Origin of the sequence: Nostoc sp., from assembly GCF_036917515.1 — a bacterium.
GTDB lineage: Bacteria > Cyanobacteriota > Cyanobacteriia > Cyanobacteriales > Nostocaceae > Nostoc.
The window spans coordinates 1-57121 of record NZ_JBALDE010000101.1 but is presented as its reverse complement, the minus strand read 5'-3'; the positions used below and the strand labels follow the sequence as shown (position 1 = coordinate 57121).

At 41.5% G+C, this 57121-nt stretch carries 64 protein-coding genes, 1 tRNA gene and 6 pseudogenes (1 of these 71 cut by a window edge); 54 read left to right on the top strand and 17 right to left on the bottom strand.

All coding sequences use genetic code 11. The annotated features are described in order from the left end of the window. Both V7K89_RS12235 and V7K89_RS12230 read left to right on the top strand, forming a co-directional pair. Positions 1-763: the end of an efflux RND transporter permease subunit gene (locus V7K89_RS12235; protein WP_335187401.1), read on the top strand. 2561 nt of this gene lie to the left of the window's left edge; the window shows 763 of its 3324 coding nt (coding positions 2562-3324); its start codon lies off the left edge, out of view; it ends in the stop codon at positions 761-763. A 306-nt stretch (positions 764-1069) separates the two neighbouring features. Next, on the top strand, positions 1070-1546 hold the full coding sequence (locus V7K89_RS12230) for a GNAT family N-acetyltransferase (RefSeq protein WP_335187399.1): 477 nt from the start codon (positions 1070-1072) through the stop codon (positions 1544-1546). A gap of 28 nt (positions 1547-1574) precedes the next feature. Here V7K89_RS12230 and V7K89_RS12225 read toward each other — a convergent pair whose 3' ends face one another. Both V7K89_RS12225 and V7K89_RS12220 read right to left on the bottom strand, forming a co-directional pair. Then, the gene (locus V7K89_RS12225; protein ID WP_334852154.1) at positions 1575-2051 is read right to left on the bottom strand and encodes an NAD(P)H-quinone oxidoreductase subunit N; all 477 of its coding nucleotides are present in this window, start codon (positions 2049-2051) and stop codon (positions 1575-1577) included. 525 nt (positions 2052-2576) lie between these two features. Beyond that, a complete protein-coding gene (locus V7K89_RS12220; RefSeq protein ID WP_335187397.1) occupies positions 2577-2849 on the bottom strand; it encodes a hypothetical protein in 273 nt (90 codons plus the stop codon). A 162-nt stretch (positions 2850-3011) separates the two neighbouring features. On the opposite strand from V7K89_RS12220, the gene rplC reads away from it, so the two are divergent. The 32 genes and pseudogenes from rplC (at position 3012) to V7K89_RS12060 (ending at position 22019) form a co-directional block, all read left to right on the top strand. Beyond that, positions 3012-3644, top strand: a complete 633-nt coding sequence (gene rplC, locus V7K89_RS12215) for a 50S ribosomal protein L3 (protein WP_289799260.1) — start codon at positions 3012-3014, stop codon at positions 3642-3644. 104 nt (positions 3645-3748) lie between these two features. Further along, positions 3749-4387: a 50S ribosomal protein L4 gene (gene rplD, locus V7K89_RS12210; RefSeq protein WP_335187396.1), complete on the top strand. Its 639-nt coding sequence runs from the start codon at positions 3749-3751 to the stop codon at positions 4385-4387. Beyond that, entirely contained in the window at positions 4380-4694 is a 315-nt protein-coding gene (locus V7K89_RS12205; protein WP_335187394.1) for a 50S ribosomal protein L23, read from the top strand. The genes rplD and V7K89_RS12205 overlap by 8 nt, the downstream gene beginning before the upstream one ends. Before the next feature lie 131 nt (positions 4695-4825). Then, positions 4826-5689, top strand: coding sequence for a 50S ribosomal protein L2 (rplB, locus tag V7K89_RS12200; protein ID WP_335187392.1), 864 nt, complete (start codon positions 4826-4828; stop codon positions 5687-5689). 100 nt (positions 5690-5789) lie between these two features. Then, positions 5790-6068 carry a 30S ribosomal protein S19 gene (gene rpsS, locus V7K89_RS12195; protein WP_012410721.1) on the top strand — a complete coding sequence of 93 codons (279 nt, stop codon included), beginning with the start codon at positions 5790-5792 and terminating at the stop codon, positions 6066-6068. A 108-nt stretch (positions 6069-6176) separates the two neighbouring features. Further along, positions 6177-6533 carry a 50S ribosomal protein L22 gene (gene rplV / locus V7K89_RS12190; protein WP_069070777.1) on the top strand — a complete coding sequence of 119 codons (357 nt, stop codon included), beginning with the start codon at positions 6177-6179 and terminating at the stop codon, positions 6531-6533. A 54-nt stretch (positions 6534-6587) separates the two neighbouring features. Then, positions 6588-7382, top strand: a complete 795-nt coding sequence (gene rpsC, locus V7K89_RS12185) for a 30S ribosomal protein S3 (protein ID WP_335187390.1) — start codon at positions 6588-6590, stop codon at positions 7380-7382. Between the two features lie 87 nt (positions 7383-7469). Next, positions 7470-7895, top strand: a complete 426-nt coding sequence (gene rplP / locus V7K89_RS12180) for a 50S ribosomal protein L16 (RefSeq protein WP_138503049.1) — start codon at positions 7470-7472, stop codon at positions 7893-7895. Between the two features lie 3 nt (positions 7896-7898). Then, positions 7899-8126 carry a 50S ribosomal protein L29 gene (gene rpmC / locus V7K89_RS12175; RefSeq protein WP_335187388.1) on the top strand — a complete coding sequence of 76 codons (228 nt, stop codon included), beginning with the start codon at positions 7899-7901 and terminating at the stop codon, positions 8124-8126. A gap of 6 nt (positions 8127-8132) precedes the next feature. Next, positions 8133-8381 carry a 30S ribosomal protein S17 gene (rpsQ, locus tag V7K89_RS12170; RefSeq protein ID WP_094349093.1) on the top strand — a complete coding sequence of 83 codons (249 nt, stop codon included), beginning with the start codon at positions 8133-8135 and terminating at the stop codon, positions 8379-8381. Between the two features lie 46 nt (positions 8382-8427). Continuing rightward, a complete protein-coding gene (rplN, locus tag V7K89_RS12165) occupies positions 8428-8796 on the top strand; it encodes a 50S ribosomal protein L14 (protein ID WP_099101129.1) in 369 nt (122 codons plus the stop codon). Continuing rightward, positions 8796-9149 (top strand): 50S ribosomal protein L24, encoded by a 354-nt coding sequence (rplX, locus tag V7K89_RS12160; RefSeq protein WP_292729115.1) that lies wholly within the window; start codon positions 8796-8798, stop codon positions 9147-9149. Before rplN ends, rplX begins: the two co-directional genes overlap by 1 nt. 116 nt (positions 9150-9265) lie before the next feature. Then, the gene (gene rplE, locus V7K89_RS12155) at positions 9266-9814 is read left to right on the top strand and encodes a 50S ribosomal protein L5 (RefSeq protein WP_104906405.1); all 549 of its coding nucleotides are present in this window, start codon (positions 9266-9268) and stop codon (positions 9812-9814) included. 20 nt (positions 9815-9834) lie between these two features. Continuing rightward, positions 9835-10236: a 30S ribosomal protein S8 gene (rpsH, locus tag V7K89_RS12150; protein WP_094349096.1), complete on the top strand. Its 402-nt coding sequence runs from the start codon at positions 9835-9837 to the stop codon at positions 10234-10236. Between the two features lie 84 nt (positions 10237-10320). Beyond that, complete coding sequence (rplF, locus tag V7K89_RS12145) at positions 10321-10869, top strand: 50S ribosomal protein L6 (RefSeq protein WP_335187386.1); 549 nt, start codon at positions 10321-10323, stop codon at positions 10867-10869. 2 nt (positions 10870-10871) lie between these two features. Beyond that, positions 10872-11234: a 50S ribosomal protein L18 gene (gene rplR, locus V7K89_RS12140; protein WP_099101131.1), complete on the top strand. Its 363-nt coding sequence runs from the start codon at positions 10872-10874 to the stop codon at positions 11232-11234. A gap of 148 nt (positions 11235-11382) precedes the next feature. Continuing rightward, positions 11383-11910, top strand: coding sequence for a 30S ribosomal protein S5 (gene rpsE / locus V7K89_RS12135; protein ID WP_335125166.1), 528 nt, complete (start codon positions 11383-11385; stop codon positions 11908-11910). Between the two features lie 187 nt (positions 11911-12097). Continuing rightward, a complete protein-coding gene (gene rplO / locus V7K89_RS12130) occupies positions 12098-12541 on the top strand; it encodes a 50S ribosomal protein L15 (protein ID WP_335187384.1) in 444 nt (147 codons plus the stop codon). Between the two features lie 74 nt (positions 12542-12615). Then, positions 12616-13926, top strand: coding sequence for a preprotein translocase subunit SecY (secY, locus tag V7K89_RS12125; RefSeq protein WP_335187382.1), 1311 nt, complete (start codon positions 12616-12618; stop codon positions 13924-13926). 2 nt (positions 13927-13928) lie between these two features. After that, positions 13929-14483 (top strand): adenylate kinase, encoded by a 555-nt coding sequence (locus tag V7K89_RS12120; protein ID WP_335187380.1) that lies wholly within the window; start codon positions 13929-13931, stop codon positions 14481-14483. A 176-nt stretch (positions 14484-14659) separates the two neighbouring features. Then, positions 14660-14884: a translation initiation factor IF-1 gene (gene infA / locus V7K89_RS12115; RefSeq protein ID WP_006276978.1), complete on the top strand. Its 225-nt coding sequence runs from the start codon at positions 14660-14662 to the stop codon at positions 14882-14884. Positions 14885-15001: 117 nt separating this feature from the next. Then, a complete protein-coding gene (gene rpmJ, locus V7K89_RS12110) occupies positions 15002-15115 on the top strand; it encodes a 50S ribosomal protein L36 (protein ID WP_015129703.1) in 114 nt (37 codons plus the stop codon). A gap of 115 nt (positions 15116-15230) precedes the next feature. Next, positions 15231-15611 carry a 30S ribosomal protein S13 gene (gene rpsM, locus V7K89_RS12105; protein ID WP_322731369.1) on the top strand — a complete coding sequence of 127 codons (381 nt, stop codon included), beginning with the start codon at positions 15231-15233 and terminating at the stop codon, positions 15609-15611. A 54-nt stretch (positions 15612-15665) separates the two neighbouring features. Next, complete coding sequence (rpsK, locus tag V7K89_RS12100) at positions 15666-16061, top strand: 30S ribosomal protein S11 (RefSeq protein ID WP_069070761.1); 396 nt, start codon at positions 15666-15668, stop codon at positions 16059-16061. Positions 16062-16453: 392 nt separating this feature from the next. After that, a complete protein-coding gene (locus V7K89_RS12095) occupies positions 16454-17401 on the top strand; it encodes a DNA-directed RNA polymerase subunit alpha (RefSeq protein WP_335187378.1) in 948 nt (315 codons plus the stop codon). 32 nt (positions 17402-17433) lie between these two features. Continuing rightward, positions 17434-17784 carry a 50S ribosomal protein L17 gene (rplQ, locus tag V7K89_RS12090; protein ID WP_335187376.1) on the top strand — a complete coding sequence of 117 codons (351 nt, stop codon included), beginning with the start codon at positions 17434-17436 and terminating at the stop codon, positions 17782-17784. 144 nt (positions 17785-17928) lie between these two features. After that, positions 17929-18777: a tRNA pseudouridine(38-40) synthase TruA gene (gene truA / locus V7K89_RS12085; protein ID WP_335187374.1), complete on the top strand. Its 849-nt coding sequence runs from the start codon at positions 17929-17931 to the stop codon at positions 18775-18777. Between the two features lie 101 nt (positions 18778-18878). Next, on the top strand, positions 18879-19340 hold the full coding sequence (rplM, locus tag V7K89_RS12080; RefSeq protein WP_335187372.1) for a 50S ribosomal protein L13: 462 nt from the start codon (positions 18879-18881) through the stop codon (positions 19338-19340). Then, entirely contained in the window at positions 19340-19756 is a 417-nt protein-coding gene (gene rpsI / locus V7K89_RS12075; RefSeq protein WP_104906415.1) for a 30S ribosomal protein S9, read from the top strand. Before rplM ends, rpsI begins: the two co-directional genes overlap by 1 nt. A gap of 88 nt (positions 19757-19844) precedes the next feature. Then, positions 19845-20087 (top strand): 50S ribosomal protein L31, encoded by a 243-nt coding sequence (gene rpmE, locus V7K89_RS12070; protein ID WP_292759704.1) that lies wholly within the window; start codon positions 19845-19847, stop codon positions 20085-20087. Positions 20088-20191: 104 nt separating this feature from the next. Next, a complete protein-coding gene (prfA, locus tag V7K89_RS12065; RefSeq protein WP_335187370.1) occupies positions 20192-21289 on the top strand; it encodes a peptide chain release factor 1 in 1098 nt (365 codons plus the stop codon). 251 nt (positions 21290-21540) lie between these two features. Then, positions 21541-22019 (top strand): annotated as a pseudogene (locus V7K89_RS12060) (DUF29 domain-containing protein). 52 nt (positions 22020-22071) lie between these two features. Here V7K89_RS12060 and V7K89_RS12055 read toward each other — a convergent pair. The 3 genes from V7K89_RS12055 to V7K89_RS12045 all read right to left on the bottom strand — a co-directional run bounded on the left by V7K89_RS12055 (position 22072) and on the right by V7K89_RS12045 (position 24903). Beyond that, positions 22072-22809 (bottom strand): type I restriction enzyme HsdR N-terminal domain-containing protein, encoded by a 738-nt coding sequence (locus V7K89_RS12055; protein WP_335187368.1) that lies wholly within the window; start codon positions 22807-22809, stop codon positions 22072-22074. Positions 22810-22893: 84 nt separating this feature from the next. Beyond that, a complete protein-coding gene (locus V7K89_RS12050) occupies positions 22894-24111 on the bottom strand; it encodes a hypothetical protein (RefSeq protein WP_335187366.1) in 1218 nt (405 codons plus the stop codon). Between the two features lie 30 nt (positions 24112-24141). Further along, positions 24142-24903 carry a hypothetical protein gene (locus V7K89_RS12045; RefSeq protein ID WP_335187365.1) on the bottom strand — a complete coding sequence of 254 codons (762 nt, stop codon included), beginning with the start codon at positions 24901-24903 and terminating at the stop codon, positions 24142-24144. A 348-nt stretch (positions 24904-25251) separates the two neighbouring features. Here V7K89_RS12045 and V7K89_RS12040 point away from each other — a divergent pair, with 348 nt between their 5' ends. From V7K89_RS12040 to V7K89_RS12015, 6 genes and pseudogenes are all read left to right on the top strand, one after another. After that, a complete protein-coding gene (locus V7K89_RS12040) occupies positions 25252-25758 on the top strand; it encodes a hypothetical protein (protein ID WP_335187364.1) in 507 nt (168 codons plus the stop codon). Between the two features lie 46 nt (positions 25759-25804). Continuing rightward, positions 25805-26587, top strand: a pseudogene (locus tag V7K89_RS12035) (Rpn family recombination-promoting nuclease/putative transposase). 155 nt (positions 26588-26742) lie between these two features. Continuing rightward, positions 26743-28437 (top strand): ABC-F family ATP-binding cassette domain-containing protein, encoded by a 1695-nt coding sequence (locus V7K89_RS12030; RefSeq protein WP_335187362.1) that lies wholly within the window; start codon positions 26743-26745, stop codon positions 28435-28437. Between the two features lie 221 nt (positions 28438-28658). Next, complete coding sequence (gpmI, locus tag V7K89_RS12025; protein WP_335187360.1) at positions 28659-30257, top strand: 2,3-bisphosphoglycerate-independent phosphoglycerate mutase; 1599 nt, start codon at positions 28659-28661, stop codon at positions 30255-30257. Positions 30258-30354: 97 nt separating this feature from the next. Next, positions 30355-30588 carry a preprotein translocase subunit SecG gene (gene secG / locus V7K89_RS12020; RefSeq protein ID WP_335187358.1) on the top strand — a complete coding sequence of 78 codons (234 nt, stop codon included), beginning with the start codon at positions 30355-30357 and terminating at the stop codon, positions 30586-30588. 10 nt (positions 30589-30598) lie between these two features. Next, entirely contained in the window at positions 30599-31411 is an 813-nt protein-coding gene (locus tag V7K89_RS12015; protein WP_335187356.1) for a peptidase, read from the top strand. A 61-nt stretch (positions 31412-31472) separates the two neighbouring features. Here the strand turns inward: V7K89_RS12015 and V7K89_RS12010 are convergent. From V7K89_RS12010 to V7K89_RS11985, 6 genes and pseudogenes are all read right to left on the bottom strand, one after another. After that, positions 31473-31688 (bottom strand): annotated as a pseudogene (locus V7K89_RS12010) (DUF29 family protein); the annotation flags it as partial. 71 nt (positions 31689-31759) lie between these two features. Beyond that, positions 31760-32908, bottom strand: coding sequence for a glycosyltransferase family 4 protein (locus tag V7K89_RS12005; RefSeq protein WP_335187354.1), 1149 nt, complete (start codon positions 32906-32908; stop codon positions 31760-31762). A 352-nt stretch (positions 32909-33260) separates the two neighbouring features. Further along, the gene (locus V7K89_RS12000; RefSeq protein WP_335187436.1) at positions 33261-34898 is read right to left on the bottom strand and encodes an MFS transporter; all 1638 of its coding nucleotides are present in this window, start codon (positions 34896-34898) and stop codon (positions 33261-33263) included. Continuing rightward, the gene (recO, locus tag V7K89_RS11995) at positions 34885-35853 is read right to left on the bottom strand and encodes a DNA repair protein RecO (RefSeq protein ID WP_335187352.1); all 969 of its coding nucleotides are present in this window, start codon (positions 35851-35853) and stop codon (positions 34885-34887) included. Before recO ends, V7K89_RS12000 begins: the two co-directional genes overlap by 14 nt. Positions 35854-35984: 131 nt before the next feature. Next, entirely contained in the window at positions 35985-36665 is a 681-nt protein-coding gene (deoC, locus tag V7K89_RS11990) for a deoxyribose-phosphate aldolase (RefSeq protein ID WP_335187350.1), read from the bottom strand. 174 nt (positions 36666-36839) lie between these two features. Beyond that, positions 36840-38018: a DNA cytosine methyltransferase gene (locus tag V7K89_RS11985; protein ID WP_335187348.1), complete on the bottom strand. Its 1179-nt coding sequence runs from the start codon at positions 38016-38018 to the stop codon at positions 36840-36842. Between the two features lie 372 nt (positions 38019-38390). Between V7K89_RS11985 and V7K89_RS11980 the strand changes: the two genes are divergently transcribed. The 8 genes and pseudogenes from V7K89_RS11980 to V7K89_RS11945 all read left to right on the top strand — a co-directional run bounded on the left by V7K89_RS11980 (position 38391) and on the right by V7K89_RS11945 (position 46293). Beyond that, entirely contained in the window at positions 38391-39665 is a 1275-nt protein-coding gene (locus V7K89_RS11980) for a glycosyltransferase family 4 protein (RefSeq protein ID WP_335187346.1), read from the top strand. Between the two features lie 604 nt (positions 39666-40269). Next, on the top strand, positions 40270-40728 hold the full coding sequence (gene rsfS, locus V7K89_RS11975; RefSeq protein ID WP_335187344.1) for a ribosome silencing factor: 459 nt from the start codon (positions 40270-40272) through the stop codon (positions 40726-40728). Further along, positions 40725-41225, top strand: coding sequence for a CGLD27 family protein (locus V7K89_RS11970; protein ID WP_335187342.1), 501 nt, complete (start codon positions 40725-40727; stop codon positions 41223-41225). Before rsfS ends, V7K89_RS11970 begins: the two co-directional genes overlap by 4 nt. A gap of 93 nt (positions 41226-41318) precedes the next feature. Further along, positions 41319-42272, top strand: a complete 954-nt coding sequence (locus tag V7K89_RS11965; RefSeq protein WP_334911680.1) for an asparaginase — start codon at positions 41319-41321, stop codon at positions 42270-42272. Positions 42273-42318: 46 nt separating this feature from the next. Further along, positions 42319-42395 (top strand) — tRNA-Met (locus tag V7K89_RS11960). A gap of 103 nt (positions 42396-42498) precedes the next feature. Then, positions 42499-43957 (top strand): annotated as a pseudogene (locus tag V7K89_RS11955) (YcjF family protein). A 1056-nt stretch (positions 43958-45013) separates the two neighbouring features. Continuing rightward, a complete protein-coding gene (locus tag V7K89_RS11950; protein WP_335187340.1) occupies positions 45014-45571 on the top strand; it encodes a hypothetical protein in 558 nt (185 codons plus the stop codon). A 77-nt stretch (positions 45572-45648) separates the two neighbouring features. Continuing rightward, entirely contained in the window at positions 45649-46293 is a 645-nt protein-coding gene (locus V7K89_RS11945) for a DUF3318 domain-containing protein (RefSeq protein ID WP_292749575.1), read from the top strand. A gap of 278 nt (positions 46294-46571) precedes the next feature. Here V7K89_RS11945 and V7K89_RS11940 read toward each other — a convergent pair whose 3' ends face one another. Next, complete coding sequence (locus tag V7K89_RS11940) at positions 46572-47369, bottom strand: 7-carboxy-7-deazaguanine synthase QueE (RefSeq protein WP_335187338.1); 798 nt, start codon at positions 47367-47369, stop codon at positions 46572-46574. Positions 47370-47568: 199 nt separating this feature from the next. Here V7K89_RS11940 and V7K89_RS11935 point away from each other — a divergent pair, with 199 nt between their 5' ends. From V7K89_RS11935 to V7K89_RS11925, 3 genes and pseudogenes are all read left to right on the top strand, one after another. Beyond that, entirely contained in the window at positions 47569-48618 is a 1050-nt protein-coding gene (locus V7K89_RS11935) for a sugar transferase (RefSeq protein ID WP_335187336.1), read from the top strand. A gap of 308 nt (positions 48619-48926) precedes the next feature. Continuing rightward, positions 48927-49110 (top strand): annotated as a pseudogene (locus V7K89_RS35870) (hypothetical protein); the annotation flags it as partial. A 389-nt stretch (positions 49111-49499) separates the two neighbouring features. Beyond that, the gene (locus V7K89_RS11925) at positions 49500-49652 is read left to right on the top strand and encodes a hypothetical protein (protein WP_335187332.1); all 153 of its coding nucleotides are present in this window, start codon (positions 49500-49502) and stop codon (positions 49650-49652) included. 125 nt (positions 49653-49777) lie between these two features. Here the strand turns inward: V7K89_RS11925 and V7K89_RS11920 are convergent, their stop codons facing one another. Further along, positions 49778-49930: a hypothetical protein gene (locus tag V7K89_RS11920; RefSeq protein ID WP_335187331.1), complete on the bottom strand. Its 153-nt coding sequence runs from the start codon at positions 49928-49930 to the stop codon at positions 49778-49780. Between the two features lie 289 nt (positions 49931-50219). On the opposite strand from V7K89_RS11920, the gene V7K89_RS11915 reads away from it, so the two are divergent. Then, positions 50220-51146: a LysR family transcriptional regulator gene (locus V7K89_RS11915; protein ID WP_335187329.1), complete on the top strand. Its 927-nt coding sequence runs from the start codon at positions 50220-50222 to the stop codon at positions 51144-51146. A 52-nt stretch (positions 51147-51198) separates the two neighbouring features. Here the strand turns inward: V7K89_RS11915 and V7K89_RS11910 are convergent, their stop codons facing one another. Further along, entirely contained in the window at positions 51199-52533 is a 1335-nt protein-coding gene (locus tag V7K89_RS11910; protein ID WP_335187328.1) for a deoxyguanosinetriphosphate triphosphohydrolase, read from the bottom strand. Positions 52534-52875: 342 nt separating this feature from the next. On the opposite strand from V7K89_RS11910, the pseudogene V7K89_RS11905 reads away from it, so the two are divergent. After that, a pseudogene (locus V7K89_RS11905) lies at positions 52876-53089 on the top strand (type II toxin-antitoxin system HicA family toxin). Next, positions 53089-53319, top strand: a complete 231-nt coding sequence (locus V7K89_RS11900) for a type II toxin-antitoxin system HicB family antitoxin (RefSeq protein WP_335187326.1) — start codon at positions 53089-53091, stop codon at positions 53317-53319. Before V7K89_RS11905 ends, V7K89_RS11900 begins: the two are co-directional and overlap by 1 nt. 548 nt (positions 53320-53867) lie before the next feature. Here V7K89_RS11900 and V7K89_RS11895 read toward each other — a convergent pair. The 3 genes from V7K89_RS11895 to V7K89_RS11885 form a co-directional block, all read right to left on the bottom strand. Further along, entirely contained in the window at positions 53868-54314 is a 447-nt protein-coding gene (locus V7K89_RS11895) for a hypothetical protein (RefSeq protein ID WP_335187324.1), read from the bottom strand. A 2-nt stretch (positions 54315-54316) separates the two neighbouring features. Then, a complete protein-coding gene (locus V7K89_RS11890) occupies positions 54317-54931 on the bottom strand; it encodes a Uma2 family endonuclease (protein ID WP_335187322.1) in 615 nt (204 codons plus the stop codon). Between the two features lie 185 nt (positions 54932-55116). After that, the gene (locus tag V7K89_RS11885) at positions 55117-56880 is read right to left on the bottom strand and encodes an ABC transporter ATP-binding protein (RefSeq protein ID WP_335187434.1); all 1764 of its coding nucleotides are present in this window, start codon (positions 56878-56880) and stop codon (positions 55117-55119) included. Between the last annotated feature and the right edge of the window lie 241 nt (positions 56881-57121).

Sequence of the window (57121 nt, the reverse complement as noted above, 5' to 3'; positions counted from 1 at the left end):
TGTGGCGAAAATTCAAGAAGGTCAAGCGCCTGGTGAGGTGCAACGGATTAATCAGCGCCAAGCTTTTATTGTCGCCGGAAATCTCAGTGAGGGAGCTAGTCTTGGTGAAGCGATCGCAGAAGTCAACGAGGTACTTAAAGATGTAGACTTACCTGATGGCGTTTCCATTGTGCCTAGTTCTGCCGAAGAAACGAATCAGCAACTTCAGGATGCTTTAAAAATTTTGGGGGCGTTAGCGACGTTCTTAATCTTTGTAGTCATGGCAGTACAATACAATTCGCTGATTGACCCATTGGTAATTATGTTCACCGTACCACTAGCGTTAGCTGGGGGAATTTTTGGACTTTACATTACCCAAACTGCAATTGGCGCAACTGTAATTGTTGGTGTCGTCCTGCTGGTGGGAATTGTGGTGAATGCAGGGATTCTGATGGTGGAACTGGCGAATCAAATTCGGGAAGAAGTTGGTTGTACTCGCCAAATTGCGATCGTGAAAGCTGCTCCTCAACGTTTGCGCCCAATTATCATGACTACAGTCACTACTATCTTGGGACTGTTTCCTTTGGCATTGGGTATTGGTGAAGGTTCAGAGTTTTTGCAGCCTTTAGGGATTGTAGTTTTCTTTGGGATGGCGATCGCAACGATGCTGACATTATTTATCATCCCTTGTTTTTATATTCTGCTGCACGATTTGCTAGGTGGAAATTGGGCAAAGCCAGTGTTAACCCGATTGCGTGGAGTTACGAAAAAACTTATCAGCTAATCAACATTTAGTTGCACATAGCGCAATACCGATTTTGCTGGTGCGATTGCTATTTCTTTCTGGAATGGTTATAAATAGACAGCCTTTGCCATAGTCTTTAAACCTTATAACCATTTCAGATATCCACTTAGACATCGCCCCTGTTCTAACCAAGCCAGCTTTTCCCCAATGCTGAAAACAAAGTTTTCCAAAGTTTATGATGCTCAGGGTCAACAAAACGATACTCTTGGCTGAGTAAGTGAATAAAAACTAATACCTCACTGCAAGGCATTCTTTCTTGTTTGTGCTTTTTGTGCTTGAAAGCTTATGCTGATCCGCCCCGCTACAATAACTGACGTACCCGCAGTTTTACCAATGGTTGCCAAAATTTGTGCTTTGCATGAGTCTTGGGATTCCGCCAAGTATGGTTTTCTACCGCATCCAGAACAGCGTTATCAGCAATGGTTGACGCGTTTGGCAAATAGCGATGGACGCAGTATATTTCTAGTATCCGAAAATGAAGGGCAAATTGTCGGGTTTCTGGTGGCAACAGTTGAGCAAGAAATACCAATTTACCGATTACAGGAATTTGCTTTTATTCATGATATCTGGGTCGAGCCGGAATATCGCCAAAAAGGAATTGCGCGGCAGATGGTGATGCTAAGTGTTGAACGCTTTCATAATATGGGTATCAAGCAAATTCGTCTAGATACAGCAATTGCTAACGAGGCTTCACGGCGGTTGTTTGCATCTTGTGGTTTTCGATTCAGCATTATTGAAATGCTGATTGAATTGAGTCATTAGTCATAAGCTTATGACTAATGACAAAGGACTAACTAGCTAACAAAGTTTTTTCTAGAGAAGTCCAACGGAAAGAGCGATCGCCACCCCTCTCAATGATTACTCTTACTCGTGGTTCTAGTTGAGGCAAATTTGTCAAATACTCGAGTTCCTGATTGGAAAGAATATGCCCTTCAATAATCCACAAGACCAGCCCCTTAGACTTTGGTGGTAGCTGTTCTAAATGAGAATTGAGAATTGGTGGAAGATAGTACACTTGACCTACTGCCGCACCGCTACCAGTACTTTTTTTACCAAGATGAGGAGGTCTAACTCCATGAATTCTTGTGAGATACGCAGCTACATCACCTAGTCCTTTAGCAGTAATGTGGAGGGTAGTATAGCCAGCTGCCCGTAGTCGGCGCTGATATCGACCTTCATAACCCCCTTCTAGAGGTACATACACCCCAAGAGCGCCAAATTTTTCCAGATCGCGTATTAAACCGTTGCCAGTGGTAATTAGTGCCATAGAATTTCGTTTTATTCCACTTAGATATCTCTATTATTTACCCTGAACCGATAGATTAAAAGCATTTTCTTTGGTCATTAGTCATTAGTCATTAGTCATTAGTCACTAATTATTTCTTATTTTTCCTCTGCCTCCCCTGCTCCCCCCACTCCCCACTCCCTAAAAATAGCTCTAGAAATTACTGGACAAACATAAATAAATAATTTATATTATTAGATTGTGACCAAAAACGCAAATTAGGTTGACTTTTTACTGTCATTCTGAAGTAGTGTTAGCATCAAAAGCTGATGACTTAATCCAAATTGGATAATCTAACTCAGAGTGATCGTAGACTGGTAAACTAAGAAAGCTTTCAGGTCAACATTAGGGCTTATGGAAGAATAACAAAGTTAATCCTGAGCTCCAAGGTACGTTTACTCCTGTGCCTCCAAAAAAGCAGGCAAAAGCTTAAACAATAGTTTAAGGTGTTTAAGGAAGTAAAGACTGAGCAGCAATGTTGGTTTTATGGCATTACGTCAGTCTCAGTTAACGGATACTGGGCGGTAATAACCGCTTAAGTCCAACTGCAACACGGCAGTAGCCAATCTCCGGGAAGCCGCCCTTCAGGCGTGTAAAAATCGGAAAACCCGCCGACAGCGCTGCCTTCAGAAAGTGCCAGAGCAATTGCTTGGACGAAAGCATTGCTGCACACAGCTTAAAGCTGTAGCGCCTTGCATTGATTCCAGAAGTTACTCCTTCCCAACAGGAAGAAACTTGTGGCTGTTCTGGTGATCTAATGAGTGAGCTAAACAGATTCACCAAGCAGTAAGGACACGGGTTGTTGTGTCCGAAAGCACTTGGAGCGGTTTACTGAAGCCATTCCAAATTTCGCAGGCTAACCCAGCCTAAACTGATGCGTACAAAGCGTGTCCTCTAGAGTCCAATTTCAAGGTCAGCAAGTAGAAAGGAGAACCAGTTACTGTGTCTGTAGGTATTCTCGGCACCAAGCTGGGCATGACCCAAATATTTGACGAAGCAGGAGTGTCTATTCCCGTAACTGTCATTCAAGCAGGTCCATGCACCGTTACACAAGTTAAAACGAAAGAAACCGACGGTTACTTTGCCATTCAAGTTGGTTATGGCGAAGTCAAACCCAAGGCATTAAACAGACCATTATTGGGTCATTTGGCTAAATCATCTGCCCCAGCATTACGTCACTTAAATGAATATCACACCGATAGCTCTAGTGATTATGCTTTAGGTCAAGAGATTAAAGCAGATATTTTTAGCGCTGGTCAAATTGTCGATGTCGTCGGTACAAGTATCGGTCGCGGCTTTGCGGGAAACCAGAAGCGCAACAATTTTGGTCGCGGGCCAATGTCACACGGTTCCAAAAACCACAGAGCACCCGGTTCTATTGGTGCTGGTACAACGCCCGGTCGTGTCTATCCAGGTAAGCGGATGGCAGGTCGCTTAGGTGGAAAACGTATTACAATCCGCAAACTGACCATAGTGCGAGTTGACCCAGAACGCAACTTATTGCTAATTAAGGGAGCCATTCCTGGTAAACCAGGCGCTCTAGTAAGTGTTGTGCCTGCAAAAATAGTGGGATAGTCAAAAGTCATTAGTCAAAAGTCATTAGTCAGTAGTCATTGGCTAAGGACAAATGGCAAAAGACCAATGACAAATTGACCAATGACAAAGGACAGATAAGAAAGATGGTTGAAAGCGTAGTTAAAAATTGGCAAGGAGAACAGATCGGCGAGACGACTTTCGAGTTGCGCGTTGCCAAGCAAGAAACAGCGTCTCATATAGTGCACCGCGCCTTGGTACGGCAATTGACCAATGCTCGTCAAGGAAATGCCAGTACAAAAACTCGTGCGGAAGTCAGAGGTGGCGGTCGTAAACCTTGGCGACAAAAAGGTACAGGTCGCGCTCGTGCAGGGTCTATTCGTTCGCCCTTATGGCGTGGTGGTGGTGTGATCTTTGGGCCAAAGCCCAGAGACTTTGACCTCAAGTTGAACCGCAAAGAGCGACGTTTAGCACTGCGGACAGCATTTGTCAGCCGGATTGACGACTTGATCGTAGTAGAAGAATTTAGCAGCGAGCTATCTCGCCCCAAAACTAAAGAATTAGTGGCAGCACTTGCCCGTTGGGGAGTAGTACCAGAAAGCAAGTCCCTGTTAATTTTGTCTGAAATTGCGAATACAGATAACGTTTATTTATCAGCCCGCAATATTGAAAATTTAAAACTAATTGCAGCTGACCAGCTAAATGTTTTTGATTTACTGCACGCTGACAAGATTGTAGTTACGGCATCAGCCCTAGAAAAAATTCAGGAGGTCTACAGTGCCTAGCTTTGACCCCCGCGACCTTGCCGACTTAGTGCGTCGCCCAATCGTCACCGAGAAAGCGACCATCTTGATGGAGCAAAACAAGTACACCTTTGAAGTAATTCCAAAGGCATCTAAGCCAGAAATCAAGGCTGCGATCGAAGACTTGTTTCAGGTCAAGGTTATAAAAGTCAACACCACCTTACCACCACGCAAAAAGCGGCGTGTTGGTAAATTTATTGGTTATAAACCCCAATATAAGCGAGCCATTGTCACCGTCGCACCTGGGGATGAAGACAAGATTAGACAAGTTCTATTCCCAGAAGTCTAAAAAAGTTGTGAGTTAGAAGTTATGAGTTATGAGTTACTACGCTCAAAACTCAGCACTTAAAATTTCAAACTCAGCACTCAGCACGGGCTAAACACTCCGCTATCGCTAACAGCACTCAGCACTTAATAAATATGGGTACTCGTTCTTATCGCCCTTATACCCCCAGTACTCGCCAAGTTACAATCTCTGACTTCGCGGAAATTACTAGAACCGAGCCAGAAAAATCCCTAACAACCTCGAAGCATCGCGCCAAAGGTCGGAATAATCATGGGCGGATTACTAGTCGTCGCCGGGGTGGCGGACACAAACAGCTTTATCGGATCATCGATTTTAAAAGGGATAAACATAATATTCCTGCCAAAGTCGCAGCAATTGAATATGATCCTAACCGCAACGCCAGAATTGCCCTTGTGTATTACCAAGACGGCGAAAAACGGTACATCCTTCACCCCAACGGGTTGAAAGTTGGAACAATAATTATTTCTGGCCCTGAGGCTCCTTTTGAGGATGGTAATGCCTTACCGCTCTCAAAGATTCCTTTGGGTACTAATGTTCACAACGTAGAATTTACTCCTGGTAAAGGTGGTCAAATTGTACGTGCTGCTGGTGCTAGCGCCCAAGTCGTGGCAAAAGAAGGTAGTTATGTAACTCTCAAGTTGCCTTCAGGAGAAGTCCGCTTGATTCGACGTGAGTGCTACGCCACCATTGGGCAAGTAGGCAATACCGATGCGAGAAATCTGAGTGCAGGTAAAGCAGGACGAAATCGCTGGAAAGGTCGCCGTCCTAAGGTTAGAGGTAGTGTCATGAACCCAGTGGATCACCCACATGGTGGTGGTGAAGGTAGAGCGCCTATCGGTAGATCGGGTCCTGTAACACCTTGGGGTAAACCTACATTGGGTGCGAAGACACGCAATCGCAAGAAACTTAGCAGCAAGTTGATTGTGCGTCGTCGTCGCAAGTCTTCTAAACGCGGTCGCGGTGGTCGTGAATCTTAAAGAGTTAGAAGTTAGGAGTTATAAGTTAAATCTAACTTAATAACTCATAACTCCTAACTCCTCGCTCCTAATTCATAAATCCTAAATCCAAAATTGAACTATGGGTCGTTCTCTAAAAAAAGGTCCTTTCGTTGCGGACCATCTCCTAAAGAAAATTGAAAAGCTCAACGACAACAACAGAAAAGAAGTTATTAAAACTTGGTCACGAGCTTCAACAATTTTACCTCTAATGGTAGGGCATACCATAGCTGTTCACAACGGACGCCAACACGTTCCTGTTTTTGTAAATGAACAGATGGTAGGACATAAGTTGGGTGAATTTGCCCCGACACGCACCTACAGGGGTCATGGAAAAAGCGACAAAAAAGCAGGTAGGTAGTTATTAGTCATTGGTCATTTGTCATTAGTCATTGGTCATTAGTTATTAGCTTTCGACAAAGGACAAAGGACAAAAGATAAAAGATGAAGGACAAAATTGGAGAAAATTATGGCTACTAATACTACTGAAGTAAAAGCGATCGCTCGTTTTATCCGCATCTCGGCTTACAAAGTGCGTCGAGTACTCGATCAAATCCGGGGGCGATCATACCGAGAAGCGTTAATCATCCTGGAATTTATGCCCTATCGCGCCACTGAACCCATATTGAAGGTTCTTAGAAGCGCTGCTGCCAATGCCGAACACAACGCTGGGTTAGATCGGACTCAACTAGTGATTACTCAGGCTTATGCCGATCAAGGTCCGCCATTGAAGCGGTTTCAGCCAAGAGCGCAAGGTAGAGCTTACCAAATTCGCAAGCCGACGTGTCATATTACTGTGGCTGTTGCAGCCGCCCCAGAAAAATAAGTTTTTTACACAATAAATTATTGCGTAAAATAAGAAATTTTAGAGGAAGCATTCGTGGGACAGAAGATTCATCCAGTTGGTTTTCGCCTGGGTATTACACATGAACATCAATCCCGTTGGTTTGCTGTTCCTGATCGCTATCCAGAACTTCTACAAGAAGACCACAAACTCCGTCAATACATAGAACAAAAGCTGGGTAGACAGGCTCAAAACAACGCCGGAATTTCCGAAGTGCGGATTGAGCGTAAAGCTGACCAAATCGACTTAGAAGTACGCACAGCTAGACCAGGCGTAGTAGTGGGTCGTGGTGGACAAGGTATCGAATCCTTACGTACTGGACTCCAAGGATTGTTGGGTAGTAATCGTCAAATTCGCATCAACGTAGTTGAAGTTCAACGGGTTGATGCTGATGCCTACCTAATTGCCGAATACATTGCTCAACAATTAGAACGTCGGGTTTCCTTTCGGCGGGTAGTACGGCAATCGATTCAACGTGCCCAACGCGCTGGTGTCCAAGGTATTAAAATCCAAGTTAGCGGTCGCCTCAACGGTGCAGAAATTGCCCGGACAGAGTGGACTCGTGAAGGTAGAGTACCTTTACATACCTTACGGGCTGACATTGACTACTCTTATTGCACAGCAAAAACTGTTTACGGCATTTTGGGTATTAAAGTATGGGTGTTTAAGGGAGAAATTATTCCTGGACAGGAAGAAACTCCGTTACCACCAGCAAGCCGTGATCGCGAACGCGAACGCGATCCCCGCGAACGCGAACGCGAACGCGATCCCCGTCGTCGTCAACAACAACGTCGTCGCCAGCAATTTGAAGACCGCTCAAATGAAGGATAAATCGTCATTAGTCATTAGTCATTAGTCATTATTAAATGGTAGATGACAAATGGCAGATGACAAATGACAAATGACAAGTAACAAACCATGTTAAGCCCAAGAAGAACTAAATTCCGCAAGCAACAGCGGGGACGGATGGAAGGACTAGCCAGCCGTGGTAGCACCCTCAACTTTGGTGATTTTGCACTCCAAGCGCAAGAACCAGCTTGGATTACCTCCCGGCAAATCGAGGCTTCTCGTCGGGCAATGACCCGTTATATTCGTCGGGGTGGACAAATCTGGATTCGGATTTTCCCTGATAAACCTGTAACTATGCGTCCTGCTGAAACTCGGATGGGTTCCGGTAAAGGTTCGCCAGAGTTTTGGGTAGCTGTAGTCAAACCAGGGCGAATTTTGTTTGAAATCGCTGGAGTTTCCGAAGAAATCGCCCGTGAAGCGATGCGTTTGGCTTCATTTAAACTGCCTATAAAAACCAAGTTTATTGTGCGCTCTCAACCACAGGAGCAGGAGTAGCTTATGCCTCTTCCCAAGATTTCAGAAGCTAGAGAATTAAGTGACGAGAAGCTCTTTGATGAAATTGTCGCGATCAAAAGACAACTATTTCAGTTGCGCTTGCAAAAAGCCACCAGACAATTAGAAAAGCCCCACCAGTTCCGACAAATGCGCCACCGCTTAGCCCAATTGCTGACGGTAGAAACAGAACGCAAACGGGCAGCAAGTCAATCGGCTAAAGAAAAAAAGTAGGAGATTATGGCAGTTAAAGAACGAGTTGGCTTGGTAGTGAGCGATAAAATGCAAAAAACTGTGGTAGTCGCCATAGAAAACCGCGCTCCTCACCCCAAGTACGGCAAGATTGTGGTTAACACCCAACGATATAAGGTTCACGACGAAGAAAATCAGTGTAAAGTAGGCGATCGCGTTCGCATTCAGGAAACTAGACCCCTGAGTAAAACCAAGCGCTGGAAAATCACAGAAGTTCTGAACGTCAAGCCTACTTAAACCTCATCGTTGTTAGGAACTAACAACATTACAAGAGAGAATAATTGTGATTCAACCCCAGACTTACTTGAATGTCGCAGATAATAGCGGCGCCCGCAAACTAATGTGCATCCGCATCTTGGGTGGAGGCAACCGTCGTTATGGTTTTATCGGCGATAAAATTATTGCAGTTGTCAAAGATGCTACACCCAACATGGCTGTAAAAAAGTCTGATGTTGTGGAAGCAGTAATTGTCCGAACTCGGAAAGCTGTAAATCGTGACAGCGGTATGAGTATTCGCTTTGATGATAACGCTGCTGTAATCATCAACAAAGACGGTAATCCCAGAGGTACACGGGTTTTTGGCCCAGTTGCACGGGAACTGCGCGATAAAAACTTTACTAAAATTGTTTCTCTGGCTCCGGAGGTACTTTAATGGCAACCAAACAGGGTACGCCCAAAGTATTCCACAAAATGCACGTCAAAACTGGCGACACCGTACAAGTGATTGCTGGTAAAGACAAAGGAAAAGTTGGTGAAATTATCCAAGCACTTCCCCAACTGAGTAAAGTCATCGTCAAAGGTGTCAATATTAAAACCAAGCACGTCAAACCCCAGCAAGAAGGAGAATCAGGGCGAATTATTACCCAAGAATTCCCAATTCATAGCTCCAACGTAATGCTTTATTCCACCAAGCAAAACGTTGCCAGTCGTGTTGGTTATACCTTTACTTCAGAAGGCAAAAAAGTCAGAAAACTCAAGAAAACTGGCGAGATTCTGGATAAATAGTTAGAAGTTAGGAATTAAGAGTTAGGAATTAAATTTAATTCATAACTCATAACTCATAACTCATAACTCATAACTTTGTTCCCTGACCAAGCCCAGGGATATCAGGACAAAAAATTATGGCGACAACAAGACTTAAAACCTTATATCAAGAGACAATCGTCCCCAAACTGATTAATCAGTTTCAATATACCAACGTTCATCAAGTACCGAAGTTGGTAAAGGTTACGATTAACCGAGGTTTGGGTGAAGCAGCTCAAAATGCGAAGTCTCTAGAGGCATCCATCAACGAGATTGCCGTGGTAACAGGTCAAAAACCAGTGGTGACACGGGCGAAAAAGGCGATCGCTGGCTTTAAGATTCGTCAAGGGATGCCTGTAGGGATCATGGTAACTCTCAGAGCCGAACGGATGTATGCCTTTTTCGATCGATTAGTTAGCCTGTCACTACCCAGAATTCGAGATTTTCGTGGCGTTAGCCCTAAAAGCTTTGACGGACGCGGTAACTACACTCTGGGTGTCAGAGAACAGCTAATTTTTCCAGAAGTCGAATACGACAGCATCGATCAAGTGCGTGGGATGGATATTTCCATCATCACCACAGCAAAAAACGACGAAGAGGGACGCGCCTTACTTAAAGAATTAGGAATGCCCTTTCGTGATCAATAAGTTCATCTATAGAGGGAACGATGGCGGCTAACGACACAATTGCAGATATGCTGACGCGCATCCGCAATGCCAACCTGGCACGGCATCAAACTACACAAGTGCCAGCGACAAAATTGACTCGGAGCATTGCCAAAGTGCTACGGGAGGAAGGCTTTATTGCTGAAATCGAAGAGGCAGAAGAAGGGGTAAAACGCAATCTGGTGATTTCCCTAAAATACAAGGGTAAAAACCGTCAGCCTCTGATCACCGCCTTAAAGCGGGTCAGTAAGCCTGGCTTGCGTGTTTATTCAAATCGAAAAGAATTACCAAGGGTACTAGGTGGCATTGGCATTGCCATTATTTCTACATCCAGTGGCATTATGACTGACCGCGAAGCGCGGCGTCAGAACTTGGGTGGCGAAGTACTTTGTTACGTTTGGTAGTCATTGGTCATTAGTCATTTGTCATTAGTCTGTTATTAGTAGAAAGACAAAGGACAAAGGACAAATAACAAAGGACAAAAAGTCATGTCTCGTATTGGTAAACGTCCAATTACTATTCCCGCCAAAGTTCAAGTGGCGATCAATGGTACAAATATTGTGGTGAAAGGCCCGAAAGGAGAACTTTCTCGCACTCTAGCAGCGAATGTATCACTCTCCCAAGAGGGAGAAATATTACAAGTAAATCGTCGGGATGAAACTCGCACCTCAAAGCAACTGCACGGCTTGAGCCGCACTTTAGTTGCCAACATGGTCGAGGGAGTTTCCCAAGGTTTTCAGCGCCGTTTGGAAATTCAAGGTGTTGGTTACAGGGCACAAATTCAAGGACGTAACCTAGTTTTAAATATGGGTTACAGTCATCAGGTGCAAATTGAACCACCAGATGGAATTCAGTTTGCAGTAGAAGGTACCACTAACGTCATTGTCAGTGGCTATGACAAAGAAATTGTAGGTAACACAGCCGCAAAAATTCGTGCCGTTCGTCCACCAGAACCTTACAAAGGTAAAGGCATTCGCTATGCCGGTGAAGTGGTCAGACGAAAGGCTGGTAAGACTGGTAAGGGTGGTAAGAAATAGAAATGAAACTTACTCGTAGAGAATCAAAAAACCGTCGTCATCGACGTGTTCGTGGCAAAGTGATTGGCTCCCCAGAACGTCCGCGTTTAGCGGTATTTCGTTCTAATGAACATATTTATGCCCAGATAATTGATGATACTCAGCATCAAACCATCGTGGCTGCATCGACTGTAGAACCAGAGTTGAAATCTAGTTTAGCGTCATGTGCAAACCGCGATGCATCGGTACAGGTTGGTAAGTTGATCGCAGTGCGATCACTAGAAAAAGGTATTACCAAAGTAGTCTTTGATCGCGGTGGTAACTTATATCATGGTCGTGTCAAAGCACTAGCTGATGCAGCACGCGAAGCTGGTTTAGATTTCTAAAGTCATTGGTCATTAGTCATTAGTTTTTGGACAAATGACAAAGGACAAATGACAAATGACAACTGACCCTTCGGGTTCACCAGTTACTCATGGGGGAGACCCCCAAGACCGCACTGGCTCACAAATGACGTTCACCAGAGCAGAAATTATGGCAACAGAGCGTAAAAGTAGAACAAAGCGTGCCAAAAAAGAAGAAATCACTTGGCAAGAGCGGGTTATCCAAATCCGACGCGTAAGTAAAGTGGTCAAAGGTGGTAAAAAACTCAGCTTCCGAGCGATCGTTGTCGTTGGTAACGAACGTGGTCAAGTGGGAGTCGGCGTAGGCAAAGCTTCAGATGTAATAGGTGCCGTCAAAAAAGGCGTAGCTGACGGCAAAAAACACCTCATTGATATTCCAATCACCAAATCCAACTCCATCCCCCATCCGATTGATGGTGTCGGTGGCGGTGCAAAAGTGATTATGCGTCCAGCCTCACCTGGTACTGGGGTAATTGCTGGTGGTGCAGTGCGAACTGTGTTGGAATTAGCAGGAGTTCGTAACGTTTTAGCCAAACAACTAGGCTCCAACAATCCGCTCAATAATGCTAGAGCCGCAGTTAATGCCTTATCTACATTGCGTACCCTTTCTGAAGTCGCCGAAGATCGCGGTATTCCTATTCAAAATCTCTACATCTAATTTAGTCATTAGTCATTGGTCATTAGTCATTAGTGAATAACAAAAGACAAATGACAAATGACAAACGCCCCTCCGGGTGACGCTCCTACGTCGCTACCGCTGCGCTAACGCCAGTTACTCATGGGGGAGACCCCCAAGACCGCACTGGCTCACAAATGACAAACGACAAATGAAAACTTGATAAATTATGAGACTCCATGATGTTAAGCCGCAAAAAGGCTCAAAGAAACGCAAGCGCCGTGTAGCCAGAGGTATTTCTGCTGGTCAAGGTGCTAGTGCTGGTCTAGGTATGCGGGGTCAAAAATCTCGTTCTGGTAGTAGTACACGACCAGGTTTTGAAGGTGGTCAACAGCCATTGTATCGCCGCTTACCTAAGCTGAAGGGCTTTCCGAGAATTAATCAAAAGATTTACACTACGATTAATGTAGAGAAGCTAGCTTCCCTTCCCGCGAATACGGAAGTAACTTTGACCTCATTGAAAGCCGCAGGTATCCTGACTGCTGTCAAAGGGTCATTGAAAATTTTAGGTAATGGGGAATTGAGCATTCCGCTCAAGGTACAAGCGGCAGCTTTCACAGGTTCAGCTCGTAGCAAAATTGAGGCAGCTGGTGGTAGTTGTGAAGTCTTATGAGTGAGCCGGAACAGCGCACTTAAATGCAAGCCAACTCGCTGCCAGTGCTAGGTTCACTATAAAGGTAGTACTCTATGATCAGTCGAGATAAAGCCCCAACGGCTCAAGAAACTTTTATGCAGATGGCACAGGCAGCTGGCCTTAGAGGTAGGCTGCTTGTCACTGTCGGTATTTTGATTTTGGTTCGCCTGGGTATCTTCTTACCTGTACCAGGGATTGATAGACCGAGATTTGCCGAAGCCATATCGGGCAGTAATTCCATATTTGGCTTATTGGATATATTTTCCGGGCGAGGACTTTCGACTTTGGGAGTCTTTGCTTTAGGAATTTTGCCCTTCATTAATGCGTCTATTATCATCCAATTGCTCACTGCGGCGATTCCATCTTTAGAAAATTTACAGAAAAATGAAGGGGAAGCCGGTCGGCGAAAAATATCGCAAATTACCCGCTATGTCACTGTAGTTTGGGCAATTCTTCAAAGTACGGCTTTTTCGGCATTATTCCTCCAGCAATTTGCCCTAAAGCCAGGGCCCATATTTGTAGCTGAAACTGCGATCGCTCTGACTGCTGGTTCTATGTTCGTCATGTGGGCATCAGAACTGATTACAGAACGGGGCATTGGTAATGGAGCATCATTACTGATTTTTGTCAACATTGTTGCGTCATTACCAAAAGCTTTAGGCGATACTATCGACTTGGTGCAAGTCGGTGGTCGAGAAACAGTGGGCCGTGTGATCGTACTGATCTTAGTTTTCCTAGCAACAATTGTTGGTATTGTGATTGTGCAAGAAGGAATGCGCCGCATCCCAATTATTTCGGCTCGTCGCCAAGTAGGTCGGCGAGTATTAGCAGAGCAGCGTAGCTATCTGCCCCTGCGGTTAAATCAAGGCGGCGTGATGCCAATTATTTTTGCTGCTGCCATCCTCAGCTTGCCATTGCTAATTGCCAATTTTACTAAAAATGCCGAATTGGCGAATATAGTTAACACTTATCTGAGTCCAGGCGGTTCTAGCTCCTGGGTCTATGCCTTGGTATACATGGTTTCCATCGTTTTCTTCAGCTATTTCTATTCTTCGTTGATTCTCAACCCAGTAGACGTAGCGCAGAACTTGAAGAAAATGGGTTCTAGTATTCCTGGAATTCGTCCCGGTAAGGCAACTAGTGAGTATATCGAACGCGTTTCTAACCGACTCACTTTTTTGGGTGCGATCTTTTTGGGCTTCGTTGCTATTATCCCTACCGCAGTGGAAAGCGCTTTGAATGTAAAAACTTTCCAGGGAATAGGTGCTACCTCTTTGTTAATTTTAGTTGGTGTGGCAATTGAGACAGCCAAACAAGTCCAAACTTATGTAATTTCTCAGCGCTATGAAGGAATGGTGAAATAATAGTGACGCGACTAATCTTCTTGGGGCCACCTGGAGCGGGTAAAGGAACACAAGCTCAAACCTTGGCTGAACACTTGAATATTCCCCATATTTCTACTGGTGAAATATTAAGACAAGCCATGAAAGAGCAGACTCCTTTAGGAATTAAGGCTCAAAGTTATGTTGATAGCGGCGAGTTAGTACCCGACCAGCTAGTGCAGGACTTGGTACAGGAGCGCCTCGATCAACCAGATGCCAAAAATGGTTGGATTCTTGATGGCTTTCCCCGAAAAGTGACCCAAGCAGTTTTTCTGGAGAAGTTACTGGAAGCAATACATCAAGGTGGCGAAAGGGTAGTCAATTTAGATGCACCAGATGAAGTTGTGATCGCGCGTTTGCTAGCTAGAGGACGAAAAGATGATACCGAAGAGGTGATTCGTCGTCGTTTAGAAGTGTATCGCGCTGAAACTGCACCTTTAATTGATTATTATGGCGATCGCAAAAAACTCATAACAGTCAATGGCAATCAATCCCAAGAAGATGTCACTGGTGAACTACAAAAGGTAATCGCTTCCTGAAAAGAAGGAGAATAGGGAATAGAGAATTCCTTACTCCCTACTCCCCACTACCAAGAAAAAGAGCAATTTTAGCTAAGATATATTAATAAACTGTTGATATATTTCTTAAAATGTGTTTTTTTGCAGAGGAAGCGCTGCAACTGAACACGAAATTGTTGAGTTGAGGAAAAAACAAATTGTCTAAGCAAGATTTGATTGAAATGGAAGGCACGGTTACAGAGTCCTTGCCCAATGCGATGTTTCGCGTTGACTTGGACAATGGTTTTAACGTGCTAGCACACATTTCCGGCAAGATTCGCCGAAATTATATCAAGATTTTGCCTGGCGATCGCGTCAAGGTGGAGTTAACTCCCTACGACTTGACCAAAGGCAGAATTACCTATCGACTACGAAAGAAGTAAGTATATGTAGAGGATTTTACCATAAAACCATTTTTTTGACTGTTTGCTAGTCATTTAACTGGATTAATTTTCCTATAAATGCTATAGTTTTATATTTGGAGTTAAAAAATAAAAGGCATGAAAGTTAGAGCCTCAGTCAAGAAAATTTGTGAAAAGTGTAACGTGATCAAACGTCGTGGTCGCGTTATGGTAATTTGCGTGAACCCCAAGCACAAACAACGTCAAGGATAATACTCTTACCAACAGAGTCAGTTGCAGGACGCATATCATCATTAAGACGAAAAGACGCGATCAATCACGTTTTTCCAACCAACAGTAATTGCAAGAACAATAGGGAGAGTTCATTGTGGCACGTATTGCCGGAGTAGACCTTCCACGCGATAAGCGCGTCGAGATTGGTCTGACTTACATCTACGGAATTGGATTATCACGCTCTCAAGAAATTATAGCGGCTACTGGTGTGAACCCAGACACCCGCGTTAAGGACTTAAGTGATGCCGATGTGACAGCCCTACGAGGGGAAATAGAAACCAATTATCAAGTTGAAGGCGATTTGCGGCGCTTGGAAGGTTTGAATATCAAGCGCTTAGTTGATATCGGTACCTACAGAGGTCGTCGTCATCGTATGGGCTTACCAGTCAGAGGTCAAAGAACTCGTACAAATGCCAGAACCCGTCGAGGCAGAAGGCAGACAGTGGCAGGGAAGAAGAAGGCTCCAGGGAAATAATTTTGCAACGCTTGCTAATCCGAGCAAGTTTCACCTTAAATTAACTAAACAAGTATGGCGAGACAACCAACTAAAAAAACCGGGAGCAAGAAGCAGAAACGGAATGTACCCAGTGGGATGGCCTACATCCAGTCTACTTTCAACAATAGCATTGTCACCATTACCGATCAAAATGGAGATGTCATCTCCTGGGCTAGTGCTGGTTCTAGCGGTTTTAAGGGAGCAAAAAAGGGAACTCCCTTTGCAGCGCAAACCGCGGCTGAAAGTGCAGCTCGCCGAGCTATAGATCAAGGAATGCGCCAAATCGAGGTAATGGTCAGTGGGCCAGGAGCAGGTAGAGAAACCGCTATCCGGGCACTCCAAGGAGCAGGACTGGAAATTACACTGATTCGGGATATTACCCCGATTCCTCACAATGGTTGTCGTCCACCCAAGCGCCGTCGAGTTTAAATACCAAGACTTGGGCAGTAAGGACGAAAACTTACAGTCAGCAATGACCGCTTGGGCGTCAACGTGCAAACTGTTATTGAGTCAAAGCTTGGGCAACCAGAAGCGCGTCAGATTTTCCTGCTGGGAAAGCTGTTAAACTTCAGGCTACCCAAAATATTATTAATCAATTTTGGATTTTAGGTTTGCGATTTTAGATTGAACCCGACTATAAGGGTGCTGGGCCTCGTGGATTTTAAGTTGATTATTTAAGATTTGTTCCGCCAATAAGAGGCGGAGCATGAACGAAAGAAGCACAATCCAAAATCCAAAGTCCAAAATCGAAAATTGGCAATCAATTCTGGAGGCAATTGATTTGTCTGCTAGCAGCACCTTAGAAAAAGGGAGGCTCATCCGTGGCGCAGTTTCAAATTGAATGTGTAGAGTCGAATACCGAAGAAAGTCGGAACCATTACAGTAAATTTGTTCTAGAACCTCTAGAGCGTGGTCAAGGAACAACTGTTGGCAACGCACTGCGGCGGGTTTTACTGTCTAACCTAGAAGGTACAGCAGTTACAGCTGTGCGGATTGCAGGCGTTTCCCACGAGTTTGCTACAGTTCCAGGCGTGCGGGAAGATGTACTGGAAATCCTCATGAGAATGAAGGAAGTTATCCTGAAAAACTATTCTTCGCAGCCTCAGATTGGTAGATTACTCGTTAGCGGTCCAGCAACAATCACTGCGGCACATTTTGATTTACCCAGTGAAGTAGAAGTCATCGATCCTACCCAGTATGTAGCTACCATCGCTGAGGGTGGAAAGCTGGAAATGGAATTTCGGATCGAGAAAGGCAAAGGCTATCGCACTGTAGAGCGAGGACGTGAGGAAGCCACATCGTTGGATTTTCTCCAAATCGACTCGATATTTATGCCTGTGCGAAAAGTCAACTACAGTGTTGAAGAATCTCGTGGGGAAGGCTTGATTCCAAAAGACCGACTATTGTTAGAAGTTTGGACAAATGGCAGTATTTACCCTCAAGAAGCACTATCTTCAGCCGCTGCAATCTTGGTAGATTTATTCAACACGTTGAAGGACATCTCTATAGAACCAACAGACACAGGTTCGGACATTCCAGACGACCCAACTGCCCAGATACCCATCGAAGAGTTACAACTTTCTGTACGGGCATATAACTGTCTTAAACGGGCACAAGTTAACTCTGTGGCAGATTTGTTGGATTATACCCAAGAAGACCTCTTAGAAATTAAGAACTTTGGGCAGAAGTCAGCAGAAGAAGTCGTGGAAGCTTTGCAGCGACGCTTGGGCATCACCCTGCCAATGGAAAGAGGCTCTAAACACCCTTAAGAAAAACCGTTCATAATTCATAGTGCATAATTATGCGTCACCGTTGTCGCGTCAAAAAACTTAGTAAACCAGCCGATCAACGCCGTGCTTTACTGCGATCGCTCACCACTGAGCTGATCCGTCATGGTAAAATCACCACCACTTTAATTAGAGCAAAAGTTCTGCGAAGTGAAGTGGAAAAAATGATTACTCTAGCCAAAAATGGCTCTTTGGCAGCACGTCGGGAAGCTTTTGGCTACATCTTCGACAAACAACTGGTTCACGCTCTATTTGAGCAAGCTCCAACTCGATATGGCGATCGCCAGGGCGGTTATACCCGCATCCTGCATACCGTACCGCGTCGGGGTGATAATGCAAAAATGGCAATAATTGAATTGGTTTAAGTCATTTAGTCATTGGTCATTGGTCATTAGTCATTGGCCTTTAGTGAATAACAAAGGACAAATGATAAATGACACAGACAAATGACAAAGAGAGAAGTCTGAGCTAAGGCTTCCTTAGATCAGAACTTCAAAGACAAAATTTGTATGTTAGAAAGCCACCAGCCGACACAAACTCATCGAGTAGCCTTGGTAATTCAATACCTGGGCACTCATTTTCATGGCTGGCAACGGCAAAAAAACCAACGGACTGTCCAAGAAGAGATTGAAATTGCGATCGCTACTATTCTTGGGCATCATGTAACATTACACGGTGCTGGGCGAACCGATTCTGGAGTTCATGCTGCTGCTCAAGTAGCCCATTTTGAAGCTACAGGTTTAATTCCGCCTCACAAGTGGGCAACAATCCTAAATAGCTATCTGCCACCAGATATTTTAATCAGGGCTTCAGCTAGTGTTGATAACCGTTGGCACGCTCGCTTTAGTGCAGCCTATCGACGGTATCGCTACACAATATATACTGAGGATCGGCTTAACTTGTTTATAAGACCCTTCAGTTGGCATTATTATTATGCACCCCTGAATGAATCTTTAATTCAAGCTGCTTTGAAACCTCTGTTGGGAAAGCATCACTTAGCTGCTTTTCATCGTGCAGGCTCAAAGCGATCGCATTCTTGGGTAGAGGTGCAAGCAGCAGAGTGTCGTCGCAGTGGGCCATTTATCCATATTGAAATACAGGCAGATGGCTTTTTGTATGGCATGGTACGGCTGTTGGTAGGGATGCTAGTAGAAGTAGGTTCTGGACAAAGAACACTTTCTAGCTTCACCCAACTCTGGAAAGAACAACGCCGGGAAGAAGTGAGATACGCCGCACCACCTCAAGGCTTGTGCTTGTTGCGAGTCGGCTATCCCGATTTTCCCTTTCCAAAAGAGATTTGGTACGACACCTTACCAAAGTTCGTCACTAGTCAAGAGTCATTAGTCATTGGTTCTTAGTCATTAGTGAATAACAAATGACAAATTAAAAATGACAACTGACGAAGGACAAATAACAAATGACTAATGACAAATTAAAAATGACAAAGGACAAATGACAAATGACAACAGTTAAAACATACCTTCCTTCTCAAGCGTCCCTTGAGCATGAGTGGTACATAGTAGATGCCACTGATAAACGTCTCGGTCGCCTTGCTAGCGAAATCGCTCAGGTATTGAGAGGCAAAAACAAACCCGAATATACACCCCATTTAGATACAGGTGATTTCGTAATCGTCATCAATGCCGAGAAAGTAGCAGTCACAGGCAAAAAGCGCACTCAAAAGCTTTACCGCCGTCATTCGGGTCGCCCCGGTGGAATGAAAACGGAAACTTTCGCTAAACTGCAAGAGCGGATACCAGAACGGATTTTAGAACAAGCTGTTAAAGGTATGCTACCTAAAAATAGCCTCGGTAAGCGGTTGTTCACCAAGCTGAAAGTTTACGCTGGGCCTACGCATCCCCATGATGCTCAAAAACCTAAAGAACTAAAAGTTAGTACAATTCCTGGAGAAGAAAATTAATGGTAGTAGCAGATGCTAATAGCGGTCGCGCCGTATACTGGGGTACTGGTCGTCGTAAGAACGCAGTAGCAAGGGTACGCTTGGTTCCAGGCACCGGTCAACTGATTGTGAACGGTAAAGATGGAACCTTGTATTTCCAATTTAATCCCAACTATCTGGGAGTGATCAAAGCACCCCTGGAAACTCTAGGACTAGAAAACGAATATGACATTTTGGTGAAAGCAGAAGGTGGCGGCTTGACCGGACAAGCTGATTCTGTTCGTTTGGGAGTTGCTCGTGCTTTATGCCAACTAGACCCAGACAACCGCCCACCTTTGAAAACCGAAGGTTATTTGACTCGCGATCCCAGAGCAAAAGAGCGGAAGAAATATGGTTTACATAAAGCTCGAAAAGCACCTCAGTACTCTAAGCGTTAGGGAATTGGGCATGGGGCATCTCCCTACTTCCTAGCTTCAACTGAAAACTGAAAGTTATAATTGATATAGATTGATCACAAAAAGAACAATGGCTAAATCTGATATTCACCCCAAGTGGTATCCAGATGCTAAAGTTTACTGCAACGGTCAAGTTGTTATGACCATTGGCTCTACTAAGCCAGAATTGCACGTAGATGTTTGGTCTGGAAATCACCCATTTTACACCGGTACTCAGAAGATTATTGACACTGAGGGTCGAGTAGAGCGCTTCCTCCGCAAATACGGCATGAGCAGCACTCAAACATCTGGCGACGATCAAAACAAAAAGTAGCGGGTTGGCTCTGCTGTTAACGACGGCCCTGCACCAGCTGGGTCGATTTTCATTTATATGCTCGAGCCAACTTGTTATTTTTTTAAGGAGCAATCGCACTCGTCATGGCTGAATCATACTTACTGGACAAACTCAAATCTGTTGAACAAACCTTTAATGAGTTAACACGTCGTCTTGGCGACCCCGATACCGCTAGCAATCCTGATGAGTATCAAGAAATTGCTAAGTCTCGTTCTTCTTTGGAAGAGGTAGTTAATACTTATGAAATTTGGAAAGCAGCTCAAGAAGACTTAATCGGAGCGCGTGAAGTTTACAAAGAATCTGCGAGTGACCCAGAGTTGCAAGAAATGGCAGCACTGGAAGTAAAGGAACTTGAAGAAAAAATAGAACACTTAGAGTCTCGCTTGAAAGTTTTACTGCTACCACGCGACCCCAATGATGAAAAGAATATCATGTTGGAAATTCGCGCAGGTACTGGTGGCGATGAAGCAAGTATTTGGGCTGGCGATTTGATGCAGATGTACACCCGCTATGCCCAGACTCAAGGTTGGAAAGTTTCTCTAGTGAGCGAATCTCGTGGAGAAATGGGTGGCTGGAAAGAGGTCATTCTCGAAATTAAAGGTAATGACGTTTACAGCCAGTTAAAGTTTGAAGCTGGAGTGCATCGTGTGCAGCGCGTGCCGGCAACTGAATCCGGGGGACGGGTTCATACTTCCACAGCTACCGTGGCGATTATGCCAGAAGTGGATGATGTAGAAATTCATATTGATCCGAAAGATATTGAAATGACTACAGCTCGTTCTGGCGGTGCTGGTGGACAAAACGTCAACAAGGTGGAAACAGCCGTTGACTTGATGCACAAACCAACGGGAATACGTATTTTTTGTACAGAAGAACGCAGCCAGTTGCAAAACAAAGAACGAGCGATGCAAATTCTGCGGGCGAAGTTGTATGAAATCAAGTTAAGCGAACAACAAGAGGCTGTAACTTCTATGCGGCGATCACAGGTTGGTACAGGATCGCGATCGGAAAAGATTCGCACCTATAATTATAAAGATAACCGAGCTACCGATCACCGCTTAGGTCAGAATTATTCCCTTAACCCTGTTCTGGAAGGTGATTTAGAGACGCTGATCCAATCTTGCATATCTCTAGACCAGCAAGAACGTCTCGCGGAGCTAGCGACTGCTGCCGCTAACTAATTTTTGCTATTAATATTCCTGTAAAACCACTTGTTGTATTGTCCCTTTTAACACATAGGTGGTTTTCTGATATCGCGTCGAGTGCATCTTCTATTTCACTAAGATAATGATAATAGGCAAATTTGTATTTCATAAGGTAATTTAGCCTCGCCCATTCCTTCAGAGTTTGGCAGGTATAAATTATATTTTCTACTTCCCTTTGCCAAGGCGTAAAAATCCGGTAGCTTTTTTAAGGGCGATTTAGCGCAAAATTGGATCGAACTAGCTCATGGTTTCTTGCTGTCAAGATTCAATATGGACAAACCTTTTTATACGATCAAGACTTCTATGGCTGGACACAGCAGCAGGCTAAAGCGTTAGAGCAGAGGCTAGTTATGGAACTAGACTTCAAGCTTTGGGGAGACAGGAGTATCGGGAACTTGTGAGTCGTCTAAGTGTATTACTTGGTCATCTCTTGATGTGGAAGTATCAACCCGAACAACGCTCTCGCAGTTAGTTTTTAACAATTCGAGAACAGCGTCGCGCCATCCATAGGCATCTGCGACAGAACCCTAGCTTAAAGTCTCGAATCGAAGAAGCCTTGTTAGATGGCTTTGAAGCAGGAGTCGATTTGGTGCTACGAGAAACTAACTTACCATTACGAACTTTTCCAAAGGATTGTCCCTATTTATTTGATGATGCGATCGCAGACAACTTTCTATGCGATACTCGTCAAGACTGGGAAGGATAACTTCTACCATTTTTCTTACGCTCATTTATTACTTGGTGACACGTTTTATTTGTCAATAAGTAATAGAAACTAGCTTTTCAAAATCTTGATAATTAAAGCTTTGTTGCTTTTTAGCATATTTACCATATATATCGTAGTACACCTTGTTATCTTGAAATCTGAAGAAACATCCTGCTATAGGTAATTGCTCACCTTTAAGTCTAAAAATTATTGTGTTTAAAGCATATTTTCCATACTTATTGGCAAGGTAAATAAAGCTATCAAAATTTCCATATACAGCTTTTTCAAAGTCTAGTGTGTCTTTCTCTATATTATTAGAACTTTGCAACACTAAAGGTGGTATTTCTATAAGACTATTAAGATAATTACTTGTAAATATTGCGTCTTTGTTCCTGTAGACAATGATTTGATGATAATTATATAAAATACCAATTTCTGAACAAGATTTTTTTAGGTATTTTTCAATTTGCTTTTCGTGATTACGTAAGTTTTCTTCTTCACGCTTCACTTCTACAATCATTACGGGAGGGCAATATGGTTTAAAATATTCATTTTTTACGTTTTTATATAATTCTATATCATGATGAGCAGATTCTACTTTAATGTCAATTATATTTGGAAATAAACCACTTTTTTTTACTAGGAAGTAGATAAATAATTGTCTAACTTTTTCTTCTGGTCTTCCTTCAAGAATAATTTCTTTACCTCTAATCAAGCATTTTGTATATTCTGTATAATTTTTCTTATATATATTTAATGTTCTGGATATCTCTTCAGTTAAGCTAGTCATATATAGTATATTTATGTAGTTAAAAAGTAATTTAAGGGATACAATAAAATTGCATCCCTTTATATTTGGCATATATTTTAAAAATTATTGTCCGAAAAACTTTAATATTTTAGTAATTAATTCTGCCCAATACTGTCCTGCTTTCATTTCTAGAAATATATTTAGACTTGGCTCAGTTTCAAGTTCGCGCTTCCAAGTCTGACACACGTTATCTCCATATTTTTCTCCCTTACGCTTTTCCTTACCCTTTTCATTAATTAGAGCCATCCAGAATTCGGAGTCTTCGCTTTGAGGTGACAGTTTTTTCATAGCTTCATGTTCAATTTCTACCCCTACTTCACTGATAAAATTGTCATACAATGAGTTAAATTTTATGACTAATTCCGGGATAAATGTGTTTAAAGATTCATTTGCAGATGTAAGCTCATTAAGAACATTTTCTAATTCCTGTTTAACTTGTTTAGTAAACTTTTTTAACATTTCATCTTCATCTGTTCCCTCAGCAACAACCCTCATATCGTAATATATGTTTATATTCCTTGGCTCATAATAACCAAAGTTTCTGTGGATAGCATGTTTAGTATTCCATGCCCGATAAACAGTACGATAATATTCAATATATTTATCAATAAAATCTTTATAGACAAAACTAGGTACTCTTTTATTTAAATACCGTAAATCTTTTATCTTTTTAATAGCATTTTCAATAGCTTTGACTTCTGATTTTGTCAAAGCATTACCATTTTTTATGTTTGTAAAGCTTTCTGTAATATCTTTAATTTCATCCAATAAAATATTGTGTCTACGTTTTATCACACCTGTTATAGCTTCAATCAATTCATTTTTATCTTCCTGTACATCTTCTTTATCATACATTTCATTTATCTTGACTATATCATCACGGTAGTACCTCAAAGAATCATAAAACAAAATATTTTCTAAGAAAAAATCTAGGTTCAACCGATTGAATGTAGCTTGAATTTCTTCTTTTCTAATTTGAATTCCTATATCCCGATCTCCATCACATCCATGCACTCTTTCAGGTTCATTTTTATGAGGCAATACCAAAGTTACAAATCTATGATGAAAATCTTTAGATTTAGATGTTAGATGATAACCTATTAATTTGCTAATATTTACTTCAGGAGCAGCATTGAATGGAGTTACAAACAGACAGATGGTATTTTGACTCTCAATATATTTTTGTAAGTCTTTACGAATTGGATTTTCATCAAGTCCTTTAGTATCCACAACTGAATCAAACTGAGACAAGTTTGAGCCAGATAAAACATCATAGCTCACATAAAGATATATTTTTCTGGGAATAGCAAATTATTGGAACTCAACATTATTGATAGCAGCAAAGCTATTTTTTATCCATTCTTGCTCATTATTCTGATTATGAAATTCAATGTTAGTCGTAGTTCTAGATTCAAGTTTTGCATTATTCAATGCAACTTTTTTGAGTTCCTCCAATCCTAATTCCTGAAAATGTTCTTTAGCTGGATCAATTATTTCAGTTTTCTTTCTTTCACCATCATTTATTGTTTTAGACCGTAACTTCATTTCTGTAACATTTCTAATAGCCCTTTCAATTTCCTTAGAAATGGTTATATTTCTATCTGGCTGAGGGTTATCTTTATTGGCAATAGACTCGCAAAATTCAAAAATAAGATTTTCCATCTCGTCAACTGGATAAGGCTCTATCTCTATGTAAGTTTTTTCCGCAGCTTTGATAATTACTTCGCATATAGTAGTTTTACCTGATCCTGTTGATAGTAACTCTTTAGTTTCGATTACATTTCGAGACTTATTAGCAATAGTTTTGTAAACGTTGAAGTCGCCTATTAAATTAAAAATATGACAAATAGCTGTGGTCTTTCCTTGTCCAATAGTACCTATAAAAGCAATTTGATATTTATCTATACTAAGAATTTTTTCAATTTCGTTTAATCGCTCTAACTTTGATTTCAAGTTATTTATGCAAATATAATTACGTACATTAATATCAGAATTACGTGAAATTTTATTTATTTCCTTGTTCAAATCTTGTTTCAAGGATGCAATCTCTTCTTGCCACGTTATCGTCAACATATTGTCTTCCCTGTTTCTGTGCTTACTTACTTGATATTTTCAGTATGCCCATTATGGTTAAATATATAACAACAGCCTCATAAGACTACCAACCCCCTCTCTGGCGAGCCTTTAGCTACTTGGTGATGAGGAAGGCGATCGCTAATTTTAGTTGAGTTCAAGGTTCTGGTAGAAATACATGACGGCTACACAAACTATGTCCGCCTGCACGGACTTCAGGAAGTTGAAACCCACAGAGATAGGTTTTGTCTGTATAGCTGCGATTTATAATTGCAACGGCTAGGATATTTTTACTGGCAGTTAAGGAATAAATGGTTTTAAAATGGTGCAATCTTTAATGATTTAGGGATGGCAGCTATGTCTCTACGCAACGAACCATTAGATTGGCATTTTGAATCAAATGAGCCTTATATTCCAATTTACCATAAAGGTGATTTGGTAGGATTTTTTAAACCAGAATATGCTAGCGAAATTATTAAGTTTCTGAATGAAGAAGAATTTTTAAAAAAAGCACTAAAAATGGCTTGTACTGATTTAATTAAAAAACTGGGAGGCGATACGAGAAAAGTATATTATTTAATGGAAAAATATGTAAAAAATAGTGAACGTCCGAAGCATGGAACTAGAGCGATCGCAGTTTTACTTCATGATAGGCAAAAAGAGCTTGACTTGAATAACCAGGAGTTTACAAAATTCTGCGACACCTTTAAATTATCTCCCACAGAACTAAATAATATTTATGCTGGACAAGTATTTGATGATAGTTTATTAGTGTCCCTTTCACGTATATTAGGGATGGCAAAAGAGCAATTGCTGAAAGTACGAGATGGTTTTGAAGAATCAAACAACATATAAGCAGCAAATCAAAATATTCAAATAATATAAATTTGAGAAAACAGACATCATTTTTTATCGGCTGTTTCAAGAATTTCCTGATATATTCTTTGAACTTATTGGTAATCCTCCAGTATCAGCTAGCCTTTATCAATTTTCATCAGTTGAAATCAAACAAACAGCCTTCAGAATCAATGGTGTGTTTCTACCGACACAAGGAAGCGAAAACCCGATTTACTTTGTTGAAGTGCAATTTCAAGCTGATGGGGAAATTTATTCACGGCTAATTGCAGAAATATATTTATATATCCGTCATAATCAACCATCAAATGACTGGTGTGCTGTGGTTTTATACCCAAATAGGAATGTAGATATAGGCAATATCAAACATTACCGTGAGTTTTTCACAAGTGGGCGCGTCAGGTGCATTTATTTGGATGAATTAGGTGAAGCTGCATCGCTTCCAATTGGCATTGCAACTGCTAAATTAGTAGTTGCAACCGACGATATAGCGATCACTAAAGCAAGGGAGTTGATAAACAGAACCAAGTCAGAGATAAACTCACCATCAAAACAGCAGTAATTATTACAATTTATAGAGACTATTTTGGCTTACAAGTTTCCCACAATGAGTAGGGAGGAGATGGAGCAAATGTTTGGCTTAAGCGAGTTAAAGCAAACCAGATTTTATCAGGAAGCCTTTCAGGAAGGTGTTGAACAAGGTGAGCTTAAAGGGAAACAAAAAGCAGCACCAGCAATGCTGGCAGCAGGGCTGACTGTAGAACAAGTAGCACAAGCCTTAGATTTGAGTGTCAAAGAAGTGAGACAAGTAACACAAAGCCAGCCTTGAGATAGATGTGGTAAATTTTATCCGTGACTCAAGCCAAATTTGGTTTGCGGCTTCCAAACTCAATTGCGACAAATTTATAGTTAATTTTTGTTAATATTAGAGGCGGTATTAGTACTTCGTCCTCAACCACCCACTCCCTACCTGAGAGAAACTTAATGCTGCGACTAGAACATATAAGTAAAATTTATTCCACAGGCGAAGTTCTCAAAGATATCAACTGGGAAGTTAAACCAGGCGATCGCATTGGCTTAGTCGGTGTCAACGGTGCTGGAAAATCCACCCAACTGAAAATTATCTCTGGGGAAATTGAACCCACCTCTGGCGAAATTATCCGTCCTAATAGCTTACATATAGCCTACCTCAACCAAGAGTTTGAAGTAGACCCCAGCCGCACTGTTAAAGAAGAATTTTGGACTGTCTTCAAAGAAGCCAACGAAGTACAGTTATCTCTGGCGCAGGTGCAACGCGACATGGAAACGGCTACCTTAGAAGAACTGGATCGACTGATCGACAAGTTAGATCGCTTGCAACGCAAATTTGAAGCTTTGGATGGCTACAACTTAGATGCACGCATCGGGAAAATTTTACCAGAAATGGGGTTTGGGGTAGAAGATGGCGATCGCCTCGTTAGTGCCTTCAGTGGTGGTTGGCAAATGCGGATGAGTTTGGGTAAAATTCTCCTGCAAAAACCGGACTTGTTGCTGCTGGATGAACCGACTAACCACCTAGATTTAGAAACCATTGAATGGTTGGAAAATTACCTCAGAGGGCTGGTTACACCGATGGTAATAGTCTCCCATGACCGGGAGTTCCTTGACCGCCTTTGCACCCAAATTGTGGAAACTGAACGTGGCGTTTCCAGTAACTACCTCGGTAACTACTCAGCATATTTGTCACAAAAAGCTGAAAATCAATCAGCACAACTTAGCGCCTACGAACGCCAACAGAAAGAATTAGAGAAACAGCAAACCTTTGTTGATAGATTCCGCGCCAGTGCTACCCGCAGTACTCAGGCAAAAAGTCGAGAAAAGCAACTCGAAAAAATTGAACGTATTGAAGCACCCATTGCTGGGGTAAGAACTCTACACTTCCGTTTTCCGCCTGCACCCCGCAGCGGACGCGAAGTAGTAGAAATTAAAGACTTAACTCATATCTATGATGATAAGATTTTGTTTTTGGGAGCAAATCTCCTAATTGAAAGGGGCGATCGCATTGCATTCCTTGGCCCTAACGGTGCTGGAAAATCTACCCTTCTGCGCGTAATTATGGGTATGGAACAACCCACAGAAGGTAGCGTTAAATTAGGCGCTCATAATGTTATCCCGGGTTACTTTGAGCAAAATCAAGCTGAAGCTTTAGACTTGAATAAAACTGTCATGGAAACTATCCATGATGAAGTTCCCGACTGGGATAATCAAGAAGTGCGCACACTTTTAGGACGTTTCTTATTTACTGGTGACACAGTATTTAAGGCAGTTGGGGCATTAAGTGGAGGAGAAAAAGCTCGTCTAGCGTTGGCAAAAATGCTCTTACGTCCCGCAAACTTACTAATTTTAGATGAGCCGACAAACCACCTAGATATTCCAGCTAAAGAAATGCTGGAAGAAGCGCTACAAAACTATGATGGCACGGCAATTGTAGTCTCTCATGACCGCTACTTTATTTCTCAAGTAGCAAATAAAATCGTCGAAATTCGTGATGGAGAATTCCGTGTCTATTTAGGAGATTATCATTACTATCTCCAGAAAATTGCCGAAGAAAAAGAACAGGCAAAGTTAGCTGCAATAGAAGCCGAAAAAGCAGCGAAAAAAGCTGCTAAAGCTGCCAAAGCTTCTACAAAAAGGAAATGAAAAACTAGAAAAGGACTTAGTAGTAGCACAAAAATGCTACTACTAAGTAACAACTCTTTATTAGCGTTTAAAAATATTACAAGAAAATTAGTAAAATTAAAAAAATATTTCAAAAGACTGCAAGTCCTTCATAAAAAAAGTTAATAAGCAAAAATTCACTTGCAGCGTGGATTAGCAGTGGTATCATTCGGGTATTACAAAAAGTAAAGGGCAATTTTACTATGACCAAAGCACCTGTTGCTCCTGTGGTGCTAGTCATTTTAGACGGATGGGGCTACTGCGACCAAACGCGAGGAAACGCCATTATTGCTGCTAAAACTCCCATTGTGGACAGTTTATGGGCAGCTTACCCGCATACCCTCATCCACACATCAGGAAAAGCCGTAGGGTTGCCAGAAGGTCAAATGGGCAACTCGGAAGTTGGTCATTTGAACATTGGTGCTGGGCGAGTGGTACCGCAAGAACTTGTACGCATCTCCGATGCAGTCGAAGACGGTTCTATTGCCTTAAACCCAGCACTTGTCAAAATTTGCCAGGAAGTTCGTTCTCGGAATAGCAAGCTGCATCTAGTCGGGCTTTGTTCTGAGGGAGGGGTACATTCGCATATCACCCATCTATTCGGACTACTTGACTTAGCCAAAAACCAGCGAATTCCAGAAGTTTGTATTCACGCTATCACCGATGGTCGTGACACCGCCCCAACTGACGGTATAAGAGCGATCGCGCTGCTACAAGATTATATAGACCGTGTAGGAATTGGGCGCATAGTCACCCTCAGCGGTCGCTACTACGCGATGGATCGCGATCACCGCTGGGATCGGGTCAAATGTGCCTACGACATGATGATACAAGATAGTGTTGGTAATGGTCTCAAGGCTGTAGAAGTCTTGCAAGCATCTTACGATCTAGGGATAAAAGATGAATTTGTCAACCCAATCCGAATTGCTCCCGGCGCAATACAACCAGGGGATGGGGTGATATTTTTCAACTTCCGCCCCGATCGCTCCAGACAACTGACTCAAGCTTTGGTCAGTCCCACATTTCACGGTTTTGAAAGACAGCAAATCACACCGTTGTCCTTTGTCACCTTTACGCAGTATGATCCAGACTTACCCGTGGCTGTAGCCTTTGAGCCTCAGAATCTCAGTAACATTCTGGGAGAAGTTATAGCCAATCATAGTTTGAATCAGTTCCGCACCTCCGAAACAGAGAAATACGCCCACGTCACCTATTTCTTTAATGGGGGTCTAGAAGAACCTTTTCCCGGAGAAGATCGGGAACTAGTAAGTAGCCCGATGGTGGCGACTTATGACCACGCCCCAGCAATGTCAGCAGCAGCAGTTACAAATGTAGCGATCACTGCGATTCAAAAGGGTACATATTCTCTAGTCGTGATTAACTATGCCAACCCAGACATGGTAGGGCATACTGGTCAAATCGACGCTACCATTACAGCAATTGAAACAGTCGATCGCTGTTTGGGACGCTTGTTAGAAAGCGTTATCAAAGCTGGCGGTACAACAATTATTACTGCTGATCACGGCAACGCTGAGTATATGCTAGATGAAGGGGGTAATCCCTGGACGGCTCATACCACTAACCCAGTCCCCTTCATCTTGGTGGAAGGAGAGAAAGTTAAAATCCCTGGATATGGTACAAATGTCGAACTGCGAAGCGATGGCAAGCTATCCGACATTGCCCCGACAATTTTAGAGATTTTACACCTACCTCAGCCACCAGAAATGACTGGGCGATCGCTGCTAAAAACAGCAGAATACGAGCTACAACGTACTCGCACTACCGTGCAAGTAGGGCTGTAAAAGATTGCTGAGTACTGAGTTAGGAGTTTACTAAAACTCCTAACTTCTAAATTCTGAATTCTGTTTTTTAAAACTTGTTATAAATGAGATTCCTACCATGACAGTTACTAATATCGTGCAAGGCATTTGGGCATTTTCCGCCGTTGGTTTGATTATCTTAGTTTTGCTGCATAGCCCTAAAGGTGATGGGATTGGGGCTATTGGTGGACAAGCGCAGCTATTTAGTAGTACCAAAAGCGCAGAAAACACCTTAAATCGAATTACTTGGGCATTGACAGTAATTTTTCTCGGTTTGACAGTAGTTTTAAGTGCTGGTTGGCTGCCTAAATAAGGATAGGTAAATGGGGAAAAGAACCCAACACCCGATATTTAACACCCTAATAAATTTAATTTTACGACGGTTAATTACAGCTCTTGCCTTATTTATTGGCACAGGGCTATTAATCGTTTTTATTAATTTTCAGTCGAGTAATGGGTTTACAATAACACCAAAATATGCGTATTCAGACTTAATAATCTCTCTCCCTCCATCATCTCCCCTAAAATCCCATCCTTTACCGCCTACACTTGCACAGTGGCAAGATAGCACTAACAGTGGTGACTACTTTTCCCAAGTTACAACAACCCAAGTTGGTTATTTAATCTGGTCAAAATTTCCTGTTCGAGTTTATGTAGAACCACCAAAAGCCATCAGTGAAAAACAAGCTCAAGCATGGGTTAATGCTGTCTTACAGGGTGTACAGGAGTGGAGTACTTATTTACCTTTAACAGTAGTCGAACAGCCAGAAATTGCTGATATTACGATTGTGCGAAAAACGCCACCTCTACAGATTTCTTCTGGTAGTAATATACCTCGTGCGCGCTCGGCACAAACTACTTACGAGTTATACACCAGTAACAGAGTTTTATCCCACCGCTTCACCATCTTGCTAAGTCCTAGTCAAACAGGTGAGTATCTCATCGCAGCTGCCCGCCACGAATTCGGTCATGCGCTAGGAATTTGGGGTCATAGTCCGCTACAAACTGATGCTTTATACTTTTCTCAAGTTCGTAACTCGTCGCCTATTTCTGCTAGAGATGTACATACTTTAAAGCGGGTTTATGAACAGCCAACCAGTTTAGGATGGTCTTTAATGGATAATTCAGCGACTTAATTTTATGGTGTTGCTGAGTTAAAATCTGAATATGTTTTGTGTAAAAAATCAAAATTTAAGATTAAGGCAACCAATTTTTATCCAAAATTTGCTCTAAGGTATAAGGACATAATTCAGGTAAATTGGTTAAATTTGTTTTAGCTTTAACATAATCTAAGCCATTGCTATAAATTATTATGCTGAAATTTTCCTCTAAATAATTGCGTAAATTGGCACTTAAATCTTCATTTACTTGGTTTCGAAAACTAATAATTTCTGCAGTCCAATGATTAGCATTTCTTGGCTTTTCTAAATCCTAATATTGATAAAGTAGTAAATTTACAGTGCGATCGCACTTTTTCCCTTTCCCTACGCTCTACGACTTAATGGTAAAGGTCGCTGTGCTAAAACTTCTTTATAAAGTTCTTCCAGCAGACTAATATTTTTACTAAGGGTATAGCGGTCTAATACACGCTGTCTAGCTTTTTGCCCCAGTAAGGTTGTTAATTCTGGATGGTCTTGCAACACTGGCAAGAGGGTTCTTAATTGCGAGCGCGCTGTTTTGGTACTAATAACTACACCTGCACCCTTTTCTAATACTTCTCCATCTGCACCCACATCTGTTGCTAAACAAGCCAACCCACACGACATTCCTTCTAACAGAGATAAGGATAAACCCTCAACCAACGAAGGTAAAACAAATACATCTGCGCCCCGCAAAATTTCGATGCGTCGGTCTTCTTCAGCGACAAATCCTAACCAGATAATGCCATATTCTGAACCATAAAACGGCTCTAAGGAAGACTTCAAAGGGCCATCGCCAACAATTAGTAACTTACTACCACGCACCATTGCCGACTGCTTCCAAGCGCGGAGGAGAGCTTCAACATTTTTCTCTGGTGCTATGCGACCCTGATAAACAAATAAGCGTTCGGCTTTAAATTCTGCTTTGATTTGAGAAAATCCTGGAGAATACTTAGCGGTATCAACACCGTTGGGAATTACGGCAATATTCTCTTCTCTTACGCCCATCCCTGCCAATAATTCTCGCTGAATTTGGGAAAATACAATCACACGATCGTAGTTAACTAAAAAAGGCGCGTAGAGCTGATAAGCCAAAAGTTGTGTTCCTGATACCAGCTTTGCCCCTTTGCCAGCAAACGGTGTGTGAAAAGTGGCAACTAGAGGCAACCTCAGCTCCTCACAGATTTCCGGTAGAAAAAAGTCTAGAGGAGATAACGTTAAGGAAGCATGGACTACATCTGGTTTGATTTCCCGCAGTGAATCGGTTAAAACTTTGGTAGCTTTAAAAGTGGGAATTGTGTAAACCTGGGACTTGTAAATGAAAGGTAGGGAAACCTCTCGAAAATTTGGCCAATTATCAGGTTCAGACTCTTCCTGGGCGAAGTGAAGAAAGCTAACTTGGTGTCCCCTATCTAGCAAGGCATTTGTAATTTCTCGACTGTAGGTGACATTGCCGCAAAATGGTGATTTTTTTCCAATCCAGGCTATACGCATTCTTTATTTAGCTGTAAGAAAAGCGGGTTAAATCTATTACTTGTGTGTCCTTTGTGATTTTTAGTTTATCTAGCTATACTTGCTGGCTTTCTTATTTATTAAAAATTTCCACAACTTTCTACTGGCTTAAAAGCTTATTATCAGCTGATTAAACCAGTCGATGGCTTTATTTATTTTAGTTATAAGTTGTTAATTTCTGATATTTAAACAACTTATTCTGACTAATGTCAGATTCATATCCAGCAAGTATGTGATAAATTTTCACTGGCAACAGTTTACCATGAACACAATAGCTTTAAGTAAATTATTAATTACATCAAGGTAATGAATAATAACTCCTGTTAGCTGATAACTATTTGTGTGAGTTATACCAAGTTAATATACCTCCTGAAAAGACGATCGCAGCTAATCCCAAAAAAACTATCTGTAATCCCAGAAAGGTTTCTGCAACACCAGCTAATGCTAAAGGTAAGGAGAGGGCAATATTAATGACATTGTTCTGCAAGCCAAAAACTTTACCACGCATTTCTGGAGGTGTTTCTGTTTGGATTGTAGTTTGCATGGGAATTCCTACTAGTGCCCCAAAAATACCTACAAGTGTCACTAGTAACAAGACAAGCCACAGTTGAGTTGTAAATACTGATAGACCAATTAGGGATGCGGCCATACCCATACAACCACACAGACTTAGCTGAGTATAAGAGAAGCGTTGACCAAATTGACCGAGAATTGTTGCTCCACCAGCGATACCAACACCGCCAGCTGCTAGTAAAAAGCCAAACTGGGAAGCTTTCATGTTGGGAATTATTTCCGCCATCCGAACGGCTAGAACAGTTAATGCTGCAAAAACAGAAAACAAGATAATCAGTTGAAGCAAAGCATTGCGGACGCGATGATTCGCTTTGAGATAGGCAAAACCGTCTCGCAAGTCAGAAAATACGTGAGGGAATTCTGTATCGGGGTGGTGTTTTTCCTTAGTTGCCATGAGGAACAAAATTAGTCCAGCGATCGCATAACTGCCACCAACTAAAAGTTTTTTGCCCAAACTACCACTACCACCAATTTGCAGCCAAAGTCCATCAGCGAGCGCTAGTAATGGTTCCCCAACAGCAAACCCAACAATCACCGATGCCATCATCGTTGTTGTATAAAGCGAATTTGCCGAGAGTAAATCCTGTTCTTCTACGATTAAAGGAATTGCCGCCTGTTCCGCCGGTGCAAAAAACTGCGTCAAAGTCGAAACTAAAAAAGTCACAGCCAGAATGATCAAAAAACCCACTGGCAGCACTCCTATGGGTTTCCAGTCATGAGTCAACCACAGCAGGAAGGGAATTGACAAAACCAGGATGCCACGCCAGATATTTGTTGCCACCAGCACAGCCTTTTTCGACCAGCGATCGACAAACACACCAGCAACGGAACCAAACAATACGGCTGGAATAGTAAAAGCCATCATCAAGACTGATACCCAACCACTAATACTCTGATTGCTTCCTTGAAACTGAGTATTAATCAAAGCAATCATCAGCACCAAATAAACTTTATCTGCTAGTTGGGAGAAAACTTGACCGCCCCAAAGAGCCAAGAAATTAGGATTTTTTAGTACAGGTAAAAATCCTAGCTGTTTTACATTCCCTGCAATAGCTTCTCCACTTGAACCAGAGGCATCTAATTTCGGTAATTCTTTTTCTGGAATAGTGGCTATTGGCAAATTCTGTCCATTACAAACGCCATTGCTATCTACCTCAGCAGTGGTTGATTTGTCCTCAGATTGTGTTTCTGATTGGCTTGGAAGATCAGTTTTTGGGCAATTTTGATCGTTTTTAGAAATATCTTTTGGGGACATTTCTTGGCCATTTATTTGACTAGATGTACACTTGGGAACAGCACTCAAGTGATTCTTGACTGTAGGATCTGATACTCTATTCTGTTTTTTGGCGAGGCTTGGTGACAAAGGCAGGATTTTTTTATCCAAATCAGACGGTTGCATCATGGTTGGCAGCAAAATAAGAGTCGATTAAGGTAGCAGAGCGAATAGGGCGACCTAATTGATATTGAGCATACTGGCGCAAAATCTGCTCAACAGATAACCAGTCATAATCTCTAGCACTATCAATTTGCATTATCTCTGGTTGTGACAGCTGTTGAAGCAAAGCTAGTTCCATAGCACCCAAACGACTAGAAATCACAGGTATTTCTTGCCGATGCACAACAACTATTTGGGTATTGGGCATTGGGAATGGGGCATTGAGCATTGCGGATGGGACATTGGGCATTGGGTATTGGTTATTAATTCCCTCCTCCCCTGCTCCCCTGCTCCTCTGCTGCTCTGCCCTTATCTCCTTTTCTCCTTCTTTTCGTAAACGTTCTCTAGCTTCTAAAGAAACCGTTCCACCCGCAGGGATGCTAAATCCTACCTGCCAGTTGGGGTCTGTGAAGTTTGGCTTCAGGGAACGTTGAGATAGGCAGCAGATTTGCACTTGTGGCGTCAGTCCTGCTAAGGCTAAAAGGTGAAATACAGCATGAGCCAGATGAGCCAAAACACCAGATGGATTTGCACTTGACACCGCCTCTAAGCGATGGAGATGTTCATTGAACAAATCATAAAGTTCTTCTTGGGGTTGTTCGCTCAAAGCTTCACACAGAACTATTTCTGCTAAATATTGACTGGCAGCCAGTTTTCCCAAATCTTTAGCTAAACCAGGATAGGTTTTTAACGTCTGTGCTTGAGTAATTTTATCAAGCGATCGCCCTTTGGCAATCAATAGTTCATTCACAACGAACATTCCACTCCTACCGCCCAGGCTGGAGTTGTGTTTACGTGACCCTGGAGCCACGGCTCGAATTAGACCGAATTCTCGTGTCAAAATCGTCACTATTTTATCCGATTCTCCTAGCGCCTGGGTTTTAAGATTAATACCAGTTGCTTTGTAGGTTCTACTCATTAGTCATTAGTCACTAGTAATTAGTAATTATTAATCATTGCTCAAGGGTCATTAGCTTATGACAAATGACAAAGCGCAAAGTCTGAGCGGAGGTTTCCTCCGCTCAGAACTTTGTAAGAGAGGATAAATGACTATTCACCCTTTCCCAAGTTATCGCGCTGGCGGATCAAATCCATACCGCGAGATGTGCCTAATCTAGTAGCACCCGCTACGATTAAGTCTAGGGCTTGATTGATAGTGTGAATACTACCTGAAGCTTTAATTCCTACCTTTTCTTTTGCCAATTCTTGCAAAAGTCGCACATCTGCTACAGTTGCACCACCATTCCATCCTGTACTAGTTTTTAAGAATGCTGCTCCTGCCTCCATAGCTATTTCAGCAGCTATTTTTTTCTCTGCATCTGTCAACAGGTTAGTTTCCAAAATTACCTTGACCGTTTGCCCAGTCTCTTCACAAATTTCGGCAATCTCTCGGTGGACTTCTTCAGTTTTGCCAGCTTTCAACCAGCCCAAGTTCATGACCATATCCAACTCAGTGGCCCCACTATCTACAGCTTCTTGAGCTTCATACAGTTTCACTGTTGAAGTCGTTGCACCAGAAGGAAAGCCTATCACCGTACAAACTTTTGGGTTTTTACCGTGGAGGAGTTCGACTGCTTGCTTGACATTAGCGGGGAACAGACAAACTGCTGCAAAGTTGAATCTATATGCTTCTTCACACCATTGCTCAACCTGCTCTGGAGTAGCCGTTGGCATTAACAAGGAGTGATCGATAAATGGCGCAATATCAATGTCTGGATAGTCTGCTGCCATCGTGTCTTCTGCCAGTGAGTGATTGATTATTAAACTTTATAAAAAATTAAAACATTTCTTATATATATATTAAACCACATTTATTACGAGTTTATCCTGAAAACAAGCTGCTGAATTGTCTTTAATATCAGCTTTACAGATATCTCAGAATTACTACAAGTATTGAAGTTGACGTTAAGTAGTAATAATACTAGGAATATCAACAGTGTTTTTTACACTATTTCCTAAGAAGTTAATAATAGTTTGAGCTAATGCCTGTGATGCCAGATATGGGACACCATTACCAATAGTTTTAAACATGTTAGTGAGTGACATATTTTCTGGAAGTACAAAATTTGTAGGCAAAGATTGTATAGCTAAAGCTTCTGCTACAGAAATTCGCCGGACTTTGTAAGGATGTAAATGTACTTCATTATTTCCATAACAAGCTGTCGGAGAATAACGCCATCTATGCAGACGCTTGAAAGACTTTTTAGAATCATCCCCTTCATCAATAGCAGCAAATTTTGTGATACCTGCTCTTGGTTGAAAATAGTTTTCAGTATTAGGGTGCTTAAGTACATTATTTTTTCTAAACCAGTATTCAACTGTTAATTCTTTAGGTATACCATCAGGGCAAGGGATGATGGAATTTTCTTGGAATGGATCGCACTTACGCCAGGGGTAAGCAAAAACTTTTTCGTGAGGAAATAAAATATAATTATTCCAAGGAAAACACCTCTCAGTTAGTAACTTTTCAGTACCAACTTTTATTCCTATATCCTGAAGAAAATTATTTTTGAAACCAATTAAAATAATTCTTTCTCTATCTTGAGGTACGCCATATTCGATAGCATTAATTAATCGCTCTGTTAATATGTAGCCTGATTCCTGCAATTTTTGCTTGAGCAACTCAAAAAATAAACGGTGTTTTGTTGTCTTCCATAAACCCTTAACGTTTTCAAATAAAAAGAAATCTGGAAAATTGCGGCAAATTAATTCAATATATGAAGCGGAAAGTTTACCATTATCTCCTAAACTTCCTCTATTTTTTCCACCAATAGAAAAATCAGGACAAGGAGGCCCACCGATGAAACCGATTATATTATGAGATTTGTGGCAATCTTGGACTAATTCTTGAAGGTGTTGTGCTTCTTTTCCAACAATAAGTTTTGTTACATCTGCTGCTTCCCCGTGATGATATCCATATTCAGGTGATCGCATTTTCAGAACTTCCCGTGAATGGCGATAGGCAGCGATGAATGGGGCGAAGATTTCATTAACATAAACAATATTAAAACCGCTGGTTTCAAAACCTAAATCGAGGAAACCTGAGCCAGCAAAAAAAGAGAAAATACAAGGGCGATCGCTCATTGAATTACTAGTACGATCAAAAAGTATTATTAGTATTCAGATTATCGGAAAATGGGTTATATGCGTCACTTATAGAGACAGTTAATATTAACTATCCAATTCGGTTTTAAGGGTTGGTAAAACCTGATATATTAGGGCTTCTACGTAAGTACCAATCAAAAAATAACAATTGAAATACTACTTAACATAGTAAAAAAAGTTTACAGTTAACCTAAGTATTACATCTTAAAGTTTACTCAATCTTTAAGGAAAATACCTGACATCAAAAGAGTCTGGAGTCACAATGAAATATAGGGGTTTCTAAGCCCAAATGATATTTCAGACAAATATTTGTCATTAAATAAAGAGCCGGGGTACTTCGGACTAAATTTTATGCGGATTTTAATTTACTCCTACAACTACTATCCAGAACCGATTGGTATTGCCCCACTGATGACTGAATTAGCAGAGGGACTAGTGAAACGTGGGCATGAAGTGCGTGTAGTAACCGCTATGCCCAACTACCCTGAGCGGCAAATTTACCAGGAATATCGGGGCAAATGGTATGTCAACGAATATAAAAATGGCGTTCAAATTCAACGCAGTTACGTTTGGATTCGTCCACAACCCAACCTATTAGATCGGGTGTTATTAGATGCTAGTTTTGTAGTCACTAGCTTTGTACCCGCCCTCATCGGTTGGCGCCCAGATGTGATTCTCTCAACATCGCCATCTTTGCCAAGCTGTGTACCGGTTGCGCTTTTAGGATGGTTACGTGCTTGTCCTGTAATTTTAAATCTACAAGATATCTTACCAGAAGCAGCCGTCCATGTCGGTCTGCTGAAAAATAAATTACTTATCCGGCTGTTTACATTATTGGAAAAATTTGCCTACCGCACAGCTACTAAAATTAGCGTCATCGCCGATGGGTTTGTAGACAATTTGCGATCTAAGGGCGTAAAAGCTGACAAAATTGTGCAAATTCCCAACTGGGTTGATATAAATTTTATCCGCCCTTTACCTAAAGAAAATAACCCTTTTCGCACAGCACATAATTTAAACGGCAAATTTGTAGTACTGTATTCTGGTAACATTGCCCTAACTCAAGGCTTAGAAAGCGTTGTCAAAGCTGCTTCTGTCTTGCGCCATATCCCAGATATTGTCTTTGTCATCGTTGGAGAGGCAAAAGGTCTACAGCGATTGCAACAGGAATGTCTAGACTGTGGTGCAGATAATGTGTTGTTACTGCCATTTCAACCCCGCAAAGATTTACCACAGATGTTAGCAGCTGCGGATATTGGTTTAGTGGTGCAAAAGAAAAATGTTGTATCCTTTAACATGCCGTCAAAAATTCAAGTGCTACTTGCTAGTGGAGGGGCCTTAGTTGCCTCTGTCCCCGAAAATGGTACAGCAGCGAGAGCCATTAGGCAAAGTGGCGGCGGAGTTATTGTTCCTCCAGAAGATCCTCAAGCTTTAGCGATGGCAATTTTAGATTTGTACCAAAACCCCGAAAAAGTCAAAACTCTGGGTTACAAAAGTCGCCAATATGCAGTTGAGCAATATGCTTTTGAGCAAGCTTTAAATCAGTATGAGTCCTTGTGTTACTCATTGACAACAGAACGTAGAACAATTCAATCTACAGGCATAGTTACGAAACAAGAAGTTTAATTTTTGTAGCAAAGTTATGGTGCATCTGTCGAAATTGCAATTTGCCCTCATATATAAGTAACATAAAATCTTGAGGGTAACTAATTTGACTAATAAAAATACAGCGATAGACAAGCAAGTTTTCAGGTGAATTGTTGAACTAAAAATCTCACGGTTTCACTTCATTCAACCGTGGGCAATTAAAAAGTATTTTATTATACTAGTGAGTATACGTATAAAAAGTGTACTTTTGCTAAACCAGTCATTAGTATGTCGTGTTGTCTCGTAATTTAATCGTAGATAGACAAGTATAAAGCATAGATATATAGTTAACTGCAAATTACTAGCTTTACATAGCTATGCTGTTTGATGAATCTGCGATTATTTTCGCTGTCAATTCCTGCTGGAAAGCTATTGGTTGATTTATCGCTGCACAATAACCATCAGCAATCAGCTGTTGCGGATATCAAAATCTAAACAGCCAATTATCAAACTAGGCCCATAGACACCTGTTTTTTTGTTAGTATTCAAAAAAACCTATTGACACATTTGTCAGATCAATTGTTTGTTGTTTGTAAGTAAATGTCAACAATTGTTTCAAAAGGAAGAAAGCACCTGAGGTTTAATGACTGATTATTTCCAAGGAAATTTCCCATTGCAATCTGTCCCACTGATGAAGAGTGCAGTAATAAGCCACGGCCAAACCGAAGAGGCAAGCGAAAAATTAGCTGCAATGATCGCGATTGCGGCATCAGACCGCAAAGCAGGTGAGATTTTATTGCTTAAAGTAACAGAGGTATCTTACCTGGCTGATTACTTTGTGATGATGACTGGCTATTCTAAGGTACAGGTCAGGGCGATCGCTCAAGCAATTGAAGGAAAAGTCGAAACTGAGTTGCAACGCCGTCCCTTAAGGATAGAAGGAAAAGCCGAGGGGAGTTGGGTACTACAAGACTATGGTGATGTGATTGTTCACATCATGATGCCCAAAGAACGAGAGTTTTATAATTTAGAAGCGTTCTGGATTCATGCAGAACGTATTTCCCTTCCAGAATCTGATGAGGGTGAGGGTAAGCCAACATGATTAGGTCTTCGGTTTCTAATTGCCCAGTTCCTACAGACCAACAACCACTCAATGAATACGAAGAGTTAAAAACTTCCTGGCTGTTTCGCGATACCACTTTAGATTGGCGCGAGTATATCACCAAACTCGTTTGGATTTGGGGTTTATCTTGGCTTTTTGCAGGACCGATAGCTGCGGCAAGTTTTCCCCCTCACAAGTATATTGCACATTTTATTCTCTGTGGTGCAGCCGGAGCGAGTGTCGGGGTAGTGCTGGTACTGGTAAGATTGTACTTAGGTTGGTTCTACGTGTGCGATCGCCTTTGTAGTCCCACAGTATTTTATGAAGAGTCCGGTTGGTATGATGGTCAAACTTGGACTAAACCACAGGAAGTTCTCAACCGCGATCGCTTAATTGTTGCATATGAAATTAAACCCATTCTGCGGCGATTACAATTTACCTTTGCTGGCTTGGCGGGAATGTACGTTATTGGTACTATAGGTTGGCATTTGTTTTAAAAGTTAGGAGTCAGGAGTTAGGAGTGATTAGTTAATAATTCATAACTCTTAACTCCTAACTCCTAACTAAAAAAAGGTGATAAATATAAACCCATGACAATGGGAAAACGAACTCAAGCCACAGCACTGGAAGTCCGGTTGCTGCGGGAAGGTATTATTGAATCCAGGCATATAGTCCAAGCTGTTGTCTGCGACGAACGAGGACGGGTTCTAACCGTTGCCGGAAATTCTGAAACTGCTGCATTTATCCGTTCAGCTCTCAAACCATTTCAGGCACTTGCTGTCACCACAACAGGCACACTGGAACGCTATCAACTCAGCGATCGCGACTTAGCAATTATTACAAGTTCCCATAAAGGAAGAATAGATCAAGTCCGACAGGTATTTAACATCCTTTGGCGGGCCGATCTTGACCCGACTATACTCCAGTGTCCAATTCCTGAAGATAAGCACAGTCCTCTGGAATACAACTGTTCTGGAAAACATGCGGGAATGTTAGCCGTTTGTCAGCAACGTCATTGGCCCTTAAATAACTACTTGGATCGCAAACACCCAATACAGCAGTTAATTTTGGGCAAGGTAGCAGAGTTGCTGCGAATGCCAGCAGCAGAATTTATCAACGCTCATGACGACTGTGGCGCACCAACTTATCTGATGCAACTTGGTCACATGGCATCTTTATATGCACTGCTAGCCTCTAGTACCAACTTGGATATGGAGCGCATTGTCCGTGCTATGACTCATCACCCCGCTATGGTAGCAGGAGATGGAGAATTTGATACGGAACTGATGCGCTTAACCCCAGGAGAACTAGTCAGCAAAAGTGGTGCCGAAGGAGTGCAGTGCATTGGTAGACTCGGTGAAGGTTTAGGATTGGCAATTAAAGTCATGGATGGGGCGAAACGGGCAAAATATGCTGTTGCTATTCACTTACTCCAGCAAATGGGGTGGATTAGTCCCAGCGCCGCCGAAAGCCTCTCAGAAAAATTTGTCACCTTGGGAAAATACAAGCGTTTAGAAGTAATTGGAGAATTATCATTTTTGTAGTTGCCAAACTCTTGACTATAAGTTATAGTGTAAAAGTTAAGAGTGACGCGGGATAGAGCAGCCTGGTAGCTCGTCGGGCTCATAACCCGAAGGTCAGTGGTTCAAATCCACTTCCCGCCACCAAATAAAATGTAAAACAAAACCCTACAATCAGTGAAAATTGTAGGGTTTTGTTTTATTTTGATCTATTCTGAAAGAAATAGCCATCTAAAAGGCGCGGAGAATCATGGTTGTGAAGTTGCAGCGACCAATTTTAGTGGGAGGATTGGGACTTTCCTTTTCCCTGTGGATGTTGGACAGTTGGCACGATTCTATAGTGCAGGTGGGTGAGTTCGGTTTGTTGAGTGCCTTAGCTGTCGGTGGTGGTTTGTGGTTATTCCAGCAAAAGCGCCCCAAAGACTGTTTAGAGCAGCTAGATGGTATGCTTGTGGATCGGACAACAGTGGAAAGTGCGATCGCTAAAGCTGAAACTGTAATTAACCAACTAGCACAAGAAGCAGAAAACCATCCAGCCTTAGAGACACTCAGAGAACAAGTTGCCCAATTGTTGCTGGAATTAGACAGGCAAAAAATTAAAGTAGCTGTGACTGGCGGGAAATCTGTGGGTAAAAGCACTTTAATTCAAGTGCTAGAGCAAAATCTAGAGACACAAAACTTCGTGTCTCTACAAGAGACAGCATCTTTGTTTAGAGAAGCAGGTGAAAATTCAGATGCGGCTATTTTGGCAGAAGTAGCAAAATCTGATTTTGTTCTATTCTTGACAAACGGTGATTTGACAGACTCAGAATTTAAAACTTTACAACAGCTAAAGGCAGCAAATCAGCCCAATATGCTGGTTTTCAACAAACAAGACCAGTATTTTACCGATGAAAGCGCCAATATCTTTAGTCAATTGAAACAGCGGATGCAGGGAAATGTAGTTGCAACTGCGGCCTCTCCCATTGCCATCAAAGTCCGAAAGCATGAGGCTGATGGTTCTGTGCAAGAGTGGATGGAACAACCAGCAGCAGATATCCAGCAGTTAACTCAACAGTTGGGTGAAGTTTTGGCACAGCAAGGACAACAGCTAGTTTGGGTAACTACCATGAGAAAAGCCGGATTGTTGAAAGCTGAAGCGAAAAATTTGCTGAATGGAGCCAGACGCGATCGCATCACCCCAATTATTGAACAATATCAATGGATAGCTGCCGCTGCTGCCTTTGCTAATCCAGTACCAGCCTTTAATATTCTGGCAACTGCGGCAATTAATGCTCAAATGGTAATGGATTTGGGTAAAATTTATCAGCAAAAATTTTCCCTAGAACAGGCACAAACCATAGCTGGAACAATGGGAAGTTTAATGCTGAAATTGGGTTTAGTTGAACTTTCTACAAAAGCTATTAGTACTGTTCTGAAAAGTAATGCCGTTACCTTTGTTGCTGGTGGCGTAGTACAGGGAGTAAGTGCGGCTTATTTGACTAGAGTCGCAGGGTTTAGTCTAGTTGAGTATTTCCAACAGCAGGAAATAGCGATAGATTCTGGAACTGGTTTAAATTTGGATAATTTACGGCAAACTTTGCAAAAAGTATTTCAGCAAAATCAGCAGATTGGTTTTTTGCAGGGGTTTGTTAAGCAAGGTGTGAAGCGTTTGTTGCCTTCTGGTGCAACCGATTAAAGTAGTTGGTGCTGAGAAGTTTGTGGGTTAAGTTTACCCAGCGGCGCAAAGAAAAACTTTGCGCCTTTGTATTAGGCTAAAAAATATGGTAATCGTAGTATCCCTCTTTTATCACTTTCTGGGAAGGCGATCGCTAGAAGCCTCATAAGACAATCAATACAAGCTATACTATTAGAAAAAATGGGTCTTGTATTTGTTCTTAGAAAAGAATCGCGCGATGCCTGCGGTTTTTGCTAGCCTACGCTTGCTATACAACAGTTCTAGAATTTAGAAATGGCAAATGTTTTCGGAGAGTGACAGAACAGGAATAACCCTCTTCTGTCACTTTCCGGAATAAGCAAGTAGTTCAGGAGTTAAATTATCCAGAAGTATAACAGGGTTTGAATTAATTCATTGTACTAATTAATTCATTGAATCCCAGCAATAAATTGGAATTGAGCAATCGCTAACAGCAATGAGTAATGCTTTGTGAGAATGGAGTCAGCGCCCAGATGGATTTTTTGCTCAAGCTTGGTGTGAAGTTGTAGGACAAAAGGATTAGAAGTGAAACGCAGAGGGATGCAAAGTTGAGCAGAGGTTTTAGAGAATTTGTGATAAAAACTTGCGTGTTCTTTCTTTTTTGGGGTTACAGAAAAAGGCCTCACGGGTGGCTGAATCGACGAGGAAACAGTTTTTACTTATATTTTCAAAAGCCTCAGATGCTATGTATAAATTATTTAAACTTAGCTTAAACTTTCAAATCTAATTTAAAATCTTCCTACCATGCTTAATTTAGCAAGACATTTATTCAATCTAAAAAATAATATTAAAATTTAAGTGATTTAATGCTATATTCTTCACTACCTAAAATTTGAAAAATAGTAATTATCGTTTTTTTTCTAATGAGCAAGAGTTATAAAAAAAATATCATTCATAGTGCCGAACAATTGTCTATTTTTATTATCTTCAATGCCCCATTACCCATACCCAATACCCTAATTGCATACTTGTATGGGATTAGAAGTATCCACACAAACCCAAACAACTACCTTTAGCAGGTTAAACTAGGTCTGGTAACAGCTGCTCCACCATTCCTTATGAGGCTTTTATGGGAGCTAACCTCAAACAGATTGCCAACTATTTAGACAACCTTGGTTGGGACTACCGTTTTGATGACGAAGAAGACAGAATTATAACAGGTGTGGAGGCTGATAACTTAGAAGATTTCCTAATAGTTGTCCAACTAGATGAAGAAGGAAAGTTTTTTCGGGTATTTGCCCCTCAAGTTCTGGCAGGAATCCAAGACCATCCTCACAAGGCAGCTATCCTACAGACAATGCTTGCCATTTCCTGGGAAACCAAAATGTTGCAATGGGAGTATGACCCATCCGATGGTGAAATCCGTGCCATTATTGAGTTTCCTTTAGAAGACTCGATTCTCACAGAAAGACAATTTCACCGTTGTCTGAGTGGATTAGTTCAGATTGTGGATGGCATAGCAATACCTCGCCTGCAAGAAGTGATGGTCACAGGTCTCGATCCGGGGAATATAGAACTTGGGGAAAGACTATTACTCAGTATCCAAGAAGAAGCCCCAGGATTGTTAGATTTATTAGAAAAAGCAATGGAAGCGCGAAAAAAGCGAGGAAGTTTTCCTAGTGAGTGAGACGGATCGTTACTTAAATAGCTATACTCCAAAGTGATACCCTCACTATATACTGAAATTTTCTGGGGCTGGATATTATGACATCCTATGCAACCTCCTCTGCCAAAGCGGAAATGAGCGAACTCCGGCGGTTGAAAGCCTTACTACCACCAGAACTGCAAAGCTGGGTCACGGTTGAAGGCACAACTGAGGTCAATCCACCCCTGGTTCGCTGCGAAGAAATTGGTAAAGACCAGGTAGAAATTCAAATTGATTTGGTGAAATGGGATGCCCTCGCAATGGATCAGCGTAATCTGCTGTTCTGGCATGAGGTTGCTCGCGTTCAAAATGACACAATTCCTAAAGATGGTTGGGAAATGGCAGCACTAGCCATCGGTTTAGGTGGTGCTGTTGGGGAATTGTGGGTACAAGATGGATTGCTGCTGGTGTTAGCTTTGTCGCTTTGTGGCGTGTCAGGCTGGCGACTGTACCAAAAGAATAATGGGGAAAAGCAACTAAGAGAATTGCTCAATGCTGATGAGAAAGCGATCGCTTTAGCAACTCGTTTTGGTTATAGCCTTCCCAATGCCTATAAGAGTCTCGGTAGCGCCTTGAAAACCCTGATTGATAATACTCCTAGTAAGCGCCAACGGTCGAGATACGAAGCAAGACTCTCTGCCCTCAAACGCAGTGCCAATAAAGCAAAAGCTAAATCGAAAACTCCAGATGAGGGCGCATTATAGAAACCAAAAATTAGGTTGGGTGGGTATTACCTACCTTCAAAAAACTTAAATCAACGTGAGTTTGACAAACCTCTCTCTGCCTTGAACTAAAGTTCAAGTTTCTTTTTGAGTCAGGGAGGCAAGATTTTACCTGATAAAACCTCTTAGTGGTCTTTTGATTCAGCTCATTAGACTGCCTAGTGAGGGGGCTGCTGCCTCCCTAATTAGCAGCAACAGCCCAATTACCATTTCATAAAATCTTACTTTTTTCTTGACTGCATCTTTATCAAACTAAAATTTTACAACTGATTCAGCATTTTATGCGTCTGGGGGATCACGCGCACATGCTTGACAAATCCCTTCATCAAAGCTTGCCATGTCAAAACTTGATCGCTAGAAGGCGCAAGTACAGGTACTGGAGAAAATTGTTCTGGTACTGCCAAAGGCGTAACAGGTTGTAAAAATACTGAGATATCTGGACTAACCTCTGCCACCAACGAAGCTGAACGTTCCAACTCGGCGGGATCTGTGTCTTGAGACACAATTATCTTGACAAAAACATTTAAATATGATGCATAACATAACTGGAGAAATTTACTATGTTCTTGCCAATGACTTTCGCCGCTAACACTGGGCAATTTGAAATCCATACCTACAGAGTCTAAGTATGGGATAATCATTGCTAGTTGTTCTGGGCGATGTCCGCCGGTTTCTAAGTATATAGGTAGACCAGTTATGGCTCGCACTTGGGGTAGAAACTGCGTTAGAAATGAGGCATGAAGAAGTGGTTCGCCACCAGTTAAGCTAATGCTATCGTGTAGACAAGGTAGATTTTGCTGTTCCACCCATTCGATTAATATAGGTAATGGAACAGGGTTAGAGTGGATTTCAAAGTCGCGCAATCCAGGCGATCGCTCTATCCGACAAGTTGTAGGTGCACTCCAAGTGTGGGCACTATCACAAAAGTGACAGCGCAAATCACACAAAGCAAAACGAATAAATATCTGACGTGTCCCTACATTCAGTCCTTCCCCTTGAATGGCAGAAAAGACCTCAATCAGGCGTGCGGTAGGTGTAACCGTATTTTTAGCAATCATTTGATGAGAGCAACGCGATCGCGCTGCGTCGGCACAACAGCAAGGATGTTTATTTGGCTTCTTGTTCTATTGTGAATCGTCGCTAGCGATCTCCAATCTCAGCCCCGGTAAATAGCGGTTAGTCCTGATTACCACTAATTCCGATATTAGGTTAAGTAATTTTGTAGGACAAAGTAATGTTTGGCATATTACATTATACATGGCAACGAAAGTGCAGAGCTTCATGACTAGCCAACCGACAGAGGTCGATTTTCCAGTTAATTCCCTAAACGACATGGCTATAGTGCAGGTGCCAACACGGTTGAGCGTGCTGGAAGCTTTAGGCTTTAAGCAAACCTGCCAAGGCTTAATTCAGCCCAATTCACATCCCAAGCAAATTATCATTGACTTTCACCAAACTACTTTTATCGATAGTAGTGGTTTAGGTGCCCTGGTAAGTAATTTTAAATATGCTCAGACTAAGGAGATTACATTAAAACTGCGGAATGTAACACCTCAAGTCATGGCAGTCCTAAAACTTACAGGATTGGATCAGGTTTTTCCTCTAGAGCTTGTGGGAGATGGGTCGTTAATAGAACAAGATGACGTAGTAGATAGTCGGAAGACAACTTCGCGTAAAGTAGAGCAGTTACCCACTACTCACCCTTCTATGGCATCTTGGATGAAACGGTTCTTAGATATTGTTGGGTCAGTGATTGGTTTATTAATTACAGGAATTTTGTTTATTCCAATTGCGATGGCTATTCAAATTAACGATCCCGGACCCATTTTCTTTAGTCAAACCCGTTGTGGTTGGATGGGTAAGCGGTTTAAAATTTGGAAATTCCGCTCGATGTGTGTGGATGCGGAAGCGAAGAAATCCCAAGTTAAAAACCAAGTGCAAGGTGCTTTTTTCAAGAATGAGAATGATCCCAGAATTACTAAGGTAGGGCGCTTTTTACGGCGAACTAGTCTTGATGAATTACCCCAATTTTGGAATGTCCTCAAAGGAGAGATGAGTTTAGTAGGTACTCGACCACCTACACCCGATGAAGTGGAACGCTATGAAGTACCAGAGTGGCAACGTTTAGATGTAAAACCCGGTATGACTGGCGAATGGCAAGTAAATGGACGTTCTACAGTCCGTAGTTTTGAAGATGTAATTCGTCTGGATTTGCAGTATCAAAAAAATTGGAGTTTAGTGTACGATTTAAAGCTAATTTTCAAAACTATAGCTATTCTGTTTGATAGAAACAGTGGTGCTGTTTAGCTAACTACCTTTATTCACAATTTTTTGGTAAATTGCAACTCTCACTATATTCTTAAACATGCCCAAGCCTATTTTCGGCTTGGGTAAATTTTAGGTTGACTTACATTACAGCACCACGCAAGATCATTCTCTACTTAACAGGTAAAAATTAAAAAGTGAAACTTCGCGTAAATGGCAATATACTGGCATTAATTGTGAGAAGATGTCTTTGCTGATTTCAAAACCTAAATATAACATGAGTTCGGGATAAGAAAGGGGGCAAAACAGGTAAGCTGAAAGTGCTAAATTCTCATCCATCTACTTGCCCCATGTTCACTCTAGAAGAACTATTGTGTTCTGTCGATGACTTCTGTCAAACTTTTGAACCACAGTGGGAGCACCAACTGTTGGGTAATAGACTGCAAAAAAGAAAGCGCGATGGCGTAACCGCCCAGCGTAGCTGATCGCAGTCTGTGTTTGAGCGAGATTATGACGATTGTGATCGGCTTTCATTAGTCTTGTTCAGACAGGGGGAAACCACGACTACATGGGGATAAGTTTATACTCAACGATGGCAGTACCTGGTCAAAACCAGAACAAGCGATTGAACTTGAAGATGCCAAACTGGGTAGGGTCAGGATTCGGCTTTGGACAAAAAAGCATTTTCGTCTTTCTCCACAGCACCCAATGTCAATTATACTTGTTGAGAGACTACTGGAGGATAGCTCCCCACGAGTCAATAAACCAATGTGGTTGGCTTTTGTAGGTGAACAAATGCCACCCCTATCTGAACTATGGAAACTCTATTTACGCCGCTTCACGGTTGACCATTGGTATCGGTTTATTAAACAATGCTTACATTGGACACTACCAAAACTCTCTACTCCCCAACAATGTGACCGATGGAGCGACCTTATGCCACTCATGACTTGGGAGCTCTGGTTGGCTCGCGATCTTGTAAACTAGTCAACATTGTCTGCGGTTTAATCGCCTACTGCTACCAACCTAAGAAGCCTGCGATCGCCATCGATCACAATTTGCTTTCTGCCGCCTAATCTTAACCCGAACTCACGTTAAATATAGGAAACCTTAACCAGTAAAAAAGGAAAAAATATAAGAGCGATTGCCCATTATCAATTAAAGGCTAGATAATTGATGTAATTAGGTTATTTTTCTAATATTATTGTGCGAGTTTGAAAACTAAATTACTTACTTCTTGGAATTTATAGGATTTTATTAATAATTCGTTAGCCGCTTCAGCTTCATCTGCCAAATGAGTTATTTCTACAAACATTGAAGTGGCTGAAGATTGAGAACTAATACGTTCTTTCAATCTCTGTCTAGTTTGAATAACTTGGTTATAAAGCTCATTTATCCCTCTTCTGTCACTTTCTGGGAGGGCGATCGCGCTTAAGCCTGATCAGGCAATCAATACAAGCTATACTATTAGAAAAAAATTGCTCTTGGATTTGTTATTAGAAAAGAATCGCGCGATGCCTGCGGTTTTTGCTAGCCTACGCTTGTTATACAAAAGCTCTAGAATTTAGAAATGGTAAATGTTTTCGGAGACTGACACAAAAGGGATATTTATAGAGGATTGAAACTTATAAAATATCAAAAAAATGGAACTGCGACATCTGCGCTACTTTATTGCTGTTGCTGAAGAACTGCACTTCAGTAGAGCCGCCGAGCGACTGCACATCGCTCAACCGCCCTTAAGCCAGCAAATTCAGCAATTAGAGGTGCAATTGGGGGTAGAACTGTTTCACCGTAAAACCAAACGACACGTACAGTTAACGGAAGCAGGGGAGATTTTTTTGCAAGAGGCTTATCAACTTTTAGCTCAACTCCAAAAAGCAATTGAGCTAACTCAAAAAATAGGAAGAGGTGAAAAGGGACAATTACGAATTGGGTTTACCAGTTTGGTAACTTATGATTTGCTTCCTGTGATTTTGCGGCGGTTTAGAGAAAAATTTCCAGAAGTAGAGTTGGTATTGCAAGAATTAACCACAACTCAGCAGGAACAAGCGCTACAGGATCGCCGCATTCATGTAGGTTTTGCCCATCCACCTTTAGAAGACAACACACTTAATCAAGAATGCATTCAGCAAGAAGCTTTAATTGTGGCTGTGTTAAAAACTCATCCCTTAGCTGAACAAGAAAAGATTTCAGTGCGATCGCTAGTAAACGAAAACTTTATCATGTTCCCTCGCCATTTGGGACCCGGACTTTACGACCAAATAGTGAGTCTTTGTCAGGAAGGAAATTTCAGCCCAAAAGTAACTCAAGAAGCGATTCAAATGCAGACGATTATCGGATTGGTTTCAGCAGGAATGGGGATTGCGATCGCACCGTCTTCATTGCAAAATCTTCAGAGAACTGGTGTAGTTTATTGTACTTTAGAGGAGAAAACACCACTAGTAAAAACAGCTATAGTGTGGCGGGAAGAAGATATGACACCTGTGCTAAGGGAATTTCTACAAGTTGTCAGAAGTATCTACGGTTACAAGAGCGATCGCTTTTTATCAGATTTAGGGAGGGTTAACTAGCACCATAGTGATTTTATCTAAGTTATTGGGGGATAGTGCGATCACTGTCACTTTATCCCAAGGAAATACCGCTAAATTGTTGGAATAAACTGGTAGCGTAAGAATCAGTCATGCCAGAGATATAGTCTGTAACTCTAAGAATTTTGTTATAAGTATCTTCGTCCGAATTTGGATTATTATATTCTTTGGGAAGCATCTGATAGACCAAATTACCTTTCTTACTATTGTGCAGAACGGCATTGACAAATTCAGTAAATAGTTTCCCTAAAACTTCATACCCAGCAATCTGGATACTAACAACATCACGATGTTGGAAAACAGTCTCACGGGTTTGCTTTCCAATTTCTTCTAGATGGGTTGCATAAGTGCTTAAAGATAACAAGTCTTTATCAAACTCTCCAAAAAGTATTTCTTGTTCGTGTGCAAAGAAAATTTCAGTTACCTGTTTTATAAGATTGTGGATAGCTTTGGCACGAAGTCGCTTAACTTTTTCTTCCTCGCTTTCATCATGCTTGTTAATATCAATATTTGCAATTTTATTAAGCAAGTACTCGGTTTTTTCAAAGGAGATGTACTTCATACGATGACCGTCTTCTATATCAACTATTGAGTAACAAATATCATCTGCTGCTTCAACAAGAAAAGCAAGCGGGTGTCGAGACCACCATGCTGCATTGTCATGACGACGAATTAGCCCAACTGTCTCTGCTACCTCAGCAAATAAATCTTTTTCTGCTTGAAAGAAACCATATTTTTTAACACTTTTACCTGAGTAACCGTTTAAGGTAGATTCTGATAGTAATGATTCTCTAGGGTACTTTGTGAAAGCAGCTAAAGTTGGGCAGGTGAGTTGCATTCCCCCTTTTTGAGGAGGCATTTCAAGCTTAGTTAGAATACGAAAACCCTGTGCATTGCCCTCAAATGAATCAAAGTCAGCTTTTTGAGACTTGCTGAGAAGTTCTTTTCCTACATGGTTAACAGTGTAGTACCAGGATTCAAATCCTGTACGGATAGCATCCTCTCCAGAATGACCGAACGGAGGATTACCGATATCATGAGCTAGACAAGCAGCAAAGACGATATCACCAAAGTCTGAAGCACTGAATCCATAGCTATTAAGTTTGTGTGTGTCTACAATTTTCTCACCCACAATCCTACCAAGGGATCGACCGACACAGGAAACTTCTAGGCTGTGAATCAGACGAGTACGAATGTAATCATTTGTAGATAACGAAAAAACCTGAGTTTTATCTTTAAGGCGACGAAAAGGTGAGGAAAATACTAGGCGATCATAGTCTCTCAGAAAAGGAGTACGATCAAACTGGGGATTTTCTGCTTCAGTCTTGCCAAGTCTTTTTGGTGTCAGAAGTTTCTTCCAATCCATCATTGCTGTGTTATATGAAAGTAGGTTAGACAATGCCCTCTAGCTAGAAGCAATGGGCAATGCCACATTGTAACTCTACTTATTATGAAGCAACAAATTTATCCTTTTACATCAATGCCGTTTAAGTAATAACCACACTTTTGATTACTCAACTTCTACTGTGAAGGGTAAATCAAGAGTGAAGTAGGTAGAGCAAGTTGATGCTCGGAGGTAATATGTACTTTACACAGGCTACGCATCGCTCAATTCGATTAAGCGATCGCCTTTGTCAAGTGAGGTAAATTAAGCGATCGCTTCCTCAGCTTAATAGACAACAATCAGTATGGCGATTTAAATTGAGGGTAGATGCTCAAGAAAATTAGAGAGTTAAAAGCAATTTTGTTGAAGGTGGGGTTTGTCTATCGTCCTGCAAAAGGTAGTCATACCTTCTGGACTCACCCATTTGATACCTGATGAACCAGTTACTATTGCTGGAAAAGATGGAGACGATGCACCCCGATACTTGGAAAAGCAAGTCAATCGTGTTTTGAAGCAACTAGGAGAAATAGAGGAAGAATAATGAACGATCGCTATAGCATGGTAATTCAATGGTCAGATGAGGATAATTGCTACTTAGTACACTTACCGGAATTCCCTTGGCAGCAATTCCACACTCATGGTAAGACTTATGAAGAAGCCGCTAAACATGGACAAAAAGTGATTGAATCTCTGATTGAATGGTATAAAGAGCAAGGAAAACCTTTGCCAGAGCCAATTACTTTTCTTCAGAAATCGTTAAAAGTGGCTTAAATCTTTTTAAGATGCTTTGCACTAGTATGGCGATCGCTCTTTTGTATAGAACGAGTGATACACCAAGATTATTCCTGGGAATATTGAGCATTAAGTCTATTTTAACAACAACTATGGTTAATCCTTTTACTCAGCAACTAGAACCACATTTGTTTAAGGGAGGAAATGCCTCAGATTAGGAGGTATTTACACTTATTTGTTGACAATAGTTTAAGCGTTGGTGTAGCCCGCCGCAGGCATCGCTTTCACCCTTGAAAATCAATCAAACTATAAATCCTGATTCTTTCGTTAGTGCATTAACCAAGGGTTTTGTCAAGACTAATTTAGATGCGCTTACCCTGGTTGTAATTCCTGACTGGCTTACTCCTCAGAATATACACAATCATTTCAATAATAGACCTATTAACTTTGAGGATTGATAAATGAATATTCTTATTCGCTTTCTTTTTCGTTTATTACCTGATGCTTTTATTGAAGAACTTAACGCTGTCAGCCTCAATGAGCCTGATGTTCGTGAAGTGATTGTTTGGGCATTTTCATAAAAGACTTCAGTCGTAAAAATTAAAAACCATTTGTCCTATTTGGTTAGGTCTCCAGTAATTATAATCTTCTATCTCTTGCGGAGTTAAGTCTGTGATATGTTCTTCTATTGGGTCTGTTTCTAGGTACTCTTTACTCCACACCTCATACCCTAAAGCCTCAAATACTTCCTGCAACCGTGGCACATCTAGAAAAATAAATGGTGCCTCTTGTGTGCTGCTAAAACCAATTATTGGATAATTACCATTTCGCAGGATAGTGACATTAATACTGTTACATTTGTGATATGCCGGTAATTGCATATTGCATACAGAGTAACTATGATAATCACTACCTTTCACTTCTAAAACTCTTGCATGTAGAGTACGTGCGGCTTCATAGCAGTCAGCACGAAACTGTTTCAAGCTGAAAGTGCCTCTGCCTAGAAGAATTAAAGGAGGTAATTTTTTTACCATCGCTATAATCCCTCAAAATCAGTACTTTCGGCTTCCGACTCAACAGGCTCAAATTTCACCTTGTTGTATAAATCTTGTAGATAAATCTCAAATGGGACGGTTACAAGTGCGATCGCTTCATCTTCTTCATCATATTCACGAAGCATCCATTGCTTTTTTCCGGTTTTGGAAAATTGATCTACATGAATCCGAGTTTGGTCAATTAATAAATATTCTTGAAAGGTAGAAATAGTTCGGTAAGCCTGAAATTTATCTTCGCGATCGTAGTTTTTAGTAGATTTAGACAAAACCTCAACAATAACTTGGGGATTTGTAATAATATCTGTACGGTTGTTGAAAAATTCTGGTTCACTAGCTATTACTGTCACATCTGGATACGTGTAGATACGCTTTTGATGTATCCACAGACGCATATCGCTATTAAACACTTCGTATTCTTCTTGTCTGAACGCGAAGTTTAACACAGCATAGAAATTACCAGCTATCCGATTGTGATTTATTGTCCCACCCGCCATAGGAATTATTTGTCCGTCAATGTATTCACTTTTGTAGTCAGCAACTTCTTCTAGCTCTAAATATTCCTCTGAGGTATAGTATCGCTGTTGTGTTATTTGCATAGTTTTATCGGGTAACAATGTTTAACAATACAGATAATTTAGGTACTAAAGAGATTTCACCCATGTTTACCGAACAGTTTAACGTGGTTGTATAGAGATATTATGTGCTTTCTACAAAGTGAGCGTAGGCGCAGCCCGCCGTAGGCATCGCTATCTAAATTCACAAAGTCTGTTAGCTTCTTTTCCTATTGATAACCAGCGGCTTGTAACAGAAACAATTTGGCATAACGTCCTCCTAGCTTTAACAAATCTTCGTGAGTTCCTTGTTCTATAACTTCGCCGTTTTCTATAACTAGAATTTTGTTAGCCATTCGTACTGTCGAGAAGCGATGAGAAATCAAAAGTACCATCTGATTTTGAGTAATAGCGCGAAAATGATTGAAAATCTCAAACTCAGCTTGGGCATCTATTGCTGATGTTGGTTCATCTAACACCAAGATATCTGCTTGCGATCGCATAAAAGCACGAGACAAAGCAATCTTCTGCCACTGTCCTCCAGAAAGTTCTTGTCCTCCCTTAAACCAACGACCAAGTTGAGTCTGAAAGCTTTGAGGTAATTGGTCAATAAAAGATTGGGCCATGCCTTTTTGGGCAGCAGTTTTCCACTGTGCTTTATTTTCGAGATGTTCTACATCGCCCACGCCAATATTCTCCCCTACAGTGAACTGGTAGCGGACAAAGTTCTGAAAAATCACACCAATGCGACGCCGCAATACATCTACATCCCATTCCTGTAAGTCCAACCCATCTAAGAAAATTCGCCCAGAGTCTGGCGTGTAGAGTCGGGTAAGTAGTTTGATTAAAGTAGTCTTACCGGAACCGTTTTCACCTACAATTGCCAGTTTCTCTTTGGGTTTCAAATGCAGCGAAATGTTTCTCAATGCTGGCTTGGAACTTCCTGGATAAGTAAATGATACGTTCTCAAAACGGATACCATCTTGGGAATTTAAACCAATGGTTGCCTTACCCCAAGATTTTGGTACTTCTTCTTCCAGAAAATCGTAAAGATTTGATAAATATAGGTTGTCCTCATACATCCCTCCAATAGAAGTGAGGGCATTGGAAAAGGTAGATTGTCCTTGGCGAAACACAGTCAGATACATTGTCATATCTCCCAAGGAAATCTTACCTAGCACTGTTTCCAGCACAATCCAAGCATAAGCTAGGTAAAAAGCACCAGTACTGAGTAAACTCAGCAGATATCCCCACAATCCTCGCCGCAGAGTTAAATCACGGTCTTCACCATAGAGTTGATCGAACAGGCTGCGGTAACGTCCTAGCAGCATCTCTCCTAGCTGGTAGAGTTTGATTTCTGTGACAAAATCTTCTCTTGCTAGTAAATTTTCTAAGTAGTTTTGTTCACGAGTTTCTGGCGCACGCCAGCTAAATAAGCGAAAGGCTTCTCCAGCAAACTTTGTTTCCGCAATAAATACAGGCATAGCTGCCAAAACCAGTACCACCACTGCCCAAACTGAGAAATGTACTAGTAAAATACCGTATGTGAATAAAGAAAGGGCATTTTGCACTAACCCAAAGGTGCGATTTACTAAGGAAAGGGGACGAACTGATGCTTCTCGTCGGGCATTGGTCAATTTGTCATAAAATTCTGAGTCTTCAAACTGCCTAAGATCAAGTGTTAGCGCCTTTTCTAAGATGAGTACATTCACTCGCTGACCCATTAGCGCCCGCAATAACGACTGACAAATGGTGATGCCCCGTTGACTACCTGCTAGTAAAATTACAGCGATCGCTTCTAATCCTACATAAAATAGAGACGGATAAATATTGACAAAACCATTGTTTCGTAAATTAACTTGAGATGCAAATACCACAGCATCAACAATTAACTTACTAATGTAGGATATCGCTCCCGGTAAAAGACCAGCCGCTAAAGTTAAACCAGCCAGAAGAATAGTCAGTGATCGACTAGTAGTCCATACCAAGCTTATAGCCCGTCCACTGTAACGGAAAACCGTCAGTGAATGACGTAGGATATTTCTTTTTTTTTAATCTTCATCTTTCTTTACGCGAGATACCCCAGCTTGGGTAGATTTTCCAGACTTTATTTAATCTTTATTAATTTTACCAAAAAAGAATTTATACCAATTCTCTAAAAGCTGGCTACAGATAGTGCCTCTAAAATATATTGCCTTCGGGCAATAGATGCAATAATTGGTTTGGTTAATTTGC

Coding starts and splice junctions, on each gene's coding strand:
- V7K89_RS12230 (WP_335187399.1), top strand. CDS start 1,070: ATGCTGATCCGCCCCGCTACAATAACTGACGTACCCGCAGTTTTACCA.
- V7K89_RS12225 (WP_334852154.1), bottom strand. CDS start 2,051: ATGGCACTAATTACCACTGGCAACGGTTTAATACGCGATCTGGAAAAA.
- rplD (WP_335187396.1), top strand. CDS start 3,749: ATGGTTGAAAGCGTAGTTAAAAATTGGCAAGGAGAACAGATCGGCGAG.
- rplB (WP_335187392.1), top strand. CDS start 4,826: ATGGGTACTCGTTCTTATCGCCCTTATACCCCCAGTACTCGCCAAGTT.
- rpsS (WP_012410721.1), top strand. CDS start 5,790: ATGGGTCGTTCTCTAAAAAAAGGTCCTTTCGTTGCGGACCATCTCCTA.
- rplV (WP_069070777.1), top strand. CDS start 6,177: ATGGCTACTAATACTACTGAAGTAAAAGCGATCGCTCGTTTTATCCGC.
- rplP (WP_138503049.1), top strand. CDS start 7,470: ATGTTAAGCCCAAGAAGAACTAAATTCCGCAAGCAACAGCGGGGACGG.
- rpmC (WP_335187388.1), top strand. CDS start 7,899: ATGCCTCTTCCCAAGATTTCAGAAGCTAGAGAATTAAGTGACGAGAAG.
- rpsQ (WP_094349093.1), top strand. CDS start 8,133: ATGGCAGTTAAAGAACGAGTTGGCTTGGTAGTGAGCGATAAAATGCAA.
- rplX (WP_292729115.1), top strand. CDS start 8,796: ATGGCAACCAAACAGGGTACGCCCAAAGTATTCCACAAAATGCACGTC.
- rplE (WP_104906405.1), top strand. CDS start 9,266: ATGGCGACAACAAGACTTAAAACCTTATATCAAGAGACAATCGTCCCC.
- rpsH (WP_094349096.1), top strand. CDS start 9,835: ATGGCGGCTAACGACACAATTGCAGATATGCTGACGCGCATCCGCAAT.
- rplF (WP_335187386.1), top strand. CDS start 10,321: ATGTCTCGTATTGGTAAACGTCCAATTACTATTCCCGCCAAAGTTCAA.
- rplR (WP_099101131.1), top strand. CDS start 10,872: ATGAAACTTACTCGTAGAGAATCAAAAAACCGTCGTCATCGACGTGTT.
- rpsE (WP_335125166.1), top strand. CDS start 11,383: ATGGCAACAGAGCGTAAAAGTAGAACAAAGCGTGCCAAAAAAGAAGAA.
- rplO (WP_335187384.1), top strand. CDS start 12,098: ATGAGACTCCATGATGTTAAGCCGCAAAAAGGCTCAAAGAAACGCAAG.
- secY (WP_335187382.1), top strand. CDS start 12,616: ATGATCAGTCGAGATAAAGCCCCAACGGCTCAAGAAACTTTTATGCAG.
- rpmJ (WP_015129703.1), top strand. CDS start 15,002: ATGAAAGTTAGAGCCTCAGTCAAGAAAATTTGTGAAAAGTGTAACGTG.
- rpsK (WP_069070761.1), top strand. CDS start 15,666: ATGGCGAGACAACCAACTAAAAAAACCGGGAGCAAGAAGCAGAAACGG.
- rplQ (WP_335187376.1), top strand. CDS start 17,434: ATGCGTCACCGTTGTCGCGTCAAAAAACTTAGTAAACCAGCCGATCAA.
- truA (WP_335187374.1), top strand. CDS start 17,929: ATGTTAGAAAGCCACCAGCCGACACAAACTCATCGAGTAGCCTTGGTA.
- rplM (WP_335187372.1), top strand. CDS start 18,879: ATGACAACAGTTAAAACATACCTTCCTTCTCAAGCGTCCCTTGAGCAT.
- rpsI (WP_104906415.1), top strand. CDS start 19,340: ATGGTAGTAGCAGATGCTAATAGCGGTCGCGCCGTATACTGGGGTACT.
- rpmE (WP_292759704.1), top strand. CDS start 19,845: ATGGCTAAATCTGATATTCACCCCAAGTGGTATCCAGATGCTAAAGTT.
- prfA (WP_335187370.1), top strand. CDS start 20,192: ATGGCTGAATCATACTTACTGGACAAACTCAAATCTGTTGAACAAACC.
- V7K89_RS12055 (WP_335187368.1), bottom strand. CDS start 22,809: ATGACTAGCTTAACTGAAGAGATATCCAGAACATTAAATATATATAAG.
- V7K89_RS12045 (WP_335187365.1), bottom strand. CDS start 24,903: ATGTTGACGATAACGTGGCAAGAAGAGATTGCATCCTTGAAACAAGAT.
- V7K89_RS12040 (WP_335187364.1), top strand. CDS start 25,252: ATGGCAGCTATGTCTCTACGCAACGAACCATTAGATTGGCATTTTGAA.
- V7K89_RS12030 (WP_335187362.1), top strand. CDS start 26,743: ATGCTGCGACTAGAACATATAAGTAAAATTTATTCCACAGGCGAAGTT.
- gpmI (WP_335187360.1), top strand. CDS start 28,659: ATGACCAAAGCACCTGTTGCTCCTGTGGTGCTAGTCATTTTAGACGGA.
- secG (WP_335187358.1), top strand. CDS start 30,355: ATGACAGTTACTAATATCGTGCAAGGCATTTGGGCATTTTCCGCCGTT.
- V7K89_RS12015 (WP_335187356.1), top strand. CDS start 30,599: ATGGGGAAAAGAACCCAACACCCGATATTTAACACCCTAATAAATTTA.
- V7K89_RS12005 (WP_335187354.1), bottom strand. CDS start 32,908: ATGCGTATAGCCTGGATTGGAAAAAAATCACCATTTTGCGGCAATGTC.
- V7K89_RS12000 (WP_335187436.1), bottom strand. CDS start 34,898: ATGCAACCGTCTGATTTGGATAAAAAAATCCTGCCTTTGTCACCAAGC.
- recO (WP_335187352.1), bottom strand. CDS start 35,853: ATGAGTAGAACCTACAAAGCAACTGGTATTAATCTTAAAACCCAGGCG.
- deoC (WP_335187350.1), bottom strand. CDS start 36,665: ATGGCAGCAGACTATCCAGACATTGATATTGCGCCATTTATCGATCAC.
- V7K89_RS11985 (WP_335187348.1), bottom strand. CDS start 38,018: ATGAGCGATCGCCCTTGTATTTTCTCTTTTTTTGCTGGCTCAGGTTTC.
- V7K89_RS11980 (WP_335187346.1), top strand. CDS start 38,391: ATGCGGATTTTAATTTACTCCTACAACTACTATCCAGAACCGATTGGT.
- rsfS (WP_335187344.1), top strand. CDS start 40,270: ATGACTGATTATTTCCAAGGAAATTTCCCATTGCAATCTGTCCCACTG.
- V7K89_RS11970 (WP_335187342.1), top strand. CDS start 40,725: ATGATTAGGTCTTCGGTTTCTAATTGCCCAGTTCCTACAGACCAACAA.
- V7K89_RS11965 (WP_334911680.1), top strand. CDS start 41,319: ATGACAATGGGAAAACGAACTCAAGCCACAGCACTGGAAGTCCGGTTG.
- V7K89_RS11950 (WP_335187340.1), top strand. CDS start 45,014: ATGGGAGCTAACCTCAAACAGATTGCCAACTATTTAGACAACCTTGGT.
- V7K89_RS11945 (WP_292749575.1), top strand. CDS start 45,649: ATGACATCCTATGCAACCTCCTCTGCCAAAGCGGAAATGAGCGAACTC.
- V7K89_RS11940 (WP_335187338.1), bottom strand. CDS start 47,369: ATGATTGCTAAAAATACGGTTACACCTACCGCACGCCTGATTGAGGTC.
- V7K89_RS11935 (WP_335187336.1), top strand. CDS start 47,569: ATGGCAACGAAAGTGCAGAGCTTCATGACTAGCCAACCGACAGAGGTC.
- V7K89_RS11925 (WP_335187332.1), top strand. CDS start 49,500: ATGGAGCGACCTTATGCCACTCATGACTTGGGAGCTCTGGTTGGCTCG.
- V7K89_RS11915 (WP_335187329.1), top strand. CDS start 50,220: ATGGAACTGCGACATCTGCGCTACTTTATTGCTGTTGCTGAAGAACTG.
- V7K89_RS11910 (WP_335187328.1), bottom strand. CDS start 52,533: ATGATGGATTGGAAGAAACTTCTGACACCAAAAAGACTTGGCAAGACT.
- V7K89_RS11900 (WP_335187326.1), top strand. CDS start 53,089: ATGAACGATCGCTATAGCATGGTAATTCAATGGTCAGATGAGGATAAT.
- V7K89_RS11895 (WP_335187324.1), bottom strand. CDS start 54,314: ATGGTAAAAAAATTACCTCCTTTAATTCTTCTAGGCAGAGGCACTTTC.
- V7K89_RS11890 (WP_335187322.1), bottom strand. CDS start 54,931: ATGCAAATAACACAACAGCGATACTATACCTCAGAGGAATATTTAGAG.